This window comes from Sphingobacterium sp. UDSM-2020 (genome assembly GCF_016132525.1).
In the GTDB taxonomy this organism is placed as follows: Bacteria; Bacteroidota; Bacteroidia; order Sphingobacteriales; family Sphingobacteriaceae; genus Sphingobacterium; species Sphingobacterium anhuiense.
In genome coordinates, this window is the sequence record NZ_CP066166.1 from 3799251 (window position 1) to 3856921 (window position 57671).

Genomic DNA, 57671 nt, shown 5'->3' on the forward strand with positions numbered 1-57671 from the left:
GATGATCTGGGTTATTTTAAAGTATTTGACAACGGAAATCTGTATATCGGATATTGTAAGTTAGCATATAGCAGTAATGATTGTAACGTCCTTGAAATCGGGTATGTCATAAATAAGGAGTTTTGGGGGAAGGGTTATGGATGTGCTGTTGGTCAAGCGGTAATAGATACAGCAAATAGATTATTTCCCCAATTAGATATTATTGGAATTATTGATCCTCATAATCTGGCTTCAAAAAAAATATTAGAAAAGTTAGGATTTAAGACCTATTTTAAAGGTTTCGAAGAAGGATTGCCGACAGAAAAACTCATGTTAAAAAGACTGCACTGAAATTAAGCAATCACCTCTTTCTCTTTATGCCAACAGTGACAATCTAATGGATTATAGCATTTTTTAGCTTAACTTATGCGTAGTAGTTTCCGTAGATTTTTAAATAAATAACGACGTTTCATTAAAATGATCATTTTTTAATCATCCCTATAGAAATGAAATTAATGCTTAAGAGTTTGAGTTTATAGTAAAAAGAATGTTGGATTTTACAAGTTTTGTTAGCAAGATTTAAATAAAAGCTTTACTAAAATTGAACTTATTACTCCCTGTGATTGTGACTAAAAAAATAGTAATTTGATGTAGTGCATTATTTAATAATTAAGATATGATATCGAAAAGTTTCTTATTAGCTTTCATTGTATAAGGTCAAAATTCGAAAGACCCAGAATAGAAAGCTTTGATATTGTTTTTTATTATCTTTAGTAAATTGTATTTGGCAAAATTTTTTATGCGTTTATGTAATCTCAAAGTTCAATAATGAAAAATGCTAGTAATATGGAAGATCTTGAAAAAAATAGGCAAGATCTTTTAGATCATGGTTTCAATGTGATTGACAATATCTATTCTAAAGAAGAAATAAATAATATTATTGATGCAATTAATAAAGTTGACACTTCAAAAGACACATTCAGAAAAACTAAGGACTTATTTGCCATTAGACAGTTTCTGAAAGAAATTCCAGAAACCATTTCACTAATATTTACTGATAATTTTAGGTCACTTTTGCAAAAAATGATCGGCAATAATTTTTTCGTAGTAAAGAGCATTTATTTTGATAAACCTGAGACTTCTAACTGGTACGTATCTTATCATCAAGATTTAACTATTTCCGTTGATAAGAAAATAGAAATTGAAAATTTTGGACCTTGGACAACCAAACACAATCAATATGCAGTGCAACCGACAATTGACATATTAGAAAATATTACAGCTATAAGAATTCATCTTGATGATACCGATGAAAATAATGGCGCTTTAAAGGTTATCCCTAAATCACATGTCAAGGGAATTTATCGACCTGAAAAAATAAATTGGGATATTGAGACTGAAACGACTTGTTCTGTTAAGCAAGGTGGAGTAATGTTAATGAAGCCATTGTTGCTACATAGCTCGAAGAGAACAGTCAATAATAAGAAAAGGCGTGTAATACACATTGAATTTTCAAATGTAGTATTGCCAACCTCATTAAAATGGGCTGAGCGCTTAAATTTTAATTGATATTCAAAAACTGAAAATATACTTTACAGTATATTTTCAGTACTATAAGTGAGTGTTTTAAGCAGTTCAGGCACTTCATCCCAATGATTGATCCTGATATGATGATTGATATGTGCATTGTGGTAAGCGTTAAACATTAGCGCTTTTCCCTTGCAGAAATCAAGATTTTTGCAATAATCATCGATCATATAATCTGTATCGATGATACTTTTATCACCACAGAAGATAATATTCTTCCAGCTAATAAAAGGGAAATGTTCTTGTAGCCATTCTCTCTTTTCATACAAAGACAAGGGAAATTCCATAGCTGCAGAAACAATAAAAATCTCATAATCTTCCATTAATAATGTGACATTTTCTACTGCTTTGTACATTACAGGTACTGTTCTAAAGAATGATTGGGTATGAAGTACTTTGTGCAGTGCTATTTTATCAGCAAAAGCAGCATCTTCTCCTAATTCATTTATGAGTTGAGGGGTCAAAGAAATGCCCGTTTCATTTTTGTACCATTCAATAAGATGGGGTTCCGTGTCGGCGATGACGCCGTCCATATCAATAGCTATTGATTTTCTCATATTTAATAAGTTTTGCAATAAAGATACTAAATTTTGCAATACTTTGCAATACATTGCAAAGTATTATTTTATATATTTGCATATAATATAAAGAGATATGGTAAGAGAAGAACGTTTACAGCTCATATTAAAGCAGCTTTCTAAGGAGAATAAAGTTCGCCTCGAACAGCTTAGTATACTATTAAACGTATCCGAAGATACTGTACGTCGCGATATTAAGGTGTTGGGATCTCAGGGTCTTCTAAAAGAGGTAAGAGGAGGGGCATTGGCTAATTCTCCTAGTCCACATCATTATAGGGATCGTGAAAAATACGATTTGGGACAAAAGCAGGCTGTTGCTTTAAAGGCCTTAAGCTTTTTAAGGGATGGGCATGTGGTATTTTTTGATGGTGGGACCTCTGTTGTGGCATTAGCAGCCTGTCTGCCTAAAAATTTAAAAATAACGGTCGTTACCAATAGTTTTCCGGTAGTTAGTGTACTGGAAGATCATCCCAACGTTGAAGTGATATTTGCCGGAGGCCGCCTCTGTAAAGTTTCTTTTACCGCAATCGGTGAAGATGCAATTAATACATTGAAATCAGTTCGAGCTGATATTTGTTTCCTTGGCGTATGTAGTATCCACCATGTCATTGGGATAACAGCTAAAGATTATGAAGATGCACAAATTAAAAAAATAATGATTGCACAGGCTCTTAAAACAGTTGCATTGTCTACCATAGAAAAAACCAGCACAGCGGAAGCTTTTTGTATAGGGCCTGTGACTGATCTGGATACTATTCTTACTGAGGCAGATCCTCATCATACTGCCCTTCAGGTATACCGAGAACTTGGAATTGAGATTTTATAGAACTGCTAAATATTTTTGGTATGACCTTATCGCATATGGCACACGATATTTTAAAGATTTTTATCTAAAATTAGTGCGTATGCAAATGACTTTTAATAGATAATCTGAGTACGCTCTTTAATACTATTCATAACAAAAATACTTTTTGTTTGTCCGATACCATCTATTTCAGATAGCTTATTAACGAAAAAATCATGAAATTCATCCATATTTGGGGCCAATATTTTTAGCATAAAATCAAAATCACCACTGATGTTGTAAAATTCGACCACTTCATTCAATTTACATACTTCTTCTATAAATTTCGTTGCTGTTTTTTTATTGTGGGCATTTAGTGCAATCATACAGATGACCATCATTCCTTTATTAACTTTTTTGCGATCTAATACTGCGGTGTATTCTTTTATAATCCCCAATTTTTCCATGCGCTTAATTCGTTCATGTGTTGGAGTAGAGCTAAGATTGATCTGTGCTGAAAGATCACGCACACTAAGCTTGGCATCTTTTTGTAATAAGCGCAGAATAGCAAGATCCTTTTCATCTAGAGTATAATTTTCTGAGGGCATTTGTTCTAATATTTGGTGGTTAAATAGTTTTTAAAGTTTATTTGTTCTTTGTAATTTATCTAAATTAATTAATTGTTCCAAATTTAAGAAGTAATTTTATAGTATGTTCCAATAATTTTAATTTTGCAGGAAATTTGAATGGTATGGGAACAAGGAGAAATTTAATATTAATACTGGCATCGATAGGAACTTTTGTTGAAGCGTTGGATATCGCAATTATTAATCTCACTATTCCCTCTATTCAAGAGCAATTTAATATCGGTGCAGAAAAGGTGCAGTGGTTACAGACCCTGTATGTGTTGTTTTTTGGAGGCTTTCTGATTATTGGAGGTAAACTTTCTGATGAGATAGGACGTAAAAAATTATTTCTTTTAGGGGGAATGATTTTTATGTTAGCCTCACTAGGAGCAGGGCTTTCACCTAATTTTGAGGTACTGGCTTTATTCCGAGCTTTGCAGGGGCTTGGCGCTGCTTTTATTATGCCGTCATCCTTATCAATTGTCACCAATACTTTTACCGAAAACCAAGAAAGGAACCGTGCGTTGGGAGTTTTTAGTTCTTTTGCAGCAATAGGATCGGGAAGTGGATTATCAGTGGGAGGGCTCATCAGTACCTACTTAAGCTGGCACTGGGTTTTTCTGATTAATGTACCGATTCTTTTGATCACATTAATTCTAGCATATTATTATTTACCTACAGATGAAAAGGCTCAAAATGTTCAGAAGACAGACGGTATTTCCGGATTACTGCTTGTCTTAGGACTCTTAAGTTTAACCTATGGGACACATGAACTCATACACATCAAAGAGAGTCCAATATTAATAGTTGGTTCATTGCTGTTAGCTATTCTTTTACTGAGTGTTGTGATCCATCGTTTAAGAACAGTATCACAGCCATTAATTGATCTCAAATTATTTAGGTATAAATCATTAATGGCTTCAAATCTTGCATTTTTTACACTAGGCGCATTCTTTATAGGGTTTTTATTTTTGATTTCTTTGATGCTTCAGAAAGATATGCATCACAGCGCCGCTTCTGCAGGTTTAATGCTGGTTCCTTTCAGTATTATGTCTGCATTGGTAGCTAAATTTATATTGCCTTATATTTGCCGAAAATTTTATCCTACGCAAATGGGTATCCTGGGCTGGTCTTTTATGCTATTAGGAGCTTTATCTTTACTAGTATCCATTTATTTAGATCATCCCCTACAAACTGTTTTATTTGGGGCAGCATGTATTTCAGGGATTGGAATGACGATTTGTTTTACAAGTTTATCGATCTTAGGTATTCGTGATGTAGAGGCCGTTCATTATGGTGTTGCTTCAAGTTTAACCAGTACAAGCTATTTTTTGGGAGCAGGAATCGGATTGTCATTTATGACTTTAATGAGTCAGCTTTTCCCCTCAACACTGGCCGTGGATTATTTAAGTTTAGCCATCTTGGCGGGTTACGCTATTGTTGCTATGGGTATATTGAGGTATTTAATGGTTAAAGAATTAAAAGACGAAAAAACTGAGGTTGTCGCTATTACTTCATGTGAAATCGCTTCTGAATGATGAAAACTTGATTACCGTCTCTCTGCGACAGTTTATTTTTGGAAATTGGTCACTGCTTAAAGGTGAAAGTATTTAAATAATTAACCATGAGAAGACCTGTATTATTCTAAATATCGCAGAGTTTAATGGAGATAATTTTTAGGATTATTTACTTATTACGCTTTATAAAAAAGAAAAATCCTCATTTTTTGATGAGGATTTTTTTAAGTAGTGCTCCCAACTGGGCTCGAACCAGTGACCTGCAGATTATGAGTCTGACGCTCTAACCGACTGAGCTATAGGAGCGGGTTATTAATATTTATAGCTTATTTTTATCAGCTTTCCACAAAGATAACAAATTCCATTTTTATTATAAAACAATAATTGAAAGAACTATCAAAATATGGTATAGCATTTCTGTTTTTGCATCAAAGTTTAGCTTACCATTTTATCATCAATACTTATTCAAAGTATCAGAAGAAAGACAAGTTCGTGATAAAAGTTTAATGGAGTAAGGATATTTTTGAGTACCAATTTTATTTTTATAAAGCATACTTCGCTTAAGAGTAGCTTGATAAAGAAATTTCAGAATTCGTTATTACTTAAATTTTGCCCAATTATTGTCGGTATTATTTAATTTAAGCACATCTTTTAAGCTTTCCTTGTTACAGACAAATAGTATGGTTTTAGGTCTTTCATTAACAATTTTTGAATCCTGATCCGGGATTTTAGTGTTTATTTTTTCAAGATTTTCAGAACTTCTCGGATCAAAAATAGAAATCAATTTAATTATTCTGTCTTTAACGTCCCAGGTGTAGGTGTATATATGCACATATTTATTATAATCACTAGAATCAGTTTTTGTTTCTTTGCCATATACACCTTTGATATTCAGATATAGTTTATTTAATCTTTCAGGTTTTAGATATGTCTCCGCATTAATTATTTTCAATTTCCCGTCTTTTGAAGCAATTGCATTAAGGGTTGAAAAATTAATACTGTCAAATTTAGCTACTATATTATTATTTGATGATTTTTTTATTTGAAATTCAACCCAGCCATTGTCAAAATCACTAATTTCTACATATTGATTATTATTTGAAATTTTTAAATTTTCGTCTTTATTTGCATTTCTATAAAAATCTTCCGTATTGAAGGTGTTAAAATCAAGTTTTTTTAGATCAATTATATTTTTTTGATATTCTTGATTATTCGTTAGACAGGAACAGAAAAAGATCATGTAAAAATACACAGCGAGATATTTCATAATAAATATATTTTAAATCGTTATTTTAATCGTTTTGCATATGTTTCTGGGTTTAGTTGGATTTCAAATTTGGATCATGCATTTTCCAGGATCATTTTTGGATATTATCTCTTTCTTAGTGTTTGCGAAGAATTAAGTGATTGATTTTGTTAAAGCAAGGATGCTATTACAGCAAAAATAACTACCAATATGATCACGGGTAAAATCATGCTTAGAATAGCTTTCCATATACTGAAGTTATTAACTGTAGCTATTCCTAAGACCATAAATATGGCGATATTTATGCCAACAAATCCATTTATTGTCATCAAAAATATTTTAAAGATTGTTTGGGACCAACTTTCATTATTTACCCAGAATGATATACTGAAAAAGGAAATACCATATATCAGAGATCCGATGATATACAATAGTAATACGATTATCCCTGGTATGGATGAATAGGCAATAACGCGGAGAATATCTGCTGCACTTGCTATACCTTTTAGCCATCTTGCAGTACCAGCTAAGATGTAAGCAAACATAATGTAAAAAAGTAAGCTAATGCCCGACCCAAAAATTACAACTTTGAAGAAAAGTTCTGTCCAACTTTCAATATTGAGTTTACCCGAGGATATTCTTCCAAATTGACTTCCTAATAGCGCTAGGTAAAGTAGAAGCCAAGCATACTTATTATACCAGTGCTCTTGTGTAAATCTAAAGAACCACTTAGGTCTTGTATATAAATTCGTGATAATAAATTTAAAATCTTGATTTTCGGGAAGGTCTATATTCATGTTGTCATATATGGTTGATCAAATTTAATTATTTAATTAATCCATGCAAATTTATTTTTCGTTTGTTTAAAAATTTGGTTGATTCCGTATTTACATATGCTTATTCCTGGAAATTTTTCATGTATGTGCGGATGGGGATAGTAATGTGGTAGAATCAAATTGTTGAATTTTAGAAAGATAAGATTTTGCTTTTAAACCTGAGAGTAAGTTGTGGGTATTAAAAATGTATTGTTAATTTTAGAAATAGTATTTGCATATTGAGGATCGGACACTAATTTTTTCCATTCAGGATCAGCAATGAAATCAACCCATCCCTTATTACGTTCCTCCATATTCTTACAGGTGATCAAATAGGTGAGACGAGGTAACCTGTCGCCTGCAATCACTTCACCACAGAATACCGGATTTAATTTTGCTCTTTTGAAGATAGGAAATTCGCCATCATGAAACATTTTAATTTTTCTTTTTACAGCATCTTCACTGTAGCCTTCATATGTTCTTAGCTCAAATATCCGCGATTTATCGGATGGAATAGTGATTTTAGGCCAACCTTCGAAGGCAATCATTAAGGAAGATTTAAAACGATCATATAGCGCTTTGTCTTCGGGAATACTGTTATATGTAGCGCTATTTTCAATGTAATCTGCATCCATTTTTACTTTTGTATTGACGGATAGGTAATTGTCAAGAGAAGAGTAAGGGGTTAATAAGTAAAATTTGGCAGGCTCAGATGGAACCAATTCTTTGAATACACCAACTGTTTTTACACCATATTTATTCAGTGCGGGCATAAGGGCAGATTTAAAATAATTGTCCAGTTGTTGCTGGTCAGAACCGAATCGTATTTCGTATTCACGCCATTCATATATTTCCGGCTTAACTGCATTATTATTGGCTCCTATTACTGGAATTATCGTTGTTGCTAAACCTACAGTTAGTGAAGATTGAATAAATTTTCTGCGTTTCATACTGGTCAATGGTTTTATAATAAATGATTTAGATAGAATAAATATATAAATTTAATCCTATTTTCTATAAGGCCGTTCTAACAAATAATCAGAAGTTTAGTGTGTGGAAACTTTTTTTGAAGATAGTTTTTACCTCAAACAGAAATCTTATTTATGAAAATAAGCTCATCATAGAGATATAAGGCAATTTTGGTTAATATATTTTTAATAACTGCTTTTACGAGAGAATGAGAATAAATATGTTGGGTAAGTTACAGATCTTTGGCAAGCATTCCTATAGACACTTATTTTTGCTTATGCTTGAAGCTAATAATGTCTTGGCAATATTCCATAGTGGTGAGTCCTACAAGTGAAGGATGCCTTTATGCTTTAATTAGAGTTTATAAAGCTTTGGTTTTGTGCTAAAGATTCTCCAATACAGAAAAAAACTTTTTGGTCTTAAGTAGTTGAAATTTATGTATCCATCATGAAAGTACAGGATAGTAGCCTCTTATTTATTTAATACATTTAATACTTATAAGTATCCCATTATGAATTCAAACCGTGCTATTTTAAGTTTCTTAATGCTTATTTTTTGCTTTTGTGAGATCAATGCGCAAAATAAATTAAGTGATAAGTTTAATCAAGTGAGCCCATTAACATCGGCATATGTTTATCCTACTCGTATCGTATGTAAAGAGGGAAATGTGATACATGCTACAAATTTATTAAAGAGGGGTAATGGTCAGGCAAATTTATACAACCCCAATACTGTTGTATTTAAAAATGAAAATAATCAAATAGGGACTAGCATACTATTAGACTTTGGTATTCAGATGAATGCATCTGTTGAAATCATCACAGGCATGTGGGGGGGCAATAATTTACCGAAAAATGTTCGTATACGTTTCGGGGAATCGGTTAGTGAAGCAATGTCCGAAATTGGCGTTATGGATGCTACTAATGACCATGCAATACGAGATTTTATGATGCAAGTACCGTGGCTTGGTCGCAATCGATCTGGTGAATCTGGTTTCAGATTTGTACGTATTGATTTTTTAGAACCTAATGCTGAATTACATTTGCGAGAAGTAAGGGCTGTAGCTACCTTTCGAGATGTTCCCTATCTAGGGAGCTTTAAAAGCAGTGATGAAAGACTTAATAAAATATGGGAAGTAGGTGCATACACTGTACACGTTAACATGCAAGACTATTTATGGGATGGTATAAAAAGGGATCGTTTAGTTTGGGTAGGAGATCTTCACCCTGAAGTATCTACTGTCAATACCGTATTTGGGTATAACGAAGTTGTCCCCAGAAGTTTAGATCTTGCGAGAGAATCGACACCACTACCCAATTGGATGTCTGGACATAGTAGTTATTCGATGTGGTGGATTATCTTGCAATATGATTGGTATATGAATTATGGGAATTTAGGATATTTAAAGGAGCAGCAACCTTATTTACAAGGATTGGTTGAGCAAATTACTGGGAAGGTTGTTAATGGAAAAGAACGGATGGATGGCGCTCGATTTTTAGATTGGCCATCAAGTGAGGATAGTGCAGCTGTACATGCAGGTCTTCAAGCACTAACTATAAGATCATTGGAGAATGCATCGGCTCTCTTTCAGATATTAGGTGATGATAGTTCAAAAAATAGATGTGACGAAACAGTTGCGCAGATGCGAAAATATATTCCGCCACTCCATCATTCAAAACAAGCCGCTGCATTGATGTCATTAGTCGGATTAATCGATGCAAAAAAAGCGTATACGGAGGTATTATCTATAGGAGGGGCGAAAAATTTTTCAACCTTTTACGGTTATTACATGCTCGAAGCAATGGCGAAAGCAGGAAAGTATCAAGAGGCTATGGAAATTATCTCGACCTATTGGGGTGCTATGCTGGATCTAGGAGCGACAACATTTTGGGAAGATTTTAATATGGATTGGTTGCCCAATGCCAGTCGTATTGATGAGCTTGTACCAGAAGGAAAATCGGATATACATGCAGATTTTGGAGCTTACTGTTATAAAGGTTTTCGTCATAGCTTGGCGCATGGCTGGGCTTCAGGACCAACAGCGTGGTTGTCTGAGCATGTATTAGGAATTAAAGTAGCGCAACCAGGTGGAAGGGTATATACTGTTAAACCTCATTTAGGCGATCTTAATTGGGCAGAAGGAACATTTCCAACACCTTATGGGCAAATATATGTTAAGCATGTGAAAGAACATGGACGTATCAAAACAGTGATCAAAGCACCTAAAGAAGTTAAAATAATACAATCATGAAACAAAAAAAGAATTGTATTTTATTAAATAATACGATGTATTTGTTTCTTGCAGTGTAGAAATGCGTACAGCAATCAGAATATGATCATCACCCTGCTCATTACTTTGGGGATACCTGGAGTGGTGAATCCACCTTAAGATTTAGTCAATCAAAATTGTGGATGTTTTATAGTAACACAACTTTTATCCAAAACCGCAATAAAAGTTGTGTGCTATAGATTATCAATTAAGGTATAAAAAAGCGAGCTATGAATTTTGTTTTTCAACCCAACTGATAAAAAGAACCTTTGTTCCCAATATTCATCTTATTCATTTATATAATTCAGCGCAAAATTCAACCAATCTCCAACTGTATCATCTAAATACACATCAGGCTGAATTCCTATGTTGTCAATTGGATATTGAGGAAGTCTTGCTGAACGATAAGTTGGTAGGTATAGTGTATAATTCTCGCAACCAAACTTAAACTCTCTTATCGAACCATAATCCAACACTCCCATTGAAGGTGTTCCCAAAATTTTCACCTTTTTACTTTGACGTGCTGAAAATAAAAAATTCTCTCCGGCACTTGCTACATTTTTATTTGCTAAAATAATTATTTGTTTAGGTGCTTCTGATTTTAATGCTATCGTATCAATCGTCACTTTTTTACCATCATATAATATAAATTTGCCCAAATTATCTTTATATTCTTTTAGTCCATCTTCAATTTGGCTAATTGCTTTTAAAGAGTCTTTATGGACGTTTTGCATCGCATAATCTCGCAAGCCATTAATAAGTGTATTCGTAGATAAAAATTCGACATTCATTATTCGCAAAGGATTTGTTAAAATATACGGTAGCAGTGGCTGATAAACATCATCAGTACCACCAAAATTATCTCTTATATCAATAATCAGTGCTTTAGATTTTTCAATTTTCTTTTGATTTAGTTTTATGAGCTCCTGTACAGGGGTAATATTGTCATATTTAAAACTTTGGATTTTTATATAAAAAACATTTGATGCTAACAACTTTCCATCTACCTCTTTTTCTTTCGGTTTTGATTCTCCCAAATTTTCGTTTTCATTTTTGTTTTTTATACTTGTTTCGATGTAAATATGCTCATCTTTAAAAAAAGAAACATAGTCATTTAACACCTTGATACAGTTGGTGTTAGTGGTGGTGTCGGATTTTGCAATAACTAAAGCTTTATGATTATTGTATAAATCGAATTTTCCATCAGTTTTTTGCTTAAAACCTGGATAATCAACTTCTATTTTAGTTATTAAACGTTCTAATGCCATTTGACAATTGCATTCATTTTGAGCAAAAGATATATTTATAATACAAATTATAAAATAGGAAATTAATGGTATTCTTTTCTTCATGCGATATTAATTATTTAGTTTGTTGATGTCATTTTTTTTATTGAGGTTATAATCGATACTGCTAACGTTCGTCTTTCTTAAAATTTTAATTTATATAATCAAATGTACAAAATTATGAAAATAGCAGCTACTTAATCGGATTGATTAGTATCTTTTGATTTAGGGATTTGCAGATCCAGTGTCGTTATTAAAGATTCTTAAATCCCTTGATTGCAGTATTTGTCACAACAGATTTCTAAATCAGAGGTCCTTATGTCCTGTATATGATAGTCCTGAAGCGCCTTAAATGCTCCAAATCGCGCATGCCATTATTCGGATCTTCTTTTAACGTTGTTCGTACCTTCTTTTAACACGCTTTTAATTTCTCCCATAGTTGCACAGTACCTGCACCGTAGTTCCACCGTCCTTTTCCTTGTGCATGGACGGTGCAAGGGTGGTGCAAGTACGGCGCAGTTACGACTTTTGTTAAAAGCGGGGTACTAGCATGTAGCCTTATGGTACAAAAGAGGTATTTATATCTTGCGGTAAATCTAAGTTGTTTTAATGTCTGATGGTGCTTAACTTCAAATGTTGCACCTATATAAACCGATATTAGGCTATATTTAACGTTATCATGACACGTTGCTTCTGTATTTCCAGCAAATTAAAACAACCTATTTTAAGGAATTAACATTCTGGCACCAGCGAATGGAAACAAAAGCCAAGTAAGAACGCATAAAAACCGCATATATAAACTGGTTTAAACTTTAAACTGTAATGATAAGGAAGAAACTATCAAAAATCAGAAAGGATTTAATCGCTCTACTGTTCTCGTTATTTTAATAGCTAATCTTTAATTTGAATAATTATTTCACAGACATAAGATATTATTTATATTTTTAGTATTATAATCTGTATAGAGAACATGGCAAAACAAATTAAGGCGTTAAAATGTCCACATTGTGGTAGTGTTAAGAAGCAGAATATTAAAGAAGACCATTATATCTGCAACAATTGTGGCACTGAGTACTTTTTGGATAATGACGATATTAACGTTAATGTAAAGCATCAATACGGCGACGGAAGATTTAATGGACTAGATCCGAAAACCAAAAAGTATCTATTTTTTGTTGTAGCTGGCATTTTGTTTTTTGTAATTTTTAGCAGTATCATCAGAACCTGTGGAAACAAAAGTGGAGGTATTTCGACTTTAGTCTCTTCCGACGATTCACCTAAGAAAAAGGAATATGTAGATCGAATCAAGGAATATTTAGCATTTACAGCATATAATAGTAAAAATCCGATGTTTCTTTTTATTATTAATCGTAGCAAAGATGCTTTTTCTCGGGAAGGTGCTGAATATTTTGCACGTTTTTATGATCCATTAAAAGAGAAAATAGTTAATGATATCCCACTTCCAGGATGGAAAGATGATTTTTATATACAAACTCGGGTTTTTAGCGATGGTGGATTTTATATCTGTGCTGATAAGAGCAATAAGGTATATAAAATTGATCCGGCAAAAAATGAAGTCATAGATGTAACGAATACCTTTTTTGGTGATGTTCCTGAATTTTCTTCTGGTATAGCTACTTTAAAATTTACACAAGATCGGGAAGGAGATGGTTTTAATATCATGACCAACGATGGGAAGGAATACTACTATTACCCTTTAGTTCGAAAAATCTATAAAGATCATATGCAGAGACGTGAGGCCGGTACAGGGCTTTCCAGCCTGTTGCCAGGCGCTAGAACGTCTGTTTATTATACATTTTCCGAAAAAAGCAGTGATTATCCAGAAGAGAAAATCCAATTGATAAAATATTGGTATAAAAATAATTCCGGTTATCCGATCATGCTTCCTTATAGTTATCAAGTGAGTTGGCAGAAGGTGTATCAATATCCAAAGAAGTCTGGTATTTATTACGGTTCATTTCCATATACAAAGAAATTGGTGAAAGAACCTCGGATTACAAAATTTGTTGATCTCACACCAGATCGTCTTTATTTTAAAGCTGATATCGGATACCAAGATAGTACGAGTTTGTATATTACAGGATTGCCAGATGCCAATCCTGAAGGTCATACCTATATTCAGAAAATCGATACCGAAAGTGGGAAAATCATTTGGACATATACACCCAAAAGCGATAATTACGCTGTTGAAAGTGATATGTACGGTTATACTGGAGGAGTTGTTTTTAGTTATTACGATAGATCGGGGGCTTCCAGTTCCAATAGGATCATCATTATAGCTAATGATGGTACAGTACTGAAAGATATAGACAGAGACGAAATATTTAAAAGATAGAACATGGGACTATTTAATTTTTTTAAGAGGCAAATAGCCACGGTTATAGAATGGCAACCACAGGATCAAAACGTATTGATATGGCGGTATCGGGCAGCTACAGACGAAATAAAAAATGCAAGTAAATTGATTATTTCTCCGGGACAGGGATGTGTTCTTGTTTATGAAGGCAGGATTACAGATGTGATCGACGAGGACGGGGTATACAACATCCGCACAGATAATCATCCATTTATCACTTCTCTGCTCAAAGTCGCACAGTTGTTTGAAAGTGAGCATAAAATGGGACTTTACTATTATCGTAAAGCTGAAGTTCTGAATCAGGGCTGGGGTACAGCTTCACCGATCAAGTATTTTGACGACTATTATAAGATTCCTATTCAGCTCTCAGCTTATGGTAATTTTTCGTATCGACTCAAAGATCCGGTGAAGTTTTTTTCCAACTATATCGGTTCACAGGATAACTATACTACCGAGTCTTTTCGTGAAGTCGTGCAGTCTCGAATTCTTCAAGTCTTAACTTCTAGTTTTGCGAAAGAAAAATTAGCTTTTACGGAGATAGATGCAGAGATTGATCGCTTGTCTAGAGGTATGAAAGAACAGCTCCTACAGGATCTAGAAACATTCGGCGTTCAGCTACATGATTTCAGGATTGAGGGTAATTCTTTTGATCAGGATACTCAAGATCGTATTGGAAAGATTGCTGATATTACTGCTGACAGCCATGCGGCGACTGAAGGTGGTCTTAGCTATGTTGAGTTGGAAAAACTCCGTGCGTTGCGTGACGCTGCTAAAAACGAAGGCGGTTTAGCGGGTGCAGGAGTGGGATTGGGAGCAGGTATGAGCTTAGGAAAAGTATTTAGTAATTCAATTGATGAAGTTACACAGCCTTTGGCGGGTGTAGATCCTATGGAGCAATTAAGAAAGTTAAAACTGCTGCTCGACGAAAATATCATTACGCAGGAAGAATTTGATCAGAAGAAAAAAGAGTATTTAAATAAATTTTAGCCGATGAAACACCTCATTATATTTCTATTTGTAGCGTCATTACTCGTATTGGGATTTGTCGCCCTGAATTATATCTGGAAGTGGTTCCCGATAGATTATACTGGACTCGTAAAAGTGTTTATATCTATATTGGTGGTTATTTTCATTGGGACAGGGCTTGCAATGGTTTTTAGTGCTGGATATGCAAGAAAAGATAATCAGCGGGATGTAGGAAAAAAAGATTAATCTTATTTCATAGAAATGAACTTAAGTGTTGATCATAAAGGTGCTTAGATGAGCTTCATCTTCAAAATTATTTTAATCAAAGTAAGAATGCTCAATAAGAGTAAGATTTCCGTGTGATATAAAATAAGATTTCCGTGTGATATAAAAAACGTATAACAGTCGTTTATTATTGTAAAATAAAAATCAAAGTGGGATTAAAGAACGCGAGGACGTAAAAGAAATTACTGCGCAATGCCAAATTGGAAATAATACCACCATTCAACTGCTTAAGAAATTGAATTTTGCAGAAGTCAATAGTAAATATTCGATGTTTCTCTAGGTTTTTCGTACGTATGGTGTTTAGTGATCTTGTGTAAACTAATTCCGATTATTGGCAATATATTCCATATAGATAACACCTGTGTTAGATGTTATCATAAAAGACCCTCTATAAATCAACGCACTATACAAATACTTGTAGCGAATCATATCCTTTACTTCACGTGTAATTATTTGTTAATTAAAGCAGTAATAATTATCTTGGTGAAGGGTATTTTATGTTGCCTTAGATATTAAGCATTAGATTATGATTTTTAAAAGAGCAGTGAAAATTCTTGCTATTATATTTGTTTTCATCACTATCGTCACACCATTATTTTCACAACGAAAATTTGATATACAGGGTACTGGAAAACAAATACTGGATGGAGAAATAATATATTTAAGCTATAGAAATGAAGGGCGATATATGTTGGATTCCACATTTGTTAAGAATAATAGTTTTAAGTTTGAAGGAATTATAGGAAATATACCTATTCGGGCTTCTTTATATCGGAATCAGAATCCTACGCACAATTATGATTTTATTTACGATCGGTTAAGCTTATACCTCGAAGAGGGAATAATTTCTGTTCAAAGTATGGATTCGTTAAATAATGCGCGTATAAGTGGAACTGCTGTCAATAATACGTTTCAACTATTACAGGAAAGATTAGCTCTTTTGGAAAAAGAACGACTTTCAATAAAAGATCCAGATTACTTTAGCGAAGAAGAAAGGAAAGATACTGCTTTAGTAAATAAGAATAGGAGTTTACTGGAAGCTAATTATTATAAACAATTTGATGTTCAACTAGCATTTGCCAAAGAATTTTCTAACTCCTATGTCAGCCTAGATCTTGTGAACAACATAGCCAGGAATAATAAATACAATCATTTAGCGGAAGAGGTATTTAATTTATTATCTGATAGTCTACTGCAATTGCCAAAGGCTGCAGTAACAAAAGAGTCTTTTTTAAATAAAAACAAGGTTCGCATTGGATCTATTGCCCCTGAATTTGAAATGAACGATAGGTTTGGAAGAAATATTAAATTGTCAAATTACAGAGGTAAGTATTTATTGTTAGATTTTTGGGCATCATGGTGTTTACCCTGTAGGCAAGAACATCCTAACTTACTAGCGCTGTATGATGATTTTAAGGGAGCTAATTTTGATATTTTGAGCGTTTCTATAGATAGTAAAAAAGATAAGTGGCTAAATGCTATTATTGAAGATGGTTTAATATGGAGTCAGATTTCTGATCTTAAAGCTAGTAACGGCGAGGTTTACTTGAACTACGGTATAAGTACTATACCGTGCAACTTTTTACTTGATCCCCAGGGAAAAGTGATTGCTAAGGATTTAAAAGGTCAAGATTTGAGAGATAAAATAAAAGAAGTGGTGAATATACAAGCGAATATGCACTAATTATGTTTATAAATATAATTTTGCTGTTTGAAATTTGTTTACAGGATCGAGTGTCTCACTGTTTTTGTTTCCCATATTTATTCATACAAGTAGATCTATTTGATTAATAGTTTAATGAAATCCATATCAATAGGTCTTGCTTTTTACTTCCTTCTCTAGAAAATGATTATCTTTAAACTTGATATAACTCCAAAATTGAATATAGGGGAATAAGCAGGGCGGGGGGTACCGTATATTTGCATAAAGCAATAGCTCTGTCAAAAATGAACCATGTGATTACTTCTATGAGCGCTTAGGTCAAGAACGCTTAATGATAAAATTGATAAAGACTTTAATTTATGGATACTAATCCACAAAATGTATTAGATTATACAAATAACAACACCATTTTTATGGTATGGAATATTAAGAGTGGTATTGAGGTAAAAGAAACCTTCAAACAGCTCTGTGCTCTTATCATTAATCTTAATAATTCTGGAAATGTTCGCTTTCCAAATTCCGGAGCTAGCGTGGTCATGGGTATCAGTTTGGAAGCTTGGATTAAATTAGATTTACCTTTGCCGTTACCTAAGGAGTTTGAAGTTTTTGAACAAATTACGGGGAGCAAACATACAGCGGTATCCACAAGAGGAGATCTTCATTTTCACGTCAGAGCTAGTGAAAATAGTTATTGTATCGATACGGCAGCAGTTATTTCCACACTACTGCAAAATATAGCAGTTTGCGTAGAAGAAGTGCATGGTTTTAGATATTGGGACAGTCGCAGTATTCTTGGATTCGTAGACGGTACCGAAAATCCGCATGGCCAAGAAAGGGCCACTTTTGGAATTATAGGTGATGAAGATCCCGCTTATAAAGGATGTAGTTATTTGTTTGTACAGCAATATTTACATAATATGTCCGCATGGAAATCTTTGCCCGTGAGTGAACAGGAAAAAGTTATTGGTAGGTCGAAATCTGATGATATCGAGATGCCTGATGGTGTAAAACCCTCGAATTCACATTCAGCACTTGCAAATGTGGGTGATGATCTTAAAATTGTTCGAGACAATATGCCTTTTGGTAAAGTAGGGACCAATGAAATGGGGACTTATTTTATTGCTTACGCCAGCTCGTTTATTACGATAAAAAAGATGCTAAACAATATGTTTATCGGCGTGCCTGTAGGTAATTATGATCGAATATTAGATTTTAGCACTGCAAAAACGGGTACTTTATTTTTTGTTCCAACATTCGATATGCTGGATGCATTTTCGGACTAGGATATCGCTATCGATTAAATATAGCAAGACATAGTGTAAATTTTAAAAGACTTAAAATCTGCGGTAAACGAATAAAGCCATTCTATAAGGAATGGCTTTATTCGTTTACATAAACTTACGGTATTAAGTGTATTGATTAAAACCAGTCTTATTACAGCTTGGGCTCTCTATATTGCTGTTAGGTAAGTAGTTATTGCGTATTAGCATGATCTATGAAGACCGTGTTTTATTATTTTCGGTATCTTGTCTATACCGCTTACATACTCCATATTTCTAGTCTTTTTATACTGTATGCCCATTACTTTTGTAGTAAGATAAATCAAATTAGATAAGGCAAACATGAAAGAGAAGTTTTTAATCGCCCTCACAGCACAATATAAAGATTTGGGATTTGGGGCAAATTCAATTGTAAAAGTAGCTCACTATTTAGCAAAAAAAGTACTTTATGAAGAAGATATTGATGGGGTTTTCCAAGATGTAGAAGGGTTGTTAAATACTTTTTAAACTGATGGAGATATAGGTGGTTAGCTTATGGTTGAGAAAGTTAAAGTGTTCATCATGAATTCTTGGCTATTGTTGCCAATAACTTTTGATTTATTTCTGTTTTGAAAAATAGAATCTATGAGCTCTCCTGTTGGAGGGCTTTTTTTAACATAAATACTTGAATTATGAAAATAGGACAAAAAGGATTACAACTAATAAAAGATTTTGAAGGTTGGTATAGCACTCCCTATAGGGATCCCATAGGTATTGCGACTATTGGCTACGGATTTACCTATTACTTACCTAACCGTCGAAAAGTGAAGATGGATGATCCACCATTAACCAGGATAGAAGGAGAAGCTATGCTTTTAGAAATTCTATCCAATTATGAGAATGACGTTAAACGGTTGTTAATGAAAAAATTAAATCAAAATCAATTCGATGCATTAGTGTCTTTTACTTACAATCTTGGCGCAACTAATTTAGGAAGGTCAACATTGCTAAAGAAGATTAATACCAATCCTGAAGACACTCGTATTGTTGAAGAATTTCTAAAATGGAATAAGGCTGGAGGGAAGATTTTACCTGGTCTTATTCGCAGAAGACAGGCAGAATCAGATTTATATTTTAGTTAGTGTATATGGAATTGGTAGAATTATTAGAGCGGTTTGGAGCTCCGTTGATTACTGGAATCTGCGGTTATCTCGTTGGGCGTCCAAAACAAAAAGCAGAGGTGGAAGCCACCAATGTTGAAAATGCAGGTAAAGTTATAGATAAATGGGCCAGTTATGCAGATCATCTGGAGAAAAACATTGAACAGTTGCGTGCTGCAATTGAAGAATTGAATGAAGCACTGGAGTTAGTTAATGATGAAAAAGCTTTTTGTGCAAAGACATTAACGAAGTTACAGATCGAATACGATGACCTCAAAAAGCTTTATAACGAGTTACAGATTGAATTAAGGAGGATGAAAAATGAAAAAAATATTAAAATTGACCGCCATCATGTTACTGGTGAGTAGCTGCGGTCTCTTAAAGAAAAAATCGAAGGTAGTAGAATCACAAAAGTATGAAGCCGGCACAACAATGCGGGGAGATTTCCGGTATGATCACCAAACTCAAATAAAAAGGAAAGCGAATGTACAATCATTTGCTAAGTTAGATGGTGAGTCTAAAACAGAATTTGAAGGAGAAGATATTACGCTGGAAAAAAATGGAAACGTTCGAATGGGTAAAGGAAAAGTCATTATTCATGAAATCGAGCGATCCAATACAATGCAATTAGTAAATCGGACAGAAGATATAAATTACTCTGAAAAAAAACAAGCATCCCATGCGGCAAAGCAAAGAGTTGCTTTTAAAAAAGTTTCGTCAAAGCAGGTAAGTAAACCGGAATACTACTTCTTTATCTGGTTTTTCGCAGCCTTAATTATTATGATATTTCTTTGGTTCCGCTGGCTAAAGAAAAAGATTAAATAATTATGCTTCATAAATAAAAAGACCACTTACAGTTTGATAAGATGGTCTTTTATTATTTCTTGAAAGCGGTTTCTGTATGGGCAGTGTAAATGGTTTTTCTGATTAAATTCCAGGTTATTTTTAGAAATAAATACATATTAGATTTTCTATATGAGGCGTGCTGTTATAATCAATTTCTGATTAGGTAATTCCACATAACGATATTACTTATTTAGTTACTATTAAATCGGCTATGAATGAGATAATAATTTGCGATCTGTTTGATTTCTTTTTTAAAATCACTGTAGAGATCGTATTGATTACACGCGCAGATAATAGATTTTTGTAAAGTATCGTTGCTGATATTTAAATAAGGTAAAGTTTCCTTATAAATGGAGCTTTTAACCTTGGTTTTTAATAATACTAATTTTTCAGGTTGAAAGATTCTTAATACAACCGATATGGCTTTATAGCGATGTTGGATATCTTTATAGTTGATATATTCACCTCTGATCTGCACAGGATTGATACCCACAAAAGCACAGTAGCAGTCAAGTACCGCATGAATTTTGGACAAATCAGGTTCATACATCTTATTGATCGTTTTTAGTACTTCCGGATGATTTTCTGTTAAAAAGTTCATAATAAAAGAATGATATAATGTGTTCATGTTTTTAATTGTTAATCGTTTTATAATTCAGTTAGCGGAATACAAAGCTGTCATAATCGGACACTTGATGATGATCTGGACTGGAATTGTGATCCATGATGCCGGATGAGCAGATTATTAGGTCGTGTGGCTAATGCTAGTGGTGCTGATTTTATTTTCATAATCTTATTTTTGACTTATATATTGCTATAATATTTAAATGGAATTTCAAATGTTAAACAAAGTTAAACATTAAAGTTAAACTTGCAAGATTTTTTGCAATTAATATTAGGCTGTTATAACACTAATATTGAAAATTATAAACTTTTTTGTTTACAATTAAATTATTGAAAGAGAGTGATTTGTATGTTTTTTGTTGCAAATTATTTGTTAAGGTTAACTAGATTGTGTAACTTAGTTTCAGCTTGTTATGTTATTGTGTAACAATTGTTAAATACTATGAAAATCATGGAATTATACCTAAGTAATAATTTTGAGGTATTACGATTGGAAATGAAGGTGACCAATCGTGAATTTGCAGCTATTTTAGGTGTAAGAGAGCAAGTCTATTCACGTATTAAAAAAGGCGAATATCCAATTGGTCTTACGATGAAGACGCGCATAGAAAATGCCTTTCCGAAGGTCAATTATGATTGGTTGGTGCATAATAGTGGAGAACGTGAGAAGCGTGAATTTGCTGTCCAGTCAGGTTCTGTTTCTATGATGCATGTGGGCAACGGTAAATCCATCGGTTATTTTTCGGATGAAGTGAAATTCATGGATGAAAATAAAAATAATATCTTTTTTGAAGTTTCCCCTGGTCGCTATTTGATGCAAACCAAATTAGTGACGGAGAAGGCAAAAGCGGGTTATTTATCAGGTTTTTCCGATTCTGAATATATGGATGATTTACCTGCACATTTTATTACGGTTAATGAGTTCCACCGTGGTATATATCGGTCTTTTGAAGTCAGTGGCGACAGTATGACAGATGGAACGGATGCAAGTGTTTTGGATGGCGATATCGTTACTGGACGTTTGATAAAAAGAGAATTGTGGCAATCTAAATTTCATACCCATAAATATCGCTATTGGGTTATTGTCCACCGCTACGAAGGTGTCATTATCAAAGAAATTATCGATCATGATGTTGAGAAAGGAATACTTACCTTACATTCTCTAAATACCGATAAGGATAGATATCCAGATTTTACGATTGTTCTAGATGATATCGATCAGATATTCAATGTCGTGGATATCAGTCGGTCGCTATAGTCTGCTTAAATAAAAGCTGATGCTCGCACAGTTTATTTTATGATGTGAGAAATCTCTTATTATAACCTGTCGATTAAAGCCAGCTTATTATTAATAAAGTCTGCGTTTTGATTAAATTTTAGAAATTGAAATATTTGGTTCTAACACATACTTAGTCAAAATGATCTGAAGGACAGTTACATAAAGAGGAGCGAGGTCTAGCGAAAATTGCTATTATGTCCTTTTCAAGTACCTTCATGTTGAGTAAAACTGTTTGCTGTCTGAACTTTTTTGAAAAGCAATTTGTTGTGTGATTTTGCAATCATATTTCAAGGAATTTCTTCAACTGTAAAATTTCAATCTCGATTAGCAATTGTAATAAGGCTCAGGTGTTAGCACTTCAATGCCCAAAAGCTCTTGTAAAGGTTGCACATAGGCATCCAATGCATTTTGTTCGCCGTAATAAATTGCCACTAAATCATCAGATTTTAATCGAACAAAAAATTCGACATAACCACCACCTTTTGCAGGTAACACATTTTGTACAATAATTTGACTTATATCAGTACGATTAAACTGAATAGCATATTGATCTCCCGTAAAACCAAATGTGTGATCATTTGCTAGCCACACGGCATTGTGATATTGGGTATTTTCATTCAATAATTGTGGTACGGCGATAACATTAGCATTATTTTTATAATCGGGCTGAAAATCTAACCAGGTTTCAAATGATAGAATTTTTGTCGATTCTGGGTTTAATTCAATTGTGTCACGTACAATTATTTCCGAATAATCCCTATAATTATTAATCGATAATGATGTTCCGCCGTCATCATATTGACTATCTACATCATAAGTATAACAGATCGACAAACCTATGCCATCTAAATCAAATGTTAGGTATTTTTGATCGTCCCGTTCGTATCCCGCATTTTCGATGTCAGTAGGAATTTCTTCCATCCAAAGTTTACGCAATTCGTAATAACTTTTATCGCTATTCGAGTCGGCATATAATGTTGTAGAATAAGATTGAACAGCAATATTTTGACGATCGTTTTCATCGTAATAAAACTCCAGATTATTTATAACTAAAGAACCTATTCGAACAGGATAATCGATTTTAAAGTAGCTCGTTTCAAACTCTGATTCGTACAAATGACCAATATTCAGTTTTAAGAATTCTTCGTATGATGTATCCCAAGAAACAAATAGAGGGGGAGTTGTTTGCACTTCAAGTCCATCAATATAGTCGCTGTGTCGGTCTGTAAGTATTTGATAATTTGTTTCCTTTTTATCAATCCAAATACGGTGTTTTTGTTCCTTTTTGCTATTTATGATTTTAAAGAATAATGCATTGTCAAAGCCAAAACGTTCAGATAGTTGTGGATAGATTTTAGAAAAACCATTTTGCAGAATGGGAATGTAGTGTTGTCTGTAGTCGAACAAAAATAGGTATGGATCCTCACCCAAAATTTCGACGTAAGCATATTTTAATATAGATAAATTAACACGCTCTTCATTGGTATGATCTTCATAAAAAAGATGATCATCTTGGATATGGATATTTCCCGGTTGTGTTTCTTTCGGATAAGAATTGTTCTTTTTGAATAGATTGAGCATACGTGTCTGTTTTATATTTGACTGTAATTGAAAAGATTCTCTATATCAAAGATAAGTAGTTTTCTCTTTTGAAGCATTAGCTGAAAATGGGGGTTTTTGACTGCCAGATCAATTCTATATGAAAATATCCAATCGGAAATTTCAGATCTCAATTGGCCAAATTTAAAAAATCACCATTCTCGTTTTAAGCTGCCAATCCAAATAAAAATACATTGTATCCATTTGGGCGTCACACGTTTTGTAATACAGAAATATAAGTCGCAATTTTTAGTGAGAGCCAAGTCGTAAGATGTGGTTTTTTTTATATTTTTATTTAGGCCAATGATATGTGGATCTTATCTCTTTTTTAATCATAAGTTGGATGTTTTTTAGAAAAAGAGAATGCAATTATTTTATTCAATTTCACGTATTTTAAGTTGTCTTTCTGTTCATGGTTAGTACATTAAAAATGTTCTTATCCTACTATTGATGATATAAAAAAAGAAAAAGTAATCTCATTTCTTAAACTGGTTTAATTACTTTCATTTCTGTAAGATATAATTTTGACCAATAAAATTCTTAAAAAAATGAATCAGAAGTATTTTCAATTATTTGTTCGCATCACTGTGGCGATTGCTTTTTTATCGGCTGTAGCAGACCGGTTTGGCATTTGGGGAAATCCAGGAAGTAAGAATGTCTCCTGGGGAGATTGGGGACATTTTGTAGATTACTCCAATACACTTAATTTCTTTGTATCTCCTGCAATCGGAGAGGTTTTAGCGATTATAGCCACGGGTTTAGAAATTGTTTTTTCCTTGCTACTGCTTATTGGATACAAAACAAAAATGATCAGTTTTGCATCTGGTCTTTTATTAACAATTTTTGCTGTATCAATGACAATATCTGTGGGAATTAAACCTACTTTTGATTATTCAGTATGGATAAGTGCCTCCGCATGTTTCCTTTTGGGAACTTTAAATGGATATTCATATAGTTTAGATGCATACTTGATTAATAAATCTTTTAAAACGAAATGTTTGGATTGATTAACTCCTAATTTTAACAGCATTTAGCATTGCTAATTCATTTCTTCAGCATATCATAGCAAGAACTACGAATATAAATACTGGAGTGAAAATCACAGAACGTCCCGTCGTCGTGAAATGAATGGATTTTAGAGGGTTTATATAGAGCGCCGTCACGTGCTATTTTTTCGGGATGTATTAAAGTAATTAACTTTATTACATACTTTTATAAGGAATTGGTTCTGGTCATTTATGGTGTTTTGAGCATCCATTATTGTAAAAATAATCATTTTTGAACTTCCGCCAATTTCATATTAAAAAAGACAGATTGCAATAATCGATTAAGTATTAGCAATAAGGGAACGAATTATGTGTTTTCCAATTTTTCTTGTAGTTCCCTTCTAAAAGTGATTCCAACGGGAAGGTTCATATTATTGATCTGCACCAGACCATGCTCATATTTGCTGACCTTATTGATAGAAGCAATATACGATTTATGGATGCGGACAAATTTAGAGGCAGGCAATTGTTTTAAAATCTGTTGCGTGGTGATGGCGGTGAGGTACGTCTGTGCCGGAGTGACAATTTTTACATAGTTACCAAAACTTTGTATAAAATCAATTTGTGAAAGCTTAATCTCAATAAGCCGACCATCCATACGGATACTGATTGTTTTAGGTTCATCTTCTGATGGAATCGCACTATTGTTGTAGGATAGAAAACGTTGTAAAGCTTTAAAAAAGCGAGGAAAAGATATAGGTTTCAATAGATAGTCGACCACCCCATAATCATAACTTTCTAAAGCATATTCCGAATATGCTGTTGTCAGTATTATTTTTGGAGGATTATCCAGCATTTTCAAAAACTCCATCCCAGTAATTTCTGGCATATCAATATCCAGAAAGATAAGATCAACCCTATTATTTCTCAGATATTCCAGCGCTTCAAATGCATTGTAGCATTGGGCTACCAACTCCAGATCAGCGCTTCTTTCAATATAATTGACCAATACATAATGTGCAGCTGGTTCGTCGTCAACCACAATGCAGCGATTTTTATCCATTGCTAAAGATTTATGACCAAGGAGATCTCAAACTCTTCCTTATTTGCATTCGTATTCAATTGATAGCGACTAGGGTATAATAACTTCAAGCGCGCTACCGTATTTTCTAAACCTATTTTTGCTGAAAATACATTCCTTTTTTTTATGGGGACTGAATTTTGTACATGCAAATATAAGGTCCCTTTTTCAATTTTTATTGAGATCGCTACGTAACAATCTTCTATACTACAGGTACCATGTTTAAAAGCATTCTCAATAAATGTGATCAGCAGCATCGGTGCAATTTGGTTGTTGATTCCCACTTCTGGTTGATAATCAAAATCAATTTTTGTACGATAACCTAAACGTTCGCGTTCCAATTCGATATAACTTGATATAAAATCAATCTCATCGTCCATTGAGACAAATTCCCTGTCGCTGCTTTCCATTTGATAACGTAGTAATTGTGATACTTTGATAATCAGTTCGGAGGTACGTTCCGGAAATTTAAGGCTGATCCCATAGATTGTATTTAAAGTATTAAACAAAAAGTGAGGATTCAGCTGCTTTTTTAAATTAGACAATTGCGTTTGATTGGAAAGTAGTTCTCTTCTTGTTTTTAATCGCTGGAAACGATAAAATTCGATAAATTGGATACTTCCTAAAATACATACTAGCGATCCTAGCAGTACCCCAACTTGATAATGGAAAGTTTTCTGAGCGAGGTTTTTGTACAGAAAGCAATTCTTATAAATTACATTTTCGGTGATTTCCTTTAGAATAAATGCAAAAACCAGGAGTATTGCGGTCGAAGACAACGCATAAAGTATGGCTTTATTTTTTTTAATCAGAATTGGCAGCAGAAAAAAACGGTTCACCTGTGCGTGTATGTATAAGATCAGAAAATAGACCAACCCCATTAAAAAGCCTTTCCAGCTTAAGATCAAAATCCAATCATTCAAAGTAAAGAGGATAAACGAGAAAATCAATAATGCGATTTCCTGTATGATCTTATTCTCCAGAATCTTTCTCATAATCCCTTGTTTTTGTTAAAAATCTGTTACAAAGTAAAAGTATTAAGTTTATAACCACCGAAAAATAAATGACGAATTAAATTGGTCACTTTTAAACGCTATAGATCATTTTAAACTAATAGTGCATCGTACTTGGGGCTTATCTTCGTTTCCATAAAATGATATATAACCTATGCTGAAATTGAATTTAGTGTTGTCATTGGCTGTATCACTTGCGACCTCAACCTCATTTGCACAGAAGCTTACCATCCGAGATGCTGTAGACCAAGGTCTTGCAAATTATGGAATGATCAAGGCAAAGAGGTATTATGTCCAATCCTCACTACAGACCAACGAACAAGTAAAACGCGACTTCTGGCCTAATTTGACAGTCGTAGCACAACAAGATTATGGAACCATTAATGGGCAAAATGGTCCATTATACGGATTTGGGGGGCTGGGAGTAGCCTCCTCAGGAGCAGCCCTTCCAGAACAGAATTGGAATGCTGCCTTTGGAGCCCTGTATCTAGCAAACATCAATTGGGATATCTACACTTTTGGCCGAAAAAAGGAACGAATAGAATTGAGTAAGGCCGATAGTAAACGACTAGAAATTGATCTCCAACAAGAACAATTTCAACATAAGATCAGGATTGTAGCCGCTTACTTAAATCTTCTGGCGAGTCAGCGTCTCCAAATAAATCAACAGAAAAATCTAGATCGCGCATTAGTCTTTTTTAATATTGCGGCCACTAAAGCCAAGAATGGGATTTTGCCCGGTGTCGATTCAACCTTGGCTTCGGCTGAGGTTTCTCGTGCAAAAATCAGCTTGAATCAAGCTGGAGAAAATGTGAAAGAACAAAATAATAAATTAACGGTATTGATGGGAATCAATGCAACAGACCTTCAAATTGACACGGGGTTAGTGACAAGAACACCAGCTCAGTCGCTTGCAGTAGATGTATCTCTGGTAGGCAATAATCCTATACTTCAATATTACAGAAGTCGAATTGAAGTTGGTGAGCAACAGCTAAAGTTATCAAGCAAAGAATACTTACCAACTCTGTCTGCCTTTGGTGTATTTCAGGCACGCGGTTCTGGATTCAAAAGTGAATATGCGACAGATCTCCAAGCATTCACAAGCAACTATTGGAATGGTATTCGTCCCAATAGGCAAAATTATCTTTTGGGGTTAGGGATCAATTGGAATATTACATCTATTGCACGAGTGAATAAAAAAATCAGTGCGCAGCGCTACACCAACGATGCTTTACGTGAGGAATATCAAACCACGGAAGCGCAATTTTTTGCACAACTGGATGCTGCTGAGGTTAAGATGCGATTAGCACAGCAAAGCGACGCTGAAGCACCTAAACAGGTATCAGCAGCTTTACAAGCTTATAATCAAAAGATGACCATGTACAAAAATGGTCTGGCTACGCTTGTTGATATCACCCAAACGTTATATACACTGAATCGAGCCGAGACAGACCGCGAAATCGTCCATATTAACCTCTGGCAATCATTGTTACTGAAAGCCGCCTCCGCTGGAGATTTCGATATTTTTAACAAAGAACTATAAATAACAAAGCATGAATTTAATACGTTTTGCCTTACGTAAGCCAATATCCATCCTTGTGCTGGTTATGGGTCTTATTGTGTTTGGAATAGGTGCAGTACGCACGATTAAGGTTGATATTTTACCCAAAATGAACCTTCCTGTTATTTATATTGCGCACCCTTTTGGAGGCTATTCTCCAGATCAGATGGAGTCTTATTTTGCTAAAAACTACGTTAATATTTTACTTTTTGCCAATGGGGTAAAGTCGATTGAGACCAAAAATATTCAAGGTTTGACTTTAATGAAGATCTCTTATTACGAAGATACCAACATGGCACAAGCAGCGGCGGAATTGAGCGCACTCGCCAACCGGATACAGGCTTCATTTCCTCCTGGTTCACAACCGCCTTTTATTATTCGGTTTGATGCATCTTCACTTCCTGTAGGCCAATTGGTACTTAGTAGTGATAAGCGGTCGAATAACGAATTACAGGATCTAGCCAATGTTTATGTACGGGCTTCATTCACCTCCATACCGGGATTAATTTCCCCACCACCATTTGGGGGTAGTCCGCGGACAATAGAGGTCAATGTTGATCCCGAATTGATGCGTAGCCACAACATGACCCCTGATCAGGTCGTAGAAGCGTTAAAGCTTAATAACCAGACTGCACCAGCGGGAAATGTCCGTATAAAGGATAAAAATTACATTACGTCAACTAATAACACCATTCGTAATGTCAAAGATTTTGAGAAAATTCCCCTTTTTAAAGGTGGTGTTCAAAATCTTTATCTGGGTGATATCGCTAGCGTGAAGGATGGAGCCGATGTTACTGCAGGCTATGCGCTTGTCAATGGAAAACGATCGGTCTATGTCAGTATTGCCAAGGCTGGTGATGCTTCGACTTGGGAAGTTGTACAAAATTTGAAGGCTGCACTTCCAAAAATACAGAATACCTTGCCCGAAGATGTTAAATTATCCTATGAGTTTGACCAATCGGTATATGTTATCAACTCTGTTAAAAGTCTAATCACTGAAGGAGCAATCGGCGCTATTCTTACCGGATTAATGGTTTTATTATTTTTAGGTGACCGAAGGGCTGCCTTGATCGTTATCTTAACAATTCCAATTTCTGTTATAGCGGGAGTACTCTTCCTAAAACTATTTGGACAGACCATCAACCTCATGTCACTGAGTGGATTGGCGCTAGCAATTGGTATTCTGGTTGACGAAAGTACCGTAACGATAGAGAATATCCATCAACATTTGGATATGGGAAAACCCAAAGCATTGGCGATCTGGGATGCCTGTAAGGAAATAGCGCTTCCGAAGCTTTTGATTTTATTGTGTATCCTCGCTGTATTCGCTCCGGCATTTACAATGACAGGTATCCCAGGATCTTTATTCTTACCACTGGCTTTGTCCATTGGCTTTTCAATGATCACCTCCTTCTTATTGTCCCAGACTTTTGTACCCATTATGGCTAACTGGCTTATGAAAGATCATCATAAAGTAGGAGCAAATAAGATTAATCCTAAAGGATTGAGTGCAGATGAAGTGCAATTTGCTGAAACAGGCCTTTCAGTGGAATCTGAGCAAGATACGCTAAATCAAAAGCGAATTCTAGTCGAACGCGAAGATTTTAATAACGATGGTAAAATCAGTCTGTTCGAAAGATTCAGAAATCGGTTTATGAACATGATCGATCAACTGTTTAAACAAAAGAAAATCATCACCATCGTATATCTAGTTGGATCCATTAGCTTGGTGGTGATTTTACTCTCCGTCATTGGACAGGATGTGTTTCCAAAGGTGAATTCGAGCCAGTTTCAAATGCGCCTACGGGCCGTTGAAGGTACCCGCATTGAACGTACGGAGGAAAAAGCGAAACGTGCATTAGCAGAACTTGAAAAACTGGTAGGTAAAGAACATATTAGCATATCATCTGTTTATATCGGTCAACATCCGGGACAATTCTCTGTATCACCGATCTATTTGTTTATGGCAGGACCTCATGAAGCTGTTTTCCAAATAGCTCTTCAAGATTACCACCACGATATGGATAGCTTCCGCGATGAGTATCGGAATCGACTCAAAACTGCTCTTCCAGATGTACAGGTTTCTTTTGAGCCGATCGAACTCACGGACAAAGTGTTAAGCCAGGGTTCGCCAACACCTGTTGAAGTACGGATTGCAGGTAAAAACAAAAAGAATAATGAAAAATACGCAGGAAAACTAATAGAAGAACTAAAAACCATACCATACTTCAGAGATATTCAACTGGCACAGTCCATTAAATATCCGTCCTATGATATTACTATAGATCGAGTACGTGCTGCTCAACTTGGTATTGACCTTGCAGAGGTATCGCGCTCACTAATTGCCGCGACTTCATCCTCTCGTTATACGGAAAAGAATACCTGGATTGATGAAAAGGCTGGATTATCTTATAACGTGCAAGTTCAGGTTCCAATAGACAAAATGAAAGATGAAAAAGAGATTGGCGAAATTCCATTGCTAAAAAATTCTTCACGACCTATTCTGAGCGATATTGCAACTATTACGCCATCATTTACCTATGGCGAGAACGATAACTTAGGCGCTATGCCGTACATTTCTGTGACAGCCAATATTGATCATACCGATCTAAAAACAGCCTCTAAAGATGTACAGCGCAGTATTGTTGCTTTAGGTGAATTGCCACGTGGGCTTTCTGTCGAGCAGATTGGTTTAGGAAAAGTATTGGGCGAAACAATGGATAGTTTACAGGCAGGCCTAGCAATTGCGATTATAGTCATATTTCTGATGCTTTCGGCAAATTTTCAATCCTTTAAAGTTTCAATGGTCGTCCTAACAACAGTTCCAGCCGTGGTACTTGGATCTCTGTTGATGCTTTTACTGACGGGTTCAACACTTAACCTGCAGTCATATATGGGGATTATCATGTCTGTAGGGGTATCCATCGCCAATGCAGTACTTTTGATCACGAACGCAGAACATATACGTAAGCACAATCAAAATGCATTGTCTGCGGCACGAGAGGCGGCTTCACTTCGTCTACGTCCGATTATTATGACCAGTTTGGCTATGATTGTCGGAATGTTACCAATGGCAATTGGACATGGTGAAGGTGGGGAGCAAGTTTCCCCGCTGGGACGTGCCGTAATCGGGGGATTATTGTTTTCAACTTTCGCCGTACTTGTTATTTTACCTTTAATATTCGCTTGGATACAAGAGAAAAGTAGCACGCAGTCGATCTCCTTGGATCCGCAAGATGAAGAAAGTAAACATTATATAACAGCATTAAAACCTTTAAAATGAAATCATCATGATTCATTCAAATCGAGGTAAATGATGTCATTAATACTGAAGAGCCTAAAAACATATCAATAATTTAAACAGATGAAAAGTAATTTCTTAAGAATATTATACACGATTGGCTTATTCGCCTACTTAACCGGATGTCAGTCTGCTGCTGAGGAAACTGACAAAAAAGTAACTAAAGAAAGTCCAGCAATAGAAACATTTGTACTTTCTAAGGAAAAACTAACAAGTAAAATGCAGATACCGGGAGAGATCAGCGGATTTCAGCAGGTTGAAATTTATGCTAAAGTGAGTAGCTATGTGCAGGCTTTAAAAGTCGATATCGGTAATAAGGTACAAGCGGGACAGTTGTTAGCTGTCCTTGAAGCTCCAGAATTAAGTTCACAGTTGTCAACTGCAAAATCGAGGTTAAAGTCGCAAGAGGCCATTTATACGGCAACCAAAAGCACTTATGATAGATTGTTTGAAACCAGTAAAGTTGAAGGTACCGTAGCTCGATTGGATCTGGAAGTGGCAGAGGCGAAAAAGAATGCCGATTATGCCCAATTTCAGGCAGCAAAATCCGCCTATGCGGAGGTGCAGAATCTGCTGAACTATCTTGAAATACGCGCTCCATTTGATGGTGTTATTGCCACAAGGAATGTTAATCAAGGTGCGTATGTAGGACCGGCAGGTAGAGGTTCGGAAATGCCGATCATGACAATCCAGCAACAAAGCAAGCTGCGTTTAGCTGTTTCTGTACCTGAACAGTATGCGGGCTTCCTTGTTGCAGAACAGCCGTTGCAGTTCACCGTAAAATCCTTGCCAGGACAATATTTTACAGGCAAGATTGCACGCAAGTCAGGAGCACTGGATAGCAAATTGAGATCAGAAAGGATTGAAATTGACATTAACAATACCAACAACAAACTTCTTCCCGGTATGGTTGCCGAGGTCGAGTTACCGTTAACCTCTCAGGATAGTACTTTTGTTGTACCCAAAGCCGCCATTTACACTTCAGGTGAAGGTAGTTTTGTAATAGCAGTTATAGCCAATAAAACAAGCCGTGTTCCCGTACAAAAAGGACGCAGTATTGAGGAGCAGGTAGAAATATTTGGCAATCTTAATCCAACAATGTTACTCCTCAGTAAAGCAGATGAAGAGATAGCAGATGGCACTCCCGTCAAATAAAAAGAAAGGCCATAATGATTATCATTATGGACTGACCCCAAAAAGCTGGACTAATTTACGCAGTGTTTTTGATATAATGAGCTCGGTATTCCATCGGGCTCATTCCATTTAAATTAATCCGTATCCGTTGGTTATTATAATACTTAATATGGCCTTTATTTTTATTTCAAGTAAACCAATAATTTCATCTTAATGCCATAAATTTTAAGTCTGTTGTAGGATATTTGATTTTAATTTCGAACCATATTATAATTTATCTATGGTTTGCATTACTTTGGCAGAATGATTGAAAATCTTGAGCTTAATGACACTATTCAGATTTGATAAATTTTTGAATATCACACTTTCACTGTCGTCAACATTTAAAGCGTATTTATTATCTTTTTCCATGCTAATTTCCGTATCATGAGTTCTTAAATGGATCGTACTATCAGATTTAATTATCACCTCAAACGAAAAAGACTTCGCGTCCTCAGTTGAAATTTTTAGTGACGAATACGCTGGAATAATTGTATTTATATATAATGCATGGTTGTCTTTTTTACCCAGGTTGCTTATTTGACAAGATTGTGTAATTAATAAGATTAATACGATTAGTAGTTGCTTCATGAAATGAAGATAAATTAAAATATAGTACTAAATTGTGACAATTAGTTTCATGACATAATCATGGCAATTAGAATACTGCAGATCAAAATTATTATTCGTAAAAAGCACCATATCACATAAAACCAAGGAATTCACAATGAAGGTCAAGTTAAAAACAGATCTATACGCAACCACAATTTATCAGCTTTAGTAATGTGTTTTCAAACTTTAAGTGGCTTACTATGTCGCAAAACTAGTTAAGGTCTGTGACAGCACTATGTCAAGAGGGGTAAGGCATCATGGTGTTGTATATAACGATATGCAGTTGGCCAGCGGTATGCGTAAAAGTATGGCACGCATTGGTGTGATTTTAGTTCTTGCAACACGGTGATTTTTAATGGAAGTTTTTAACTTCCTCTACCTCTTTTTTTATTCTTTCATTAATATCAATTTTGGCATTCATGAAAGAAAAAATTGTTGTTCCATATTCTCTAGCATATTTGTTCGTGATCGAATCTGCAATACAAGCATTTTCAAAATATGGAGAAGTTTCTGTCCATTCATTTTCTTTCTCCCAAGCATTTTTGATACGGATTAAATGATAGTATTTTGTTTCAAAATCAAACCAGTTGATGTAATCTGCATTGAATGTTACAGCACGGATTCCTTTCTTTGAATAATAATTGATAGCTCCGGCTTGCCCGTAATTATCACATAATATCAACGTATTTTTTGGGTTTGGAATAGTCATGTAAACACTATCCACTTTTTTGGCAAGTTCTTTCCAACCTAACATGTCTGCGAAATCTTGTGGTAATTGATGCTCTTTTCCATCTTCCCAAGTTAACATTCCAAATTTTCTGTATTTATCGGGATGATTGACAATGTACTCCGGACTTTTATTAGGAAATGCAACACGGTAAATCGGAATGAAACATACAGCCACCAAAAGGATAAATATTGGTTTTAAGATTTTACCAATTTCATTTTCTAATAAAGTTGAAATATATACTGAACCGAAAGCAAAATAAATTGGGTAAACTCCAATCGCATAATAATCTTTAGCTTTTAAAAACAAAAAAATTGAGATTATTATGAAGAATGTCCAAAAGAATAGCCGATATTTTTTGAATTTCTGCTGCTTTAGCAACGCAAAAAGCCCAAAAAAAACAACGATCAAAGTTCCTGGGAAAAATAGAAACTGAGAGCGGATGAAACTCCAATGATCCACATTTACAAGCTGTGTCTCTGAAAGTTCATGAAGATGATGGACAACAGGGAAATGATTATTGAATTGCCAAATTATATTTGGAGAAATTATAATGAAAGCTAATCCAATTCCAAAATAAAGGTTTTTATTGCGAAAGATTTTTCTTTCAGCTGTTAATAGTAAAGAGGGAATAATTCCTAAAACAAGGAAAATGATATTGTATTTATTTAAAAATCCAATCGCAAATGTAAATGCAATGAGATATATCCATTTAGTCTGATTACTGTTTAAATATTTTATAATGAAATAAAACAGTGAAGTCCAACACAGGACATCTAGTGAGTTTGGTTGAAATAAGGTATTTAATCTGAATAGTACTGAAAATGTCACACAGCTTGCCCCTAAGATAAGCGCAAAAAGATTCCCTTTTAATTCTTCAATTGTTTTCCAGACCAAGAGAATTGTCAACGCCCCGAAAAGTGTAGGGAAGAATTTAATCCAAAAAACAGTATTTCCAAGTAATTTAATTATATACGAAATCCAGGACGTAACTGGTGGAACAGAAAAATATCCAAGAGCCAAATGGTTTGCCTGATCTATATGCAAAAATTCATCTCTTTGCAATTCATATTCTGGGCTAATAAGTGAATATTGAATAAGAAATTTGACTAAAATAAAGCATATTAGGATAATATTTTTTTCATATTGTTTCTTTTCCATCTGTCAATCGAAGGTATAAAATTGTTTTTCTATTCAGAAACTAAATTTGTAAGCGTACTCATGATAAAGCCGGATATTGTAATTTTTTCACCCTAAGATACTACTTTAAAAGAATAGGGACTACCCTCAATACCTTAAGGTATTGATTTTATTTAGTAATAGGCATTTGTAAATGTAATTTTTTAATGCATTAATGTCTATCCACTAATAGACACCATTTTTTCGCATTCCATGCTAAGAAAATATAATTGTCAACCTATCTTTTAGTATAGTCCCAAGCCTTTCTCTAAACCATATAGTCATTCTAGAACAGATGTCACAGCTGGAGAGTTGGAATTAATAAAGAGGAGATTGGGTGAAAAAACTTGAGTAATCTTTTCGTAAATTGGTCTTGCGTAAATAATTTATTAATTTTATAAGTGTCAACGGCTTTTCAATAAGATTAAAAGCCTGGAGTTACCGCTCTTTAAATTAAAAATATCGATGATGAAGATTTCCTATTTATCTATTCAAGTTTCTACAGAAACAATTTATTATGGGTTTAAGATTGGTCATACAATTCCTAACTAAATGAAGACAACAATTTTGATTGCTTTACTTTTAATATGTAAATTTTCATTTGAACAATCAAAAGATCAAAGATTTGTACTTGTCAAACCCGATATGAATAAAATCGAATGGTTACAATCTCACAAATCTTATTCCTCATTATATGCCTACCTTGTTTGTCATTACGATACTATTGGACCTCAAAAAATTTTGGGAGAAAAATGTGATTTTTCACAGCAATTTAAAAATCGAATAAGTTATAGTCAAAAAGAATGTCCAGTTGGCGTAAGCTCTTATCAGTTAACGATTCCGTTTACAGAAGTTTCAGAAATAAAAAAATTGTTTGCTTTGCTTTTTAAATCAGAAGATTTTGTTTGGAGTGCCGATAGCCTATCGTACACATCACAAAGTGGTGCTGGAGGAACGTTTGAATATAAAAAAGTGAAAAATAAGATAGTCAGTAATATCTTGTTCACAGATTAGTACTTGCGAAAACCTTAGAAATACAATAAATTGGATTTAAATGTTTGTTGCTCATATCAGCTGTTCATCATAAGGTATTTATGGATATAGTTCTAAACTCCATTTAATGAATTTTTTTGGAGTGGTTAAAAACAATGCAATCTATTTTCCGAAATAAAACTCGTTTTAATTTCGGAAAATAGATTGCATTGTTGCCTACATATAACTACTAGTATATACCCAATTGTGTTCGGTAAAAAAGTATGTGTTTGAAATATGGCTTCCATTTAAGTACACACCGATTGTACCGCCACTTTCTCCTCCTTGAGCAGGTGAAAATGATAACGAGATTCCACCCATTGGATTGAATCCTCCTTGTATCGTTTGCTCTTCACCTTGTCCGAGCTCGAATTTTGTTAAATTTTCGATTGATTTCATAATTTTTAAAATTTTCTCTTAAACTACTCATAAGTCGATCAATACATAAGACCTAATTGATATTTGTAGGAAGATTGCTTATTTCTGTGGCGATGTAATCAATTTATGTTTGAATAAGTCTCTATTTTAATTGGACATACCAATAGAGTGATTAAGGGGAGGAGATATATTTTCGACAATTATTCTTTTAACCTACGTTTGATTCAACAATTGCTCCAACCAGCATTAAAGTTTGAGTTTTATAGAAAAGCTAGCAATTGATCACGATCTGGTAGTTATGTCGTCTGATTATTCCATAGCAGGAGTAAACATAGAAGTTTGAACAGTAGTTTTCAGTCATGAAACTTATGGAAAGGGTTTATATTACGTGTTTACTAAACGTAAAAAGTAAAAGAAAATTTTATTGTTTTAATCCCTTCTTTTCCTTTTATTCGGGTTGAACCGTGGTTCGTCAAGTCAAGTATTACTGCCAATGTGGTAGATATTGCCTAAAATTTAGACATTTCTAGTAGTTTCTTGTTTCTGTCAAATTACCGTTTTCGTTGTAGAGTTTCCATTGCCCTCTTTTATCACCGCTTTTAAATTGTCCCATTTCTAATAACACTCCGTTTTCGTTGTACCATTTCCATTGACCATTTCTTTTTCCGTTTACATAATTGCTTACATTTTTTAAGTTTCCGTTCTCATAATACCATCTCCATACTTTCGTTTTCAATCCTTTTTTATATTTCCCTCTGCATGCGATTTGGTTATTGCTATAAAACCATACCCAATTTCCGTCTTCTTTTCCATCTTTATACCTTTCAATCTGTTTTAATGCGCCACTTTCTTGGTAAAATTTCCATTTTCCAGTTTTTTTTCCATCTTTATATTGTCCCAAAGCCAATGTTTTACCGTTTTTGTGATACCACTTGTCTGTTTGTATTACACCATCTTTATAGTTTGCAATATTATACAGATAGCCGTCTATATAGAAAAACCATTCTCCAATTTGTTGTTGGTTTAGAAAATTACCAACTTTTTCCAGCTTACCACTATATCCATAATATTTCCATTCTCCAGTGCAATTTCCATTCGTATCGAATTGTCCAACTTGTTTAAGATTTCCATTGTCATAAAAGATTTTATGCTCCGTTTGTGAAAAAACCAAAACGTGCACAAGTAGGAGTGCTAAAAATGTTACTAATTGTTTCATTTCCGAATGTTAATTGGCATTAAATCAAAACACATATGCAGCTTTTATGACTAAAATTCAGCTAAGAAGCTAATGTTAAATTTAACTTTTCATACTGCCTGATGCAAGATCCCTCTTTGCAATCATTGTTTGATTATTTTGGAAAAACCATACTGAGGCTTCTAAAATCTATCCATTCCGCATATTTTTTATGAGCATTACTTATCGCTATTGTTGTTAATTTATTTTCATTTGTAGTGAGATTTTTTTTATAGCTCACAAAATAGCTTACATCATGCTGACTATCATCCCATTTTATTAGTTCTTCAATAATATGTCGCGTTTCTTGCTCTCCGTTTTCATCCAAAAATATAGGATGTTCTTTTGTATTTTCATTTTTTTGGTAAAACAGGTGCTTGCCGAAATTTTTATTGAATTCACCTATTAATAATTCACAATTGCTGTTGTCTTCTAATTCTAATTCATAAGTAAAAGCACTGTTGTCCTCTTTCAAATAGTATATGATTAAACTTTTTATTTTACCGATATTCAGATCATTGAATTTAAAATTTTGTTGAGGAGAAAATGAAAATTCTTCATAATCTAAATTTAAGTTATAGGCTGAATTATTATTATCATCCTTATTTAAGCCAAATGGAATCAGTGTTTTATCCAAACCTGAATTTAAGTGAATCTCGTTGATTTTAATAGTATCTTTTTTTGCAGTCGCAATTTTTTCAATTTTATTATCCATTTTTTTTGTTTCGTGCCCATTACAAGAAGTCAAAAAATGAGCAATTGTAAAAAGTAATAAAAGTTTTTTCATATTATTGTTAGTTCGCCGTTTATATAATTACAGTCAATTGATAAAATGACAGTTGCCGCTTCTTTAGTGTTTGTTTAAATTTTTATAGTTCCATTTATACACATATAATTGTGTTTTTTTTAATTATAAATCTACATCAAAAGTTCAAAACCGAATAAACTATTTACAATTCGCTGTGGTATATTTACAATTCATCAAGAAGGCTAACTGTATAGGATATAACTTGCAAAGCCATTCGGTCAGGAATGGCTTTGTAAAAGTTTATAAACCAGACTAAAGGCCTCTTGTAATTTTCTACCAAACCTTTGTTTGTGAGTTTTTAGAACGGTATGCTATGTTTATCAGAACTATTGCACGATGTAGTTGAGTAATTCAACATAGGGATCTCCACTTATATTCAGTAGTTTGCAAAATGCCGGTTCTGTTTTTATTCCCTGTTTTTTTAATTTTATTATTTCCATTTTAAAACTGTCATTTCTAGCCTGCAGGATTTCGTACTCTTTAATCATATGTAAATATCCATTTTGTTTTTCTGTGTCTATATCTGTCGCATATATTTCTATTAGCGTATCTTCTAGCATAAAATTCGAGGTTAGGGCTCCATTGCTGAAGGTACTTAATCGAAATTGAGCAAATTGAGCAAAACTCTTGAGTAATAATTGCGTTAACTCCTTCAAATTATGAGCTTGTAATATTATATCTACATCACTCTCTTCTATATCGATATTTATGGGAATTGTTCCCACTAGGATCGGTTTGTAATCGTTGAGAATTTCGAACAGCTGATACTTGGTTATTATTTTATGTATTTTCCTTTGTTTAGTATTCCCTAGTTTAAGGTAATTTATATTTCTAAAATCAATTTTCATTTGATAATAAAGTTATTAAAGTAAAAAGCTTGAAAGGACTGTATTTAGTTTAGCAGTATTTTTTCATGGAAAGCTCTTGCGTCTTTGATCGTTTTATCCCTCGCTTACTTCCGCCGCTATTTTATCAAATATGATATTTAATGCCTCTTCCATGACCTTTGCAGTGTCGATGCCACTCTGATTGGTAATAATAAATGCGCTTAAATCGTATTTTGGAATAATATAGATGTAACATTGGGAACGAGGCACGCCACCATGATGTACGTAATATGTACCTAATTTTTTATCATCAGTGACAATATTCCAGAAATACCCAATACTGAACTCACGATCAAACTTGACAATTGATTTATGTGACTTAGCAACGATGGCATTATTTTTCAATTCAAATTTCATATACTTTACCATATCAGGTATTGTGGATTTCATATTACCAGATGCTCCCCACGGTAATTTTGGCATTGGAGCGGGGATAATGCTGTTATCACTGTGGTACCCAACTGCAAGTTTTTTTGCTTCTTGATCCGAAAGACTGATTCTTGTGTTATGCATTGCAATTTTTTTGGACAGGTAATCCGTCAATAGTTCTTCATATTTTGTTTTATATACTTTTTCTAAAATAAAAGCCACAAGTTCGCTACCTGCGCTAGAGTATGAATATTTGTAACCTGGAACAGTATCAATCTTAACTTTATGGAGATCTCTTAAAAAATCTTTCTGGCCATAGTTTCTATAAAGTTCATTGATTTTAGCTGGTGTGTCGTGATTTGTGAAATCCTGAAGTATTGAATTTGCTTGGAAAGGAAGCATGTTTGGAAACCCACTTGTGTGTGACAGCAGATGTTTTACAAGAATAGGTTGACTTCCATATTTTAAGTTTGGATAGTCTTCAAGTAAATATTTTTGGATCTCATCATCAATATTTAATTTATTTTCACAAACGGCCTTAGCCGCAAGTGTTCCTGCAAAAGTTTTACTTAGAGAACCAATTTCATAAATTGTTTCATTAGTAGGGCAATTATTTTTTCCTTTCTCTAATTCTCCATAATGACCGATATATTCTTTACCTTGATAAACGATAGCGATTGATGTAGAATGAATTAAAGGTTTTTTCAGCATTTGGTTTGCCGCACTATCAATTAAAATATTAATATTGATTTTTTTTACTTCTGAGGGCTGAGCCAAGCAAAAAATAGATGATAGCAAGAAAGTAAAAAGAGCTATATTTTTCATCGTTTATAATTGATTATAGTTTTCTAAAATTGATTTGAATATCCAATATTTGTCAAAGTTAATAATCTAAATCACTTTTACCAGTTAGTAAAATATCACAATATTCATTAAGATTTGTCGTAAAATCGCGACACATGCAATCTTTATGAATTAGACATAGTCTTAGTTTTTCGCGATCAAAAAGTCCGCATAATTTTATCTTCCCATTACCTTTATTCATCAGGTTATTAACATGTAAGTCTAAGTGTTATAAATGAGGGACGATTTATAGCCTACAGATGAATCAAAAATTGCTTCAGTACATCAAGAGGGTGAGTTGGCGAATATTGCTGAAGCTTGTCGGATTGTTTGAATCTCACCTGTAGATTGTATTTTATCTAGTTTAATTATTGACTACTTCAAAATGAAATATAAATTCCAATTCATACTAAAAACACACAAAGCCATTTAATAAAAATAACCTTGTATATTTTATACCATTCTTACAACTTCTCCTAATTTTAATCCAACCGATCATTTTATTTAATGACTTCTGAAATAATACCATGATTGGCCATAATTATGATTTTTCCTAATTCTTTCCCAAATTGCTATTTAGCTTTAGGTTAATATAAAAGATGAAGCTTGGAAATTAGATGATATAATTAGAAAGTCATCATAATATTTAACATTTTAAAACTTAAATGATATGGTTAATTGGAATTTAATAAACGGACTAGAAGGAAAATTTTCTGCACAGGATGTCAGAAAAAATATTTTGTCTTACATTATACTAAATTATCCTGCAAGCCAGGTTGAATTTATTGAAAGAGAAGATAAGACTTACAAAATAGATATTAGAGGAGGAGCGAATCTTATTTTTGATTTCAAAGGGCAATTTGTAAAAGCAATTAATTAGGGAGTTGCCTCGACTAGGGATAGCGACAGTGTCGAATCATGATATTCGACACTGTAATTTCAGGTATTATTGTTTTCTTCAGGACTATAACTACCATTATTTTTCCCTATAGTATTGCTACGTATCTGACCAAAATTCTCTCTATTGAATTAAGACTTTTTTTCAATTGTTATTCTTATACCATTTACCTACTTTAAATAGTGTATGTCTTAAAATTCTATACGAATCATGTCTAAAGAGTAAATCTTCGATGCGTATTATTTCTTAAACTTTTGATCAGTGAATTAGAATGGATTATCCTAAAATTATTTAAAAGGACTTATCAAGTGCATGAAATGGGGCATATTACCTAATTTCATCCAAGAATTAAAAGTCAAATTAATGGTATTCTCCATCTGCTCCAAGGGAAGATCCTTTTGGATGATATTTACCATCAGCTCCAATGAAACTTCCTTCTGGGTAATATTTACCATCAGTTCCTAGGAAAGAACCTTCTGGGTGATATTGTCCATCCGTTCCAAGAAAAAAACCTTCTGGGTGATATTGTCCATCCTTTCCAAGAAAGAATCCCTCTGGGTGATATTGTCCATCCGTTCCGAGAAAAGATCCTTTTGGGTGATATTTTTCATCCGTTCCAAGGAAAGATCCTTCTGGGTGGTATTGTCCATCCGTTCCAAGGAAAGATCCTTCTGGATGATATTTACCATCTGTTCCAAGAAAAGATCCTTCTGAGTGATATTGTCCGTCTACTCCTAAAAATTTTTCCATATTATTTTTTATCAAGTGCTTAAAATATTTTAACAATTTACTGAAACGTAATTTACTATGTTGTTGTTTTTGAATTGCACTGCACTGCAATGATTCTGTGACTTGTCCATGTAGTAAAGCGTATACCTAAGATACCAAACAAATATCTTGTTCCCAAATTGATTTGTTTCTATTTTTAATGAGCAGATTTTTTCTTTTCCTAAAATTTTTGAAATGAATTATTGTCCAGCCATGGTCAGGAGTCGATCAATAACGGACCTTGTCAAATAGCGCCTTAAGAATGGCGAATTTGACAAGATCCGTGCTACCTTGACGTAATAGTATAACATTTCGGTTATTGTTTTTTAATTACCAAACCGGTAGCTCAATGACAGTAACACTTTTCTGTTATCTGGAAAATCTGAATAAAATACTTTTAGGTTCCCATATTCACTTACCAGCTGAGGGTTAGCATTTCTAAGTAAGCCATTTGCGGTCAGCTTAATCATACCCCGCTCTCCGAACATTTTCTTTTCTGCCGCCAAATCTAAACCATACCTTTTGTCAGTTCTTGAAGGTCCTGTTGTAACTCCTGACCGATAGTAAGCTGCTATTTCAGCGCGGAGACCATATTTGAATTGAAGTGTGTGACGGCTATTGGCTGTCCAGCTGGATCCTTTTGAATCTAGGTTAATCGTTCCAATTTCACCAGAATAGTTATTGTAAAATGTATTGATGTAATGACTTGCTGTCCACCATGTACGTAATGTCTGATTGTACATGATACTTGCGCTATAATTCAGATAACGTCCAATATTCTCGGGTCTCGATAAATTTTCTCCAACTTGATCACCTTGACGAACAATCCAGTTGATGATGTCACGTCCATAGGAAACGCCTAATGTGGTGAATAATTTATTTTTATACCCATGACCTATCTCAGTGATGTAACTCTTCTCCGGTTTTAAATCTGGATTCCCTTCATTGTAACTATAAGCATCTTCATAGATCCGAAAGATATTGATGTCGTGATCGCCCGGTCGTTCAATACGACTGCTGAATGATGTTCTTAATGTGTTTTTGTCATTCAAGTGGTACAACAACGATCCGCTTGGGAATAGGTCAAAATAGCGCTGATCATTTTTCTTATTCAAGGTGACTTGATTGGCATTAATAAATGTATATTCACCACGGAGGCCAGCTTGATATTCGATCTTCTTGAATTTACCAGAGTAGATGGCATATAGGGCTTCAATGTGTTGTGTATATTGAAAACGGTTTGAAGTGGCATGATCGCGTATCCATGAACCCTTATCCAGTAGGGTATTGACCACATCGTTATTGATAAAAAAGTACGTCCCCTTCCAGCCAAGTTCAATTTTACTCGAATCAGTTAGTGGTTTACTATAATCTAATCTTCCGGAATATGTCGTATTACTCAAATCCTGTACATTGGTCCGTCCGATAGCGGTTTTTTGATCCGTTAGTAAATTGAATTTCTCTGTTTCAAAGCGATTATTATAGTCATTACCGTGAGGAGCGAAGTCAAAATTAAATTTTAAAAAGTGATCTTCACCCTCGTATTTGTTGACATAATTAATATTAAATGTCCAATTCTTGAAAGACTCATCAAAATGATTATTGCTAACTGCGCGTTCAGTTTGTATGTTTTCCGGATAATTCCAGCTATCCATCTCGATGGATGCGTATGGCTTATAATTACCCCTCATCCAGTGCACACTTCCATCAAGGATTCCGCCATCGGAAAATTCATATTTTGCGCCTGCCCGAACGTTATGAAAAGCGGCGTCATCGAGTTTTTTGTTTTCTTGTTGCCGTTGAAAGGAAGTTAAGTTTCCCTGATCAAAAAAGCTTCTTTCGGTCAGATTGTGACTATTGCTGCGGTCATAACTCTTATTCCCCTGAACGTACATATCGAGACCATTGACCTTATAATGTAGTCCTCCTCCAAAACCACCATAAAACGCTCGCCCTTGTCCAGCTCGGACAAAAGCATCACCACCAAAGCCTACCTTTGTATTTCGCTTAGTCACGATATTAATAATCCCTGCTGTTCCCGAAGCATCTTCACGAGCCGAAGGATTGCTGATCAACTCCAATTTTGAAACTTCAGATGCCTGAAGTCCACGCAAGATACTCGCGAGCTGTTCTCCAGATACATACATGTCGCGGCCATTGATACGCACATTAGCACCGGCACGGCCTTGAATTGAAAAATTCCCTTTTCCGTCAGAGACAAGACCAGGGGTCTTTTCGAGGAGCTCGAGGACATTGTTTCCTTCAGCCAATACACTTCCTTCGACATCAACAACCATCTTATCGGCATACTGCCGTACACTGGCTTGCTTTCCGATCACCTGGACGGTTTCCATCCTATGTTCGGACGGTTGTAAAAAAGCGGGTACTATTGTCTGATCTGTTCCCGACAGTTTGTACATTTTACTGTTCATCGTCGTGTAGCCAACGGAACTGTAACGAATCACATAATCGCCATTCTTGGTCGCATGCAATTGAAATGATCCATCCTTTGCCGCATCTGCCTGCATGATTAATGCCGAATCGGGTAAACGTAAAAGACTTGCTGTAGCTCCTTTAATTGAATGTCCATCTTTGTCAAATATTTTTCCAGACACCTTCGTCTGTGCTACGAGTCCCATAGAAGAACTTGAAAGCAGAATCGTTAATAATGTAGATCTCTTCATAAATAGTATCTCTTGTTCTTTCTAAAGAAAGAACCCTCTTAAGCATAAATTAAATAGCGATGATTAGGAAGCCTATGTTTTGGTGGTTTTTGGCCGAAAACGTATCGACTTTTTTCTAATCGTTGCATCTGCTTCCATATTTTGAACCGGCATAGCGTCATGGGCAACTGTTCCTTTTAAAGGTTTATTACGCCCTTTTTTCTTTCCCCATTTCCGGTTGTACCAGATTATAAAACCTGTAATAGGTAAGGAGCCAGCGATGAAGGTCAGAATAAATGCTAACACTTTCGTGGGAAACCCCCAGATGGAACCAACATGGATATCATAATTGAGTCTTCTAAATTTTTCACCTGCATGGAGTTCATAAAAATCCTTATTAAATAGCGAAATATTGTTCGGTAAAAATGTGCCCGTATACTGGTCGAATGAATAATAGCGATTGTTGTACTGCCTATCCATATCATTTCTAATGTATACTGAAATCGTGGCATCTTTTTTTAAGGTATCCGGATAGGTGATTGTCAAATAATGTGGATCTTTATATTGCGTAAGTATAGTTCGGATTTCTCGATCAAAAGCTTTTGGAAAGTGCGCCAATTGATCAATCTTCGTTGAATCTGAATGAACAGATGTCCGTTCGGCTAAAGGCTTTCCCCAGTTTGTGGACCAATATAGTGCTCTATTGAACCATTCTAGACCATAATACATACCGGTTACAGCCAGTAATAGAACCAAAAGGAAAGAATAAAAACCAACTACATTATGGAGATCCAAGTTGACTCTTTTCCAGCCGGCCCTCCACTTGATCCGGAAGCTTTTCTCACGTGTGGATTTTGTCCATTTTTTTGGATACCACCACACCAATCCGGTGATTAACGTCAGACAGAATATCAGCGTCGCATAATTGACAATTGGACGTCCAATATCTCTCGGTAGCCAGAGAAATCGGTGTCCACTGAGTGTCCAAGCAAAAAAGCTATTTAATTTTTTTCTTAACTGTGCTTCTTCCGAATTATCCTCCATTTGCAGGCCTAAGTATTTACCAGTGTAAGGGTGTAATAAGTGCACCTGCGGTTGTGTTTTTTTAGTATCGTCTTTGTCTTTTACATGAATGGTAAAGGAAACGGGGTGATCTCTTGTATAAGTAATACCTCGTACAACAGTATTTGGATAGAGTGAGTCCGCAAGACTAAAAATGCGCGATGGAGCAATTAACGATTGGCTGGAAGCAAGGATATATTGTCTTTCTTTTTTCGGAATGGCAAGATCTGTGATTTCATGATTGAAAACCCAGAGGCAAGCCATCAAGCAGATGACAAAGACAATAATCCCGGAAATTAATCCCAGCCAAAGATGTAGCCAATTATTAACCAATCGAAATATCGATGTGTTTTTCCTCTTTCTTACAGCCATCCTCAATTTATTTTACAGCAAAGCTCATCGAACTCGTTCGGCTGTACTCTTCAAAATCCTGTCCTGTTACTTTTTCTCTTTTAGAGACTTCAGCATAATATTTGCCTTTCCATTCGGGAGTAAATTTGACTCGACCTTGCTCATCTGTTTCCAACCATTTAATCCAGCCACTAGGTGCAATGATTTGAACCGCGGTATTGGATGCAGGCTTGCCTTTTTGGAATAAAGTCAGAGTGACTTCTTTTTTATTTTTAAATGCAGTTTGTTCAGCGAAGACAAATAACTCATTATCAAGGTGCGTTGCTGTATTGCCAATGGTGGAATTTCCGACTTGAATGGTTGCTATTGCATTGATCTGATATTGTGTTATAGCGCCTTTCTTCCTTTCAGTATCTCTTTTTAGAGAAACATGATACACGCCGTCTTGGTCAGGAATGAATGACGTCAAAAGGTGATCATCCTGTGCTGTAGTGGTTAAAGACGAGGTGCTGCCATCCGGTTTAATCAGTGTCAATGTAATTTCCATACCTGCTTTGTACCACCACCATTTGGAGATGACTTCATGTTCATCAGGTTCGCCATAGACTATTTTTATAGCGTGGGATTTTCCTTGAATACCCTTTAGTGAGGTTTCAATAAATACCGCATGTGCCGAAGCCGATAGAACGATAAAAAAGGAGAGGAGTGTGAATATTAATTTTTTCATATAGTTTAACTTTCGGGTTTTTGAATAGATAAATACCGAGCAAGAATGTGATACCTCCTCGGTATTTCTTAAAAGTTGTTTAATTTTATTTGAGTTTATTCAGATGATAAACTTGCGTAATTCCCGGGTCGATCTCGGCGCCACGTTTTACGGAATTATTAGCCGGATCGTATTCATATACAAACCATTTCGATTCGTCTGTTTTGAATACATCGTACAGTTTACCATTCTCCATAAAATTCATTGTTGTTTTTGATTCACCGCCACCAACTAGAATTCTTAGATCCGCAATAACTTTTTTGTTTGAAGGATCTATGACATATGGACTGATATAAACTTTACCGTTTCCTAATTTTTGTACCTGTGCAGTACTATTTTTGAATACGTTATAATCTTTTAAATCGAAGAAATAAGTTGGATCGAAGGTCGTTTCGCCCGATTTAATACGCAAAAGAGCATAGGTAGCCACATTGGTTTTTTTAGTTACGATATACAGGTCGTTATTGTCGTCTGTGAAAGACAGTGTTTGTACCTCCCAGTGTCCAGCGGTAAAGCCACCGCGTCCATCTTTTATAATTTTACCATTGGCCAAACTTGGGTAATCGCAAACATACATGTATGCTGTATCGATGATATCCTGACGTGTCTCATTACTTCTATATTTGTGACCAACAAATAATTTGTCACCTCTTTGCGTGAAGCTTGTCGGTACGATATAGGGGTTATGATCTTTTCCTTCTGGAGTTTTAGGATTAAATTTGATCATTGGTATTTCCACACCCACTGTCTTATTGATGGTCATGTTGTTGACATTCATAAAGTAGATGGGTTGTTCCAGCACATTTTTCTCTTTATTCGTAACACCGGCCGTTTTAGTGACGACCATTTCATCTTTTGTACTGATATCTTTTAAAACTTTTCCTAAATAAAAATTTCCAGGGAAGGCATAGTTATTGGTCTCTTTCCAGGATTTGCTATTTAGGATTTCAAATTGACTAAACCTTGTACCATCATTGGATATATAGTATTTCCCTTCATAGGCATAGGCGTAAATAGCATAAAAAGATGCGGGAAGGTGAGACGTAATATCGATTCCTTGATTGTTGTTGGGAGTCAATAGAGTATCTTTCATCAAATTGTCTGCAGTGAGCAGGTAGGAAGAACCCGATGCGGTCGTAACCCATACACTATATAAGCTATTTGAATTCTGTGTTGGCTTTTCAGGGCTGGTGATTTCCGGAGACTTCTTACAAGAAGAAAATAATACTGTCGCAGCGAATATTGCGATGGCGAATTTGTTGATTTTCATAAAAAATATGTATTTATTGTTTTTACATGATTGATAATCTCAGCTTGACATAAAATGCCCGTCCAGGCTTTTGGAGGCGAAAATTGTCGTATGCTCTTTCATCTGTCAGGTTTCTGCCTTCAAAGGATACGTTGTATTTATTACGATCCCAAGCATAGCTAAGTACAGCGGAATGGATATTTTGAGACGGAATATGATCTTTGGATTCAAGAGAACCGAGGTATGCTTCTGTAAGGTAAAACCAGTGGGAATATTGATGTAAATAGGATAATTGTATTCTGCTTCCTTTTTGAAACCAGTTATTCTGGATAAGGCTTACATCTACGTTTCCATAGATCCATGGTCGATTGGCAAGTTGGTGGCCATAATTTAAGCTGACCTGTTGATTACCGGAATCATCTGTGTATTTTGCATTGTCGATGGCTTTATCGTAAGAGCCATTGAGCGTAATAGCAAAAAGATCCTTAAATCCATATTTCACTTCAGCTTCAAAGCCATAGAGCTTGACACCATCAACGTTGTAATATTGAAAATAATCGTTTCCATTCTGTGTAACGGCGCGGGTGTTAATATAATGATCTGCTAATCTGTAGAAACCCGTTACATCTACATTGATAAAATGATCCTGGTTGATGAAAGTATTGTAGTAAAATCCGGTGTTGATATTATCGCTGCGTTCAGGTTTTAAATCCCAATTTGATGTAATATTTTGGCCGTCGCCAAAAAGGCCCGTCATGGATGGTAAGTTATATGCTCTTTCATACGACAACTTCCATCCACCATCTTTTGTGATTCTATACCTTGTGGCAATACTCATGCTATAATAACTGCCTTGTTTTTTTTGATGAATGATGTCTCCACTTAGCAACTCGTTATTTCCATCAAATTTTCGTTCATCAATATCTTTGGATGCATCTAATCGATAATATTTTATCGCTAAAACATTTGATAATCGTTTATCAAACCATTGGTTTTGCCATGATAAACCTAAAATATGTCTTCCCAAATACGATGGTAATCCAGATCGGTCGTAGTTCCCGATTCTATCATATTCTTTTTGGTTGTTGCTGTTAAAGTTGTAGTTGAAGTTTAAACTTTGATTGCGGGCTTCATCAAAATCGTAGTTTAAATTGACCCGCGCTAAGTAATTCGACAAATTATACTTTACATCTTTCTGCGGGTTGGGCGTTGTACCGATTTGATTTGATATCCAACCTCCAGACCAGTCGTAATTATACAATGCGGTATCTCTTACATATCGAGTGTCGTAACTATAACTTGTGAAAACGTCGGCGTAAAGACGGTTTACAACGAAATTGTTTTTTTTGTAACTCAGGGTTGGCATCAAATAGTTACTTTCAGACCATGATCCGCCATACACCTTGTTAATGGAAGCTCCTAGTTGGTTCTCTTTATGATTTTGGGAATAAGTCAGACCTGCATAAAATTGATCAGCCCAAGATACATCCCTGAAACCAGCTTCTAACTGTCCCATGGCAGAAGTGTAAGCATCGTTAAATCGCTTGACTTTGGGCACGGGAACAAATTTATTATCGACAGTCTTTTCTAAAATAACATTGTACTTTTCCGCTGTGTACATGGTATAATCATTGTCAGAATGATTGTAAAATGCATTCATTCGGAGTGATAGTTTGCTTTTCGGATTGGTAAATGTACCCACTACTGCGGCTTGATGCGTATTGAAGGAGCCAAGCGAATAACTAAGGTCCAAATAAGGTCTTGCGCGACGTTTGGTAATGATATTGACGGCACCACCTAAGGCATCAGAACCTAAAAATGCAGGTACTACACCCTTATAAACTTCAACACGGTCTATAAGATTGACGGGGATATTATTTAAAGACATTGATGTACCAAAGTTCTCCATGGGAACACCGTCGATGTAAATTTTTGCATCTAATCCATTGATCCGAAATATAAAATTGGATCCCAATCCACCATCTTCACGTATCGTTACTCCAGTGGCTCTTTTCAAAACTTGGGTTAAATTTGCGGCTTCATTAGCATGCTTGTTCATATCAATGACGCTCACATTGAATCCTGAACGCTTTATCGATGCTACTTGATGCTCATTTTCAGTTTTTCCACGTGCGGATATAGTAACTTCATCGATATAGTTGTGATCTTCTTTAAGCTGAAAATCCTGTATTAATTTATTGTCTAGGGTTCTTTCTTGAGGTCTATATCCAACTGCGGTCACGCGTATAATGGCTTCATGAGATACTGTTGTCTGTAATTTATAATATCCGTCTACATCTGACGAGGTACCCATTGTTTGATCTTTAAGAAGTATGGTGGCTCCTACAATCGGTTTTCCAAAGTTATCTTTGACAAAACCTGAAATAGCATTCTTTTTGGAGGTTTGTGCCTGAGTAAATACAGTAAAAATGAATAACAGTACAAAAGTAGATGTTGACTTCAACATTTTATTTAGATTAAGTATATATAAGAGGGTTGCCTATACTTATCAATTACCGAATGTTGATATTCGTTATTTTTTTAAAAAATATACAAGTGGTTGATTATGAGGTTTGTTTTTTTTATGCGGAAATGTATTATTACTTCAAATAATTCATACGGACGGTAAAGTTCGTCGTATTTGGAAGTTTAATTCCTTTCGAAATTTCTTTTGTCTGCAGGTTATATTTCCAAACGCGATGTTCGTCATTTGAATCATCTATGGCTATATATACGAATTTTTTGTCAGTCCAGACATTTTCTTTCTGCGTACCTTTATCCAATGGAAGGTCGATTTTCTCAATGGAACCGGATTTTAAATCCACTAATCGATATTCAAACTGATAGACAGCATGAAAATTAGAGAAATCTGTATACAGTTTCTTTTGCTCATTACGGATAATAGCCCTTCCATTGCCAACGTACCATATCCCGTAAGCGTGATTTCCGATGATCTTCGAAATATTGATCATATAGTCTTGATCGACTAGCTGCTGCCCTTTATTTTTTCTGAAGATAGCTGTTGGTAAATTGGGGTTATTACCTAGGGCTATACCCGGGTTAGTCATAAAATAGTAATCACCCTGTTCATCTTTAAAACTATAGGATTGTATGATATTGAAGCCTCCAGGATAAGTTGAACGGGTTTCTTTCTGAATATTTACAAGTTTAAAGCTGTCGTATTTTATGGTTGCGTAATAGGTTGTATCGGAGGTTGTATGTCCGTATTTTCCAGTAGCTTTAAAAAAGGAGTAGGCTAACCAAAGATCTTCATTTTCAACATCGACAAGACCGAGGTGTAGTGACTTGTATTCTTCTGTCGCAAAAGGTAAGACAAGTGTATCTTCTTTTATGATTTTCATAGCGGCAACATCGATCTGATAAACGTGGGCTTGAGATTTTTTTTCCGCAAGATCTTCTCTGCAAACTGCAATTAGATTATTATTATCTTTCCATGTTATGGTTTCAAAATCACTGTTCTTTAATGGTAGGCTGTCTATAATAACTAAGGATGAACCCTGCAATTGATATTTAGTAAAAACACTTGTTCTACTTGATAATCGATAAAAGAAGCCGTTTTTATAAATATATTCTCGCTCTTGTATACGGGCGGTAGAAAGTGGGATTTGAAGAGTTGGGCTATCTGTATCATCTAAATTTTCAGAAAACAAAAAGCTTGTTGGACTTTCATCTTTGTTGAACAGGCAAAAGACAAAATTGGGATCTATATTTTCTTCAGGAGTTTGTTTACAAGAAAAAATGAAAGTTACAAGGAAAAACAACACTAATAATCGCTTCATGCTTGTGTATTAAATGCTTTGAAATTGTTCTCTGATTTTAATTTGCATATTTGATGGTAAAAAAGCCAGATCACTTTTTTGAAACGCCACGATTTTACCAAAATCTGGAGAATCAGATACAAAATATTCTCTTCCAGCTTTAAATACTAACATATTATGATTACTGTCCAGTAGTTCGAAATCTCTTTTAGGTTTTAAGATAAAGTCTCCCGAAAAAGTCAGTGTTCTATTGACGAGATTAATATTAGCGGTACTATTCTTACTTAACTGCACATCGTAATGGTCTTCGATAAAGAATTTACTATTTTCAACAGATGTATTTGTAAAAGTATGATTATCCAAAGAAGGGTGGGTAAGATAAAAAATAGAACAACCTAGCGCAAAAACGACCGCCGCCGCTGCTGCAATTTTTCCCCACTTTATTTTCCTGTTTAAAGTAGCATCTGTAATGATTTTATCCCATATCTCAGATCCAACTTCTTCATTTGCATGATTGCTTTCCGAGATGCTATCCCAGGAATCATTATTCAACCATTTTTCGACTAAATGCTTGTCCGCCTCTGAACATTGCCCAGAAGCATATTTTTTTAGTATTTCTTGGTTGATTTCCATTTTTTGATAATCCGAATACATTCAAAAGTACAAAAAAGAAATTAATAGAAATCGAGCAATGTTGATATTGCAATATTTTTTAAGTCTGATCTTAATAACAGCTAATGCCTTGCTGATATGATATTCGACCGCCCGTTCTGAAATTAATAAGTTATTTGCTATTTCTTTATTGGTCAATCCTTCGTCGCGACTCAGTTTATAAACATTTTTGCATTGCGTTGGCAATGAGTCCACCGCATTATCTAAATGATTTTTAAGTTCTTTGTAATACAGATTATTATCCTCGTACAATTCACTTTTACTGTTTGAAATCAAGTCATGATGCCGCTCCTTATTCCCTTTATTTCTTAGAAATTCCAGCGATTTTAATTTTACTGAACGCAATAGATAGCGTTCGGCATCTTGTAATTGAAGATGCTGCCTTCTTTCCCATAGTGATTTAAAAACCTCCTGAACGATCTCCTTGGCATCATCCTCGTCTCCAAGGCTTTTGAGGGCAAATGAATACATCCTCTTCCAATACAATTGGAACAACTCTTCAAAACGTCTTTTGTTAATCTCTATTTTATGTACTGAGGTATTCAAAGCGTTCAAATATACGTTCTATTTAGACTTATTACAAATAGAAGTCTATGCTTTGTTGAAGTATTTTGCATTATCGGTTTTGATTATTATCAAACGTTCTGAATTATAGTGATTAATTCTATTCCCTCGGACAAGAGTAGAACAATGCATTTACCATTATGTTGGTTATGAAAGCAGGATAGTAGTTGTTTACATTTGACTTCACCCAAAAAGTACAGACATCGGAAATTAAAATTAATAACCGTTCAGAGGCCATCTTGTTTTTGAAAAAATAAAAAGGTGAGCAGTTGAACTGTAAAATAAATATCATCATTGTTCAGCAATCAGCTGATTATATGGCAGCCATACTAATCATGCTGTTTTAATGACTTTACCAAGACAGAACATGCGACTTTAGTCAATAATAGCGATAACAGGAGAGTATCTTACTGTTAATTCTTAAATTTTGAAGTCATATGTTTAGTTAAGACAATATGTTGAGATGTGGCTTTTATGTTATATTAAAACATTATGAAATTATCATAGTAAAAGTGATAAAATATATGTAAATTGTTATATAATAGATTATTTGATCCTAACTGTTTTAATAATGAAGTTAAAATTTGTAATCCTTATTTTATTAATTAATGCTTTATCATCGGTATATTGTCGAGATTTTTCGGCATTTAGAAAAGATTTTGAATCTGCGCTAGATAAATCATTAATAAGATGACTTCTGAAATCACATCACGAGGAAACAGCAGTAATAATAAATTGAAAGTTTTTCCAAACCAGTCTGAAATGACAGTTCACAGACATACAACTAATTCAGTAATGTACCTATGATTACAGTAGAATCGGTTTCAAAGAGCTTTAACGGAAAGCCTGCCGTTGATCAAATTTCTTTTCAGGCTTATGATCATGAGATTCTGGTGCTTCTAGGAACGAGTGGTTGCGGAAAAACAACAACGCTAAAAATGATCAACCGCCTTATAGAGGCTGATTCGGGAGATATCTTAATTAATGGTCAGAATATCCGTGATCGGAAAATCGAAGATTTAAGGATGGGAATAGGTTTTGTTATGCAGCATTCCGGGCTCTTTCCTCATTATACCGTTCAACAGAATATTGCTATTGTCCCCAAATTATTAAAATGGGATAAAAGAAAGATCCAAAATCGAATGGCGGAGCTTTTATATAAACTTCATCTTTCCGAAGACATGCTTTCACGGTTTCCCGGCGAACTGAGTGGTGGACAGCAGCAAAGAGTAGGAATTGCCCGAGCACTCATCGCAAATACTCCTGTTTTGCTTATGGATGAACCTTTCGGAGCTTTAGATAATATTACAAAAGCCGATATTCATGCAGCATTTAAATCCCTAGAAGAACTTAAGAATAAAACTATTATTCTAGTCACGCATGATGTACAGGAAGCATTTGAATTAGGACATCGAATATGTCTGATGGATAAAGGGAAAATTATTCAGACAGGAACCCCAAAAGAAATGCTGTATCATTCAAGAAATGACTTTGTTCATGATTTTTTTGCTGAAAACCATCTTTTATTGGAATACAAAATAGCCACTTTAAAAGATGTTTTAGGCTATATGGAACCTGAAAATGGATTAGAAGAGTTCGATTTCAAAGAAACGACAACCGTCTGGAATGCCCTACAAAAATTAAGTTCAGATTATAAAAACACCGGACATTATGAAAATCTGATCAAGGGGTTTAATGATTATAGAAAATTACAGATCGTATGATGCAGCAAAGTCTCTGGCAGTTTATTATGGAGCAGCATGAAAAACTGCAAACTCAGATTATACAGCATCTTGGGCTTACTTTTCTTTCATTGCTTCTGGCTATTGTTATTGGTGTGCCTTTAGGAATATTAATCGCCCGCAAGAGGAAATTATCAACTCCTGTTCTCGGATTAGCCGGAGTTTTACAGACAATTCCAAGTATTGCCTTATTGGGCTTCATGATTCCTATTTTTGGAATCGGTGCAAAACCAGCTATTATTGCCTTACTTATTTACGCGCTTTTGCCCATTATCCGTAATACATATACAGGAATCACAACGGTAAGTCCGATTGTTGTTGAAGCTGCAAAAGCTTTGGGGATGAATAAAAGTCAGCTTCTTTTTAAGGTCGAATTTCCGCTGGCAATGCCTGTAATCATTGCAGGAATAAGAACTGCTGCGGTTATTAATGTCGGAGTTGCCACTCTGGCTTCATTTGTTGCCGCAGGAGGTCTTGGTGAATTTATCTTTGGCGGAATATCGCTTAATAATACCAATATGATCTTATCTGGTGCAATTCCTGCAGCCCTAATGGCGGTTATACTAGATCAGGCAATTGCTGTTGTACAAAAATTCGGATATAGAATCTTTCATAAGTTAAAATATATCATTCCTGCATCACTTATCTTGGTGGGAGTGGTCTATGGAGTTACTTCTATTTCCCATCAAAAAATTACAGCTGGTTTTACGCCGGAATTTATGGGAAGACAGGATGGAGATCTTGGTTTGCGTTCTGTTTACGAACTTAATGTAAATCCTGTTGTTGTAAGTGATGCCATTATGTATAAAGCAGCTTATGAAGAAGAACTCGATCTGATTAGTGGGTATTCTACTGACGGAAGAATTAAGGCTTTCGATCTATATGTTCTGGAAGATGACAAAAAGATATTTCCGCCTTATTATGCAGCTCCAATTATTAAATCAAAAACATTGGAAAAGTTTCCGGAACTTGAAGAAACACTTAATCTCTTGGCTGGAAAATTTAATGATTCTATTATGACGGATCTGAATTACAAATCCGACTATCTGAACCAAACCCCTGAAAAAATTGCGAAAGATTTTTTAATTAAAAATAAGTTATATAAAAAATCAAACCTTGGAAATGCAGGAACAGTGCGCATTGGCTCGAAGATATTTGGCGAGCAGTATGTTCTTGCCGAAATGTATAAAATGCTGATAGAAGGCTATACGAATTATAGGGTGCAGACCAAAACGGGACTGGGAGGAACCAAAATTTGTTTTGATGCATTGATGAACGATGCAATAGATTTTTATCCTGAATATACGGGAACCGGGTTGTTGGTATTGTTAAAGCCCTCAGATGGAGATCTGAAAAAGGTTACAAAAAGTCCAGGGGAAACCTATCAATATGTGAATTCTGAATTTCAGAAACAGTATGGAATTCAATGGCTGAGGCCCTTAGGATTTAACAATTCTTATGCATTAATGATGCGCAGGAAACATGCTGTTGAACTCCAGATAAAGAGCATATCCGATCTTAAAAAATATTTTGATAAAGAATAATATGAATAAATCAATTTAAAAGATCCATTTTTTATTTTCACCTCTATGATCCCAATAATGATCTGTCTGATCATCACATGGAAAACCCTCAAAAGGATAGCGCTGCTTTCTACCGCAATAAAAAAGGAAAAACTGCCTTACTATATCTTAAGAAAAATTTAATTACTGTACTGATATTTTTATGTAGTATTGTAAGAAAATTACTCGAACGTTTTTAGCGCGTAAATTGAGGCCAATTGTAAACAATTCCAAAAGAAAGCATATTTTTAAATTAATGAATATTCACAATCAACTATTATTTTTTCTAAGTGCTTTAGGTGTTTTTAATAGTCTTGTTTTGGGCTTTTATTTCTTATTTTTAAAAAGAAACAAAGTTGTATCCGATTTATTTTTAGGGCTTCTATTATTATCGCTAAGTACACGAATCGGAAAATCTATATTTTACAATTTTAATCCACAGTTATCAAAAACGTATTTACAAATAGGTTTGTCGGCATGTGTTTTAATTGGTCCTTTATTGTACTTTTTTGTTAAATCAATATTGCAAAAGCTTAATTATTCTTTTGCAAAATATAGTCTCATTTTTATAGTAATAGCTGTAGCTGTTTTTGGATTCCTTTTCCCATACAAGGATAATTCTGAGGTATGGAGAGGAATAATTTATTATGCTATAAATTTTCAGTGGTTTATTTTTATTGTATTATCCATTTATGAG

The 57671-nt window shown here is 34.7% G+C and carries 50 protein-coding genes and 1 tRNA gene (2 of these 51 cut by a window edge); 24 read left to right on the forward strand and 27 right to left on the reverse strand.

Annotated features, from left to right (window positions below; genetic code table 11):
• Together JAZ75_RS15915 and JAZ75_RS15920 are read left to right on the forward strand one after the other, a co-directional pair.
• Positions 1–330: the 3' portion of a GNAT family N-acetyltransferase gene (locus JAZ75_RS15915; protein WP_132771390.1), read on the forward strand. The gene continues 159 nt to the left of window position 1, outside the view; 330 of the gene's 489 nt are visible here — the last part of the coding sequence; its start codon lies beyond the left edge, outside the window; it ends in the stop codon at positions 328–330.
• Positions 331–825: 495 nt separating this feature from the next.
• Positions 826–1548, forward strand: coding sequence for a phytanoyl-CoA dioxygenase family protein (locus JAZ75_RS15920; protein WP_232789223.1), 723 nt, complete (start codon positions 826–828; stop codon positions 1546–1548).
• A 23-nt stretch (positions 1549–1571) separates the two neighbouring features.
• Here the strand turns inward: JAZ75_RS15920 and JAZ75_RS15925 are convergent, their stop codons facing one another.
• The gene (locus JAZ75_RS15925; RefSeq protein WP_232789224.1) at positions 1572–2123 is read right to left on the reverse strand and encodes a 5' nucleotidase, NT5C type; all 552 of its coding nucleotides are present in this window, start codon (positions 2121–2123) and stop codon (positions 1572–1574) included.
• A gap of 97 nt (positions 2124–2220) precedes the next feature.
• Here JAZ75_RS15925 and JAZ75_RS15930 point away from each other — a divergent pair, with 97 nt between their 5' ends.
• Positions 2221–2970 (forward strand): DeoR/GlpR family DNA-binding transcription regulator, encoded by a 750-nt coding sequence (locus tag JAZ75_RS15930; protein ID WP_132771392.1) that lies wholly within the window; start codon positions 2221–2223, stop codon positions 2968–2970.
• A gap of 92 nt (positions 2971–3062) precedes the next feature.
• Here JAZ75_RS15930 and JAZ75_RS15935 read toward each other — a convergent pair whose 3' ends face one another.
• Positions 3063–3536 (reverse strand): Lrp/AsnC family transcriptional regulator, encoded by a 474-nt coding sequence (locus JAZ75_RS15935; RefSeq protein WP_132841647.1) that lies wholly within the window; start codon positions 3534–3536, stop codon positions 3063–3065.
• A 143-nt stretch (positions 3537–3679) separates the two neighbouring features.
• On the opposite strand from JAZ75_RS15935, the gene JAZ75_RS15940 reads away from it, so the two are divergent.
• A complete protein-coding gene (locus JAZ75_RS15940) occupies positions 3680–5092 on the forward strand; it encodes an MFS transporter (protein WP_208696610.1) in 1413 nt (470 codons plus the stop codon).
• 211 nt (positions 5093–5303) lie between these two features.
• Here JAZ75_RS15940 and JAZ75_RS15945 read toward each other — a convergent pair.
• The 4 genes from JAZ75_RS15945 to JAZ75_RS15960 form a co-directional block, all read right to left on the reverse strand.
• A tRNA-Ile gene (locus tag JAZ75_RS15945) sits at positions 5304–5377 on the reverse strand.
• 292 nt (positions 5378–5669) lie between these two features.
• Complete coding sequence (locus JAZ75_RS15950; RefSeq protein WP_208696612.1) at positions 5670–6338, reverse strand: hypothetical protein; 669 nt, start codon at positions 6336–6338, stop codon at positions 5670–5672.
• 149 nt (positions 6339–6487) lie between these two features.
• The gene (locus tag JAZ75_RS15955) at positions 6488–7114 is read right to left on the reverse strand and encodes a YIP1 family protein (RefSeq protein WP_208696614.1); all 627 of its coding nucleotides are present in this window, start codon (positions 7112–7114) and stop codon (positions 6488–6490) included.
• 191 nt (positions 7115–7305) lie between these two features.
• On the reverse strand, positions 7306–8082 hold the full coding sequence (locus JAZ75_RS15960; RefSeq protein ID WP_208696616.1) for an NIPSNAP family protein: 777 nt from the start codon (positions 8080–8082) through the stop codon (positions 7306–7308).
• Positions 8083–8612: 530 nt separating this feature from the next.
• Between JAZ75_RS15960 and JAZ75_RS15965 the strand changes: the two genes are divergently transcribed.
• Positions 8613–10352 carry an alpha-L-rhamnosidase C-terminal domain-containing protein gene (locus tag JAZ75_RS15965; protein WP_232789225.1) on the forward strand — a complete coding sequence of 580 codons (1740 nt, stop codon included), beginning with the start codon at positions 8613–8615 and terminating at the stop codon, positions 10350–10352.
• 305 nt (positions 10353–10657) lie between these two features.
• Here JAZ75_RS15965 and JAZ75_RS15970 read toward each other — a convergent pair whose 3' ends face one another.
• Positions 10658–11722 carry a S41 family peptidase gene (locus JAZ75_RS15970; protein ID WP_208696618.1) on the reverse strand — a complete coding sequence of 355 codons (1065 nt, stop codon included), beginning with the start codon at positions 11720–11722 and terminating at the stop codon, positions 10658–10660.
• Between the two features lie 904 nt (positions 11723–12626).
• Between JAZ75_RS15970 and JAZ75_RS15975 the strand changes: the two genes are divergently transcribed.
• The 9 genes from JAZ75_RS15975 to JAZ75_RS16015 all read left to right on the forward strand — a co-directional run bounded on the left by JAZ75_RS15975 (position 12627) and on the right by JAZ75_RS16015 (position 20191).
• Positions 12627–14012 carry a hypothetical protein gene (locus JAZ75_RS15975; RefSeq protein ID WP_132771397.1) on the forward strand — a complete coding sequence of 462 codons (1386 nt, stop codon included), beginning with the start codon at positions 12627–12629 and terminating at the stop codon, positions 14010–14012.
• 3 nt (positions 14013–14015) lie between these two features.
• Entirely contained in the window at positions 14016–15020 is a 1005-nt protein-coding gene (locus tag JAZ75_RS15980; protein WP_208696620.1) for an SPFH domain-containing protein, read from the forward strand.
• 3 nt (positions 15021–15023) lie between these two features.
• A complete protein-coding gene (locus JAZ75_RS15985; RefSeq protein ID WP_208696623.1) occupies positions 15024–15245 on the forward strand; it encodes a hypothetical protein in 222 nt (73 codons plus the stop codon).
• A gap of 565 nt (positions 15246–15810) precedes the next feature.
• Positions 15811–16968 (forward strand): TlpA disulfide reductase family protein, encoded by a 1158-nt coding sequence (locus tag JAZ75_RS15990; protein ID WP_208696625.1) that lies wholly within the window; start codon positions 15811–15813, stop codon positions 16966–16968.
• Positions 16969–17306: 338 nt separating this feature from the next.
• Positions 17307–18230, forward strand: a complete 924-nt coding sequence (locus tag JAZ75_RS15995) for a Dyp-type peroxidase (RefSeq protein ID WP_168126056.1) — start codon at positions 17307–17309, stop codon at positions 18228–18230.
• A 339-nt stretch (positions 18231–18569) separates the two neighbouring features.
• The gene (locus tag JAZ75_RS16000) at positions 18570–18734 is read left to right on the forward strand and encodes a hypothetical protein (protein ID WP_208696627.1); all 165 of its coding nucleotides are present in this window, start codon (positions 18570–18572) and stop codon (positions 18732–18734) included.
• 164 nt (positions 18735–18898) lie between these two features.
• A complete protein-coding gene (locus JAZ75_RS16005; protein ID WP_208696628.1) occupies positions 18899–19348 on the forward strand; it encodes a lysozyme in 450 nt (149 codons plus the stop codon).
• Between the two features lie 5 nt (positions 19349–19353).
• The gene (locus JAZ75_RS16010; RefSeq protein ID WP_183914381.1) at positions 19354–19734 is read left to right on the forward strand and encodes a hypothetical protein; all 381 of its coding nucleotides are present in this window, start codon (positions 19354–19356) and stop codon (positions 19732–19734) included.
• Entirely contained in the window at positions 19688–20191 is a 504-nt protein-coding gene (locus JAZ75_RS16015; RefSeq protein WP_208696630.1) for a hypothetical protein, read from the forward strand. Before JAZ75_RS16010 ends, JAZ75_RS16015 begins: the two co-directional genes overlap by 47 nt.
• A gap of 211 nt (positions 20192–20402) precedes the next feature.
• On the opposite strand, the gene JAZ75_RS16020 is transcribed toward JAZ75_RS16015, so the two are convergent.
• A complete protein-coding gene (locus tag JAZ75_RS16020; protein ID WP_132771405.1) occupies positions 20403–20840 on the reverse strand; it encodes a hypothetical protein in 438 nt (145 codons plus the stop codon).
• A gap of 447 nt (positions 20841–21287) precedes the next feature.
• On the opposite strand from JAZ75_RS16020, the gene JAZ75_RS16025 reads away from it, so the two are divergent.
• Positions 21288–22094 carry a helix-turn-helix domain-containing protein gene (locus JAZ75_RS16025; RefSeq protein ID WP_208696632.1) on the forward strand — a complete coding sequence of 269 codons (807 nt, stop codon included), beginning with the start codon at positions 21288–21290 and terminating at the stop codon, positions 22092–22094.
• Positions 22095–22439: 345 nt separating this feature from the next.
• Here JAZ75_RS16025 and JAZ75_RS16030 read toward each other — a convergent pair whose 3' ends face one another.
• On the reverse strand, positions 22440–23696 hold the full coding sequence (locus JAZ75_RS16030; protein WP_208696634.1) for a hypothetical protein: 1257 nt from the start codon (positions 23694–23696) through the stop codon (positions 22440–22442).
• A 566-nt stretch (positions 23697–24262) separates the two neighbouring features.
• Between JAZ75_RS16030 and JAZ75_RS16035 the strand changes: the two genes are divergently transcribed.
• Entirely contained in the window at positions 24263–24721 is a 459-nt protein-coding gene (locus tag JAZ75_RS16035) for a DoxX family membrane protein (protein WP_132841672.1), read from the forward strand.
• Positions 24722–25067: 346 nt separating this feature from the next.
• Here JAZ75_RS16035 and JAZ75_RS16040 read toward each other — a convergent pair whose 3' ends face one another.
• Both JAZ75_RS16040 and JAZ75_RS16045 read right to left on the reverse strand, forming a co-directional pair.
• A complete protein-coding gene (locus tag JAZ75_RS16040) occupies positions 25068–25763 on the reverse strand; it encodes a LytR/AlgR family response regulator transcription factor (RefSeq protein ID WP_132841673.1) in 696 nt (231 codons plus the stop codon).
• Between the two features lie 2 nt (positions 25764–25765).
• The gene (locus JAZ75_RS16045) at positions 25766–26776 is read right to left on the reverse strand and encodes a sensor histidine kinase (protein ID WP_208696635.1); all 1011 of its coding nucleotides are present in this window, start codon (positions 26774–26776) and stop codon (positions 25766–25768) included.
• A gap of 172 nt (positions 26777–26948) precedes the next feature.
• On the opposite strand from JAZ75_RS16045, the gene JAZ75_RS16050 reads away from it, so the two are divergent.
• From JAZ75_RS16050 to JAZ75_RS16060, 3 genes are all read left to right on the forward strand, one after another.
• Positions 26949–28337: a TolC family protein gene (locus JAZ75_RS16050; RefSeq protein WP_208696637.1), complete on the forward strand. Its 1389-nt coding sequence runs from the start codon at positions 26949–26951 to the stop codon at positions 28335–28337.
• A gap of 10 nt (positions 28338–28347) precedes the next feature.
• Positions 28348–31638, forward strand: a complete 3291-nt coding sequence (locus JAZ75_RS16055) for an efflux RND transporter permease subunit (RefSeq protein ID WP_208696639.1) — start codon at positions 28348–28350, stop codon at positions 31636–31638.
• Positions 31639–31719: 81 nt separating this feature from the next.
• On the forward strand, positions 31720–32811 hold the full coding sequence (locus JAZ75_RS16060; RefSeq protein ID WP_208696641.1) for an efflux RND transporter periplasmic adaptor subunit: 1092 nt from the start codon (positions 31720–31722) through the stop codon (positions 32809–32811).
• Between the two features lie 55 nt (positions 32812–32866).
• Here JAZ75_RS16060 and JAZ75_RS26210 read toward each other — a convergent pair whose 3' ends face one another.
• Positions 32867–32959, reverse strand: a complete 93-nt coding sequence (locus tag JAZ75_RS26210; RefSeq protein WP_132771483.1) for an IS3 family transposase — start codon at positions 32957–32959, stop codon at positions 32867–32869.
• An 834-nt stretch (positions 32960–33793) separates the two neighbouring features.
• Positions 33794–35329: a glycosyltransferase family 39 protein gene (locus JAZ75_RS16070; RefSeq protein WP_208696643.1), complete on the reverse strand. Its 1536-nt coding sequence runs from the start codon at positions 35327–35329 to the stop codon at positions 33794–33796.
• Positions 35330–35899: 570 nt separating this feature from the next.
• On the opposite strand from JAZ75_RS16070, the gene JAZ75_RS16075 reads away from it, so the two are divergent.
• Positions 35900–36361, forward strand: coding sequence for a hypothetical protein (locus JAZ75_RS16075; RefSeq protein WP_183914362.1), 462 nt, complete (start codon positions 35900–35902; stop codon positions 36359–36361).
• Between the two features lie 195 nt (positions 36362–36556).
• On the opposite strand, the gene JAZ75_RS16080 is transcribed toward JAZ75_RS16075, so the two are convergent.
• From JAZ75_RS16080 to JAZ75_RS16100, 5 genes are all read right to left on the reverse strand, one after another.
• On the reverse strand, positions 36557–36778 hold the full coding sequence (locus JAZ75_RS16080) for a hypothetical protein (RefSeq protein ID WP_021191941.1): 222 nt from the start codon (positions 36776–36778) through the stop codon (positions 36557–36559).
• A gap of 505 nt (positions 36779–37283) precedes the next feature.
• Positions 37284–37973, reverse strand: a complete 690-nt coding sequence (locus tag JAZ75_RS16085) for a toxin-antitoxin system YwqK family antitoxin (protein WP_208696645.1) — start codon at positions 37971–37973, stop codon at positions 37284–37286.
• Between the two features lie 133 nt (positions 37974–38106).
• Positions 38107–38778, reverse strand: a complete 672-nt coding sequence (locus tag JAZ75_RS16090) for a hypothetical protein (RefSeq protein ID WP_132841685.1) — start codon at positions 38776–38778, stop codon at positions 38107–38109.
• Between the two features lie 347 nt (positions 38779–39125).
• A complete protein-coding gene (locus tag JAZ75_RS16095; RefSeq protein ID WP_208696647.1) occupies positions 39126–39647 on the reverse strand; it encodes a DUF4269 domain-containing protein in 522 nt (173 codons plus the stop codon).
• Positions 39648–39740: 93 nt separating this feature from the next.
• Positions 39741–40880: a serine hydrolase domain-containing protein gene (locus JAZ75_RS16100; RefSeq protein ID WP_208696653.1), complete on the reverse strand. Its 1140-nt coding sequence runs from the start codon at positions 40878–40880 to the stop codon at positions 39741–39743.
• Positions 40881–41568: 688 nt separating this feature from the next.
• On the opposite strand from JAZ75_RS16100, the gene JAZ75_RS16105 reads away from it, so the two are divergent.
• On the forward strand, positions 41569–41778 hold the full coding sequence (locus JAZ75_RS16105) for a PepSY-like domain-containing protein (RefSeq protein ID WP_208696655.1): 210 nt from the start codon (positions 41569–41571) through the stop codon (positions 41776–41778).
• 378 nt (positions 41779–42156) lie between these two features.
• Here the strand turns inward: JAZ75_RS16105 and JAZ75_RS16110 are convergent, their stop codons facing one another.
• The 9 genes from JAZ75_RS16110 to JAZ75_RS16150 all read right to left on the reverse strand — a co-directional run bounded on the left by JAZ75_RS16110 (position 42157) and on the right by JAZ75_RS16150 (position 53652).
• Complete coding sequence (locus JAZ75_RS16110) at positions 42157–42546, reverse strand: hypothetical protein (RefSeq protein WP_132841688.1); 390 nt, start codon at positions 42544–42546, stop codon at positions 42157–42159.
• A gap of 344 nt (positions 42547–42890) precedes the next feature.
• Positions 42891–45248 (reverse strand): TonB-dependent receptor domain-containing protein, encoded by a 2358-nt coding sequence (locus JAZ75_RS16115; protein WP_208696657.1) that lies wholly within the window; start codon positions 45246–45248, stop codon positions 42891–42893.
• Positions 45249–45320: 72 nt separating this feature from the next.
• Complete coding sequence (locus tag JAZ75_RS16120; protein ID WP_208696658.1) at positions 45321–46661, reverse strand: PepSY-associated TM helix domain-containing protein; 1341 nt, start codon at positions 46659–46661, stop codon at positions 45321–45323.
• Positions 46662–46668: 7 nt separating this feature from the next.
• Complete coding sequence (locus tag JAZ75_RS16125) at positions 46669–47367, reverse strand: DUF4198 domain-containing protein (RefSeq protein ID WP_208696660.1); 699 nt, start codon at positions 47365–47367, stop codon at positions 46669–46671.
• Between the two features lie 85 nt (positions 47368–47452).
• Entirely contained in the window at positions 47453–48676 is a 1224-nt protein-coding gene (locus tag JAZ75_RS16130) for a hypothetical protein (protein WP_208696662.1), read from the reverse strand.
• 22 nt (positions 48677–48698) lie between these two features.
• Entirely contained in the window at positions 48699–51122 is a 2424-nt protein-coding gene (locus tag JAZ75_RS16135; RefSeq protein ID WP_208696664.1) for a TonB-dependent receptor, read from the reverse strand.
• A gap of 133 nt (positions 51123–51255) precedes the next feature.
• A complete protein-coding gene (locus JAZ75_RS16140; RefSeq protein WP_208696666.1) occupies positions 51256–52455 on the reverse strand; it encodes a hypothetical protein in 1200 nt (399 codons plus the stop codon).
• A gap of 9 nt (positions 52456–52464) precedes the next feature.
• Entirely contained in the window at positions 52465–53067 is a 603-nt protein-coding gene (locus tag JAZ75_RS16145; protein WP_208696668.1) for a hypothetical protein, read from the reverse strand.
• A gap of 21 nt (positions 53068–53088) precedes the next feature.
• Complete coding sequence (locus JAZ75_RS16150; protein WP_232789226.1) at positions 53089–53652, reverse strand: RNA polymerase sigma-70 factor; 564 nt, start codon at positions 53650–53652, stop codon at positions 53089–53091.
• Positions 53653–54473: 821 nt separating this feature from the next.
• On the opposite strand from JAZ75_RS16150, the gene JAZ75_RS16155 reads away from it, so the two are divergent.
• From JAZ75_RS16155 to JAZ75_RS16165, 3 genes are all read left to right on the forward strand, one after another.
• Positions 54474–55394 carry an ABC transporter ATP-binding protein gene (locus JAZ75_RS16155; RefSeq protein WP_208696670.1) on the forward strand — a complete coding sequence of 307 codons (921 nt, stop codon included), beginning with the start codon at positions 54474–54476 and terminating at the stop codon, positions 55392–55394.
• Complete coding sequence (locus tag JAZ75_RS16160; protein WP_208696672.1) at positions 55391–56956, forward strand: ABC transporter permease/substrate-binding protein; 1566 nt, start codon at positions 55391–55393, stop codon at positions 56954–56956. The genes JAZ75_RS16155 and JAZ75_RS16160 overlap by 4 nt, the downstream gene beginning before the upstream one ends.
• A gap of 274 nt (positions 56957–57230) precedes the next feature.
• Positions 57231–57671 carry the 5' end (the start) of a helix-turn-helix domain-containing protein gene (locus JAZ75_RS16165; protein ID WP_208696673.1) on the forward strand. It continues 600 nt past the right edge of the window, so only the first 441 of its 1041 coding nucleotides appear in the window; it begins with the start codon at positions 57231–57233; its stop codon lies beyond the right edge, outside the window.

Coding starts and splice junctions, on each gene's coding strand:
- JAZ75_RS15920 (WP_232789223.1), top strand. CDS start 826: ATGGAAGATCTTGAAAAAAATAGGCAAGATCTTTTAGATCATGGTTTC.
- JAZ75_RS15925 (WP_232789224.1), bottom strand. CDS start 2,123: ATGAGAAAATCAATAGCTATTGATATGGACGGCGTCATCGCCGACACG.
- JAZ75_RS15930 (WP_132771392.1), top strand. CDS start 2,221: ATGGTAAGAGAAGAACGTTTACAGCTCATATTAAAGCAGCTTTCTAAG.
- JAZ75_RS15935 (WP_132841647.1), bottom strand. CDS start 3,536: ATGCCCTCAGAAAATTATACTCTAGATGAAAAGGATCTTGCTATTCTG.
- JAZ75_RS15940 (WP_208696610.1), top strand. CDS start 3,680: ATGGGAACAAGGAGAAATTTAATATTAATACTGGCATCGATAGGAACT.
- JAZ75_RS15950 (WP_208696612.1), bottom strand. CDS start 6,338: ATGAAATATCTCGCTGTGTATTTTTACATGATCTTTTTCTGTTCCTGT.
- JAZ75_RS15955 (WP_208696614.1), bottom strand. CDS start 7,114: ATGAATATAGACCTTCCCGAAAATCAAGATTTTAAATTTATTATCACG.
- JAZ75_RS15960 (WP_208696616.1), bottom strand. CDS start 8,082: ATGAAACGCAGAAAATTTATTCAATCTTCACTAACTGTAGGTTTAGCA.
- JAZ75_RS15965 (WP_232789225.1), top strand. CDS start 8,613: ATGAATTCAAACCGTGCTATTTTAAGTTTCTTAATGCTTATTTTTTGC.
- JAZ75_RS15970 (WP_208696618.1), bottom strand. CDS start 11,722: ATGAAGAAAAGAATACCATTAATTTCCTATTTTATAATTTGTATTATA.
- JAZ75_RS15975 (WP_132771397.1), top strand. CDS start 12,627: ATGGCAAAACAAATTAAGGCGTTAAAATGTCCACATTGTGGTAGTGTT.
- JAZ75_RS15980 (WP_208696620.1), top strand. CDS start 14,016: ATGGGACTATTTAATTTTTTTAAGAGGCAAATAGCCACGGTTATAGAA.
- JAZ75_RS15985 (WP_208696623.1), top strand. CDS start 15,024: ATGAAACACCTCATTATATTTCTATTTGTAGCGTCATTACTCGTATTG.
- JAZ75_RS15990 (WP_208696625.1), top strand. CDS start 15,811: ATGATTTTTAAAAGAGCAGTGAAAATTCTTGCTATTATATTTGTTTTC.
- JAZ75_RS15995 (WP_168126056.1), top strand. CDS start 17,307: ATGGATACTAATCCACAAAATGTATTAGATTATACAAATAACAACACC.
- JAZ75_RS16000 (WP_208696627.1), top strand. CDS start 18,570: ATGAAAGAGAAGTTTTTAATCGCCCTCACAGCACAATATAAAGATTTG.
- JAZ75_RS16005 (WP_208696628.1), top strand. CDS start 18,899: ATGAAAATAGGACAAAAAGGATTACAACTAATAAAAGATTTTGAAGGT.
- JAZ75_RS16010 (WP_183914381.1), top strand. CDS start 19,354: ATGGAATTGGTAGAATTATTAGAGCGGTTTGGAGCTCCGTTGATTACT.
- JAZ75_RS16015 (WP_208696630.1), top strand. CDS start 19,688: ATGAAAAAAATATTAAAATTGACCGCCATCATGTTACTGGTGAGTAGC.
- JAZ75_RS16020 (WP_132771405.1), bottom strand. CDS start 20,840: ATGAACACATTATATCATTCTTTTATTATGAACTTTTTAACAGAAAAT.
- JAZ75_RS16025 (WP_208696632.1), top strand. CDS start 21,288: ATGGAATTATACCTAAGTAATAATTTTGAGGTATTACGATTGGAAATG.
- JAZ75_RS16030 (WP_208696634.1), bottom strand. CDS start 23,696: ATGCTCAATCTATTCAAAAAGAACAATTCTTATCCGAAAGAAACACAA.
- JAZ75_RS16035 (WP_132841672.1), top strand. CDS start 24,263: ATGAATCAGAAGTATTTTCAATTATTTGTTCGCATCACTGTGGCGATT.
- JAZ75_RS16040 (WP_132841673.1), bottom strand. CDS start 25,763: ATGGATAAAAATCGCTGCATTGTGGTTGACGACGAACCAGCTGCACAT.
- JAZ75_RS16045 (WP_208696635.1), bottom strand. CDS start 26,776: ATGAGAAAGATTCTGGAGAATAAGATCATACAGGAAATCGCATTATTG.
- JAZ75_RS16050 (WP_208696637.1), top strand. CDS start 26,949: ATGCTGAAATTGAATTTAGTGTTGTCATTGGCTGTATCACTTGCGACC.
- JAZ75_RS16055 (WP_208696639.1), top strand. CDS start 28,348: ATGAATTTAATACGTTTTGCCTTACGTAAGCCAATATCCATCCTTGTG.
- JAZ75_RS16060 (WP_208696641.1), top strand. CDS start 31,720: ATGAAAAGTAATTTCTTAAGAATATTATACACGATTGGCTTATTCGCC.
- JAZ75_RS16070 (WP_208696643.1), bottom strand. CDS start 35,329: ATGGAAAAGAAACAATATGAAAAAAATATTATCCTAATATGCTTTATT.
- JAZ75_RS16075 (WP_183914362.1), top strand. CDS start 35,900: ATGAAGACAACAATTTTGATTGCTTTACTTTTAATATGTAAATTTTCA.
- JAZ75_RS16080 (WP_021191941.1), bottom strand. CDS start 36,778: ATGAAATCAATCGAAAATTTAACAAAATTCGAGCTCGGACAAGGTGAA.
- JAZ75_RS16085 (WP_208696645.1), bottom strand. CDS start 37,973: ATGAAACAATTAGTAACATTTTTAGCACTCCTACTTGTGCACGTTTTG.
- JAZ75_RS16090 (WP_132841685.1), bottom strand. CDS start 38,778: ATGAAAAAACTTTTATTACTTTTTACAATTGCTCATTTTTTGACTTCT.
- JAZ75_RS16095 (WP_208696647.1), bottom strand. CDS start 39,647: ATGAAAATTGATTTTAGAAATATAAATTACCTTAAACTAGGGAATACT.
- JAZ75_RS16100 (WP_208696653.1), bottom strand. CDS start 40,880: ATGAAAAATATAGCTCTTTTTACTTTCTTGCTATCATCTATTTTTTGC.
- JAZ75_RS16105 (WP_208696655.1), top strand. CDS start 41,569: ATGGTTAATTGGAATTTAATAAACGGACTAGAAGGAAAATTTTCTGCA.
- JAZ75_RS16110 (WP_132841688.1), bottom strand. CDS start 42,546: ATGGAAAAATTTTTAGGAGTAGACGGACAATATCACTCAGAAGGATCT.
- JAZ75_RS16115 (WP_208696657.1), bottom strand. CDS start 45,248: ATGAAGAGATCTACATTATTAACGATTCTGCTTTCAAGTTCTTCTATG.
- JAZ75_RS16120 (WP_208696658.1), bottom strand. CDS start 46,661: ATGGCTGTAAGAAAGAGGAAAAACACATCGATATTTCGATTGGTTAAT.
- JAZ75_RS16125 (WP_208696660.1), bottom strand. CDS start 47,367: ATGAAAAAATTAATATTCACACTCCTCTCCTTTTTTATCGTTCTATCG.
- JAZ75_RS16130 (WP_208696662.1), bottom strand. CDS start 48,676: ATGAAAATCAACAAATTCGCCATCGCAATATTCGCTGCGACAGTATTA.
- JAZ75_RS16135 (WP_208696664.1), bottom strand. CDS start 51,122: ATGTTGAAGTCAACATCTACTTTTGTACTGTTATTCATTTTTACTGTA.
- JAZ75_RS16140 (WP_208696666.1), bottom strand. CDS start 52,455: ATGAAGCGATTATTAGTGTTGTTTTTCCTTGTAACTTTCATTTTTTCT.
- JAZ75_RS16145 (WP_208696668.1), bottom strand. CDS start 53,067: ATGGAAATCAACCAAGAAATACTAAAAAAATATGCTTCTGGGCAATGT.
- JAZ75_RS16155 (WP_208696670.1), top strand. CDS start 54,474: ATGATTACAGTAGAATCGGTTTCAAAGAGCTTTAACGGAAAGCCTGCC.
- JAZ75_RS16160 (WP_208696672.1), top strand. CDS start 55,391: ATGATGCAGCAAAGTCTCTGGCAGTTTATTATGGAGCAGCATGAAAAA.